At 69.9% G+C, this 56,368-nt stretch carries 55 protein-coding genes (1 of these 55 cut by a window edge); 23 read left to right on the top strand and 32 right to left on the bottom strand.

Annotated features, from left to right (window positions below; genetic code table 11):
• Both BST11_RS15925 and BST11_RS15920 read right to left on the bottom strand, forming a co-directional pair.
• Positions 1-874 carry the 5' portion of an FAD-dependent oxidoreductase gene (locus BST11_RS15925; protein ID WP_083138893.1) on the bottom strand. The gene continues 350 nt to the left of window position 1, outside the view, so only the first 874 of its 1,224 coding nucleotides appear in the window; its start codon is at positions 872-874; its stop codon lies beyond the left edge, outside the window.
• Positions 874-2,484: an arylsulfatase gene (locus BST11_RS15920; protein WP_083138892.1), complete on the bottom strand. Its 1,611-nt coding sequence runs from the start codon at positions 2,482-2,484 to the stop codon at positions 874-876. Before BST11_RS15920 ends, BST11_RS15925 begins: the two co-directional genes overlap by 1 nt.
• Positions 2,485-2,598: 114 nt before the next feature.
• Here BST11_RS15920 and BST11_RS15915 point away from each other — a divergent pair, with 114 nt between their 5' ends.
• The 3 genes from BST11_RS15915 (at position 2,599) to BST11_RS15905 (ending at position 5,004) form a co-directional block, all read left to right on the top strand.
• Complete coding sequence (locus tag BST11_RS15915; protein ID WP_083138909.1) at positions 2,599-3,618, top strand: nitronate monooxygenase; 1,020 nt, start codon at positions 2,599-2,601, stop codon at positions 3,616-3,618.
• Between the two features lie 97 nt (positions 3,619-3,715).
• The gene (locus tag BST11_RS15910) at positions 3,716-4,186 is read left to right on the top strand and encodes a GbsR/MarR family transcriptional regulator (RefSeq protein ID WP_083138891.1); all 471 of its coding nucleotides are present in this window, start codon (positions 3,716-3,718) and stop codon (positions 4,184-4,186) included.
• Positions 4,183-5,004: a class I SAM-dependent methyltransferase gene (locus BST11_RS15905; RefSeq protein ID WP_083138890.1), complete on the top strand. Its 822-nt coding sequence runs from the start codon at positions 4,183-4,185 to the stop codon at positions 5,002-5,004. The genes BST11_RS15910 and BST11_RS15905 overlap by 4 nt, the downstream gene beginning before the upstream one ends.
• Here the strand turns inward: BST11_RS15905 and BST11_RS15900 are convergent, their stop codons facing one another.
• Genes BST11_RS15900 through BST11_RS15890 form a run of 3 tightly spaced genes read right to left on the bottom strand, consistent with a single transcriptional unit; the run spans position 5,005 to position 8,696 of the window.
• Positions 5,005-6,273 carry an amidohydrolase family protein gene (locus tag BST11_RS15900; RefSeq protein ID WP_083138889.1) on the bottom strand — a complete coding sequence of 423 codons (1,269 nt, stop codon included), beginning with the start codon at positions 6,271-6,273 and terminating at the stop codon, positions 5,005-5,007.
• A gap of 40 nt (positions 6,274-6,313) precedes the next feature.
• On the bottom strand, positions 6,314-7,087 hold the full coding sequence (locus BST11_RS15895) for a class II aldolase/adducin family protein (RefSeq protein WP_083138888.1): 774 nt from the start codon (positions 7,085-7,087) through the stop codon (positions 6,314-6,316).
• On the bottom strand, positions 7,074-8,696 hold the full coding sequence (locus BST11_RS15890) for a class I adenylate-forming enzyme family protein (RefSeq protein WP_083138887.1): 1,623 nt from the start codon (positions 8,694-8,696) through the stop codon (positions 7,074-7,076). The genes BST11_RS15895 and BST11_RS15890 overlap by 14 nt, the downstream gene beginning before the upstream one ends.
• 140 nt (positions 8,697-8,836) lie before the next feature.
• On the opposite strand from BST11_RS15890, the gene BST11_RS15885 reads away from it, so the two are divergent.
• Positions 8,837-9,694 carry an alpha/beta fold hydrolase gene (locus BST11_RS15885; protein ID WP_244897673.1) on the top strand — a complete coding sequence of 286 codons (858 nt, stop codon included), beginning with the start codon at positions 8,837-8,839 and terminating at the stop codon, positions 9,692-9,694.
• A gap of 39 nt (positions 9,695-9,733) precedes the next feature.
• On the opposite strand, the gene BST11_RS15880 is transcribed toward BST11_RS15885, so the two are convergent.
• Both BST11_RS15880 and BST11_RS15875 read right to left on the bottom strand, forming a co-directional pair.
• Positions 9,734-11,128 carry a fatty acid desaturase family protein gene (locus tag BST11_RS15880; RefSeq protein WP_083138885.1) on the bottom strand — a complete coding sequence of 465 codons (1,395 nt, stop codon included), beginning with the start codon at positions 11,126-11,128 and terminating at the stop codon, positions 9,734-9,736.
• Between the two features lie 15 nt (positions 11,129-11,143).
• Positions 11,144-12,241: a ferredoxin reductase gene (locus BST11_RS15875; protein ID WP_083138884.1), complete on the bottom strand. Its 1,098-nt coding sequence runs from the start codon at positions 12,239-12,241 to the stop codon at positions 11,144-11,146.
• Between the two features lie 299 nt (positions 12,242-12,540).
• On the opposite strand from BST11_RS15875, the gene BST11_RS15870 reads away from it, so the two are divergent.
• Positions 12,541-13,392, top strand: a complete 852-nt coding sequence (locus tag BST11_RS15870; protein ID WP_083138883.1) for a DMT family transporter — start codon at positions 12,541-12,543, stop codon at positions 13,390-13,392.
• Position 13,393: 1 nt separating this feature from the next.
• On the opposite strand, the gene fadD1 is transcribed toward BST11_RS15870, so the two are convergent.
• The 9 genes from fadD1 to BST11_RS15825 are packed head-to-tail and all read right to left on the bottom strand — an operon-like array spanning position 13,394 to position 22,441.
• Entirely contained in the window at positions 13,394-14,971 is a 1,578-nt protein-coding gene (fadD1, locus tag BST11_RS15865) for a fatty-acid--CoA ligase FadD1 (RefSeq protein ID WP_083138882.1), read from the bottom strand.
• Complete coding sequence (locus BST11_RS15860; RefSeq protein ID WP_083138881.1) at positions 14,968-16,569, bottom strand: flavin-containing monooxygenase; 1,602 nt, start codon at positions 16,567-16,569, stop codon at positions 14,968-14,970. Before BST11_RS15860 ends, fadD1 begins: the two co-directional genes overlap by 4 nt.
• On the bottom strand, positions 16,566-17,525 hold the full coding sequence (locus BST11_RS15855) for an alpha/beta hydrolase (RefSeq protein ID WP_083138908.1): 960 nt from the start codon (positions 17,523-17,525) through the stop codon (positions 16,566-16,568). The genes BST11_RS15860 and BST11_RS15855 overlap by 4 nt, the downstream gene beginning before the upstream one ends.
• Positions 17,526-17,554: 29 nt before the next feature.
• The gene (locus BST11_RS15850; RefSeq protein WP_083138880.1) at positions 17,555-17,962 is read right to left on the bottom strand and encodes a Zn-ribbon domain-containing OB-fold protein; all 408 of its coding nucleotides are present in this window, start codon (positions 17,960-17,962) and stop codon (positions 17,555-17,557) included.
• A gap of 3 nt (positions 17,963-17,965) precedes the next feature.
• Entirely contained in the window at positions 17,966-19,168 is a 1,203-nt protein-coding gene (locus BST11_RS15845; RefSeq protein ID WP_083138879.1) for a thiolase family protein, read from the bottom strand.
• Positions 19,165-19,650 carry a MaoC family dehydratase gene (locus BST11_RS15840; protein ID WP_083138878.1) on the bottom strand — a complete coding sequence of 162 codons (486 nt, stop codon included), beginning with the start codon at positions 19,648-19,650 and terminating at the stop codon, positions 19,165-19,167. Before BST11_RS15840 ends, BST11_RS15845 begins: the two co-directional genes overlap by 4 nt.
• Positions 19,651-19,657: 7 nt before the next feature.
• Entirely contained in the window at positions 19,658-20,158 is a 501-nt protein-coding gene (locus BST11_RS15835; RefSeq protein ID WP_083138907.1) for a MaoC family dehydratase, read from the bottom strand.
• The gene (locus tag BST11_RS15830) at positions 20,158-21,273 is read right to left on the bottom strand and encodes an acyl-CoA dehydrogenase family protein (RefSeq protein WP_083138877.1); all 1,116 of its coding nucleotides are present in this window, start codon (positions 21,271-21,273) and stop codon (positions 20,158-20,160) included. The genes BST11_RS15835 and BST11_RS15830 overlap by 1 nt, the downstream gene beginning before the upstream one ends.
• Entirely contained in the window at positions 21,263-22,441 is a 1,179-nt protein-coding gene (locus BST11_RS15825) for an acyl-CoA dehydrogenase family protein (protein WP_083138876.1), read from the bottom strand. Before BST11_RS15825 ends, BST11_RS15830 begins: the two co-directional genes overlap by 11 nt.
• A 143-nt stretch (positions 22,442-22,584) precedes the next feature.
• Between BST11_RS15825 and BST11_RS15820 the strand changes: the two genes are divergently transcribed.
• From BST11_RS15820 to BST11_RS27955, 3 genes are all read left to right on the top strand, one after another.
• Complete coding sequence (locus tag BST11_RS15820; protein ID WP_083138875.1) at positions 22,585-23,226, top strand: TetR/AcrR family transcriptional regulator; 642 nt, start codon at positions 22,585-22,587, stop codon at positions 23,224-23,226.
• Positions 23,227-23,234: 8 nt separating this feature from the next.
• Positions 23,235-24,059 (top strand): hypothetical protein, encoded by an 825-nt coding sequence (locus BST11_RS15815; RefSeq protein ID WP_083138906.1) that lies wholly within the window; start codon positions 23,235-23,237, stop codon positions 24,057-24,059.
• 153 nt (positions 24,060-24,212) lie between these two features.
• On the top strand, positions 24,213-24,377 hold the full coding sequence (locus BST11_RS27955; RefSeq protein WP_169834920.1) for a hypothetical protein: 165 nt from the start codon (positions 24,213-24,215) through the stop codon (positions 24,375-24,377).
• Between the two features lie 159 nt (positions 24,378-24,536).
• On the opposite strand, the gene BST11_RS15810 is transcribed toward BST11_RS27955, so the two are convergent.
• Positions 24,537-27,254, bottom strand: coding sequence for an FHA domain-containing protein (locus tag BST11_RS15810; RefSeq protein ID WP_169834919.1), 2,718 nt, complete (start codon positions 27,252-27,254; stop codon positions 24,537-24,539).
• Positions 27,255-27,314: 60 nt separating this feature from the next.
• Positions 27,315-28,394: an alpha/beta hydrolase gene (locus tag BST11_RS15805; RefSeq protein WP_083138904.1), complete on the bottom strand. Its 1,080-nt coding sequence runs from the start codon at positions 28,392-28,394 to the stop codon at positions 27,315-27,317.
• Between the two features lie 155 nt (positions 28,395-28,549).
• Between BST11_RS15805 and BST11_RS15800 the strand changes: the two genes are divergently transcribed.
• Positions 28,550-29,389 carry an SDR family NAD(P)-dependent oxidoreductase gene (locus BST11_RS15800; protein WP_083138874.1) on the top strand — a complete coding sequence of 280 codons (840 nt, stop codon included), beginning with the start codon at positions 28,550-28,552 and terminating at the stop codon, positions 29,387-29,389.
• Here BST11_RS15800 and BST11_RS15795 read toward each other — a convergent pair.
• A complete protein-coding gene (locus BST11_RS15795) occupies positions 29,386-31,638 on the bottom strand; it encodes a molybdopterin-dependent oxidoreductase (RefSeq protein ID WP_083138873.1) in 2,253 nt (750 codons plus the stop codon). The two genes, BST11_RS15800 and BST11_RS15795, sit on opposite strands and share 4 nt — an antisense overlap.
• A gap of 104 nt (positions 31,639-31,742) precedes the next feature.
• Between BST11_RS15795 and BST11_RS15790 the strand changes: the two genes are divergently transcribed.
• The 3 genes from BST11_RS15790 (at position 31,743) to BST11_RS15780 (ending at position 33,375) form a co-directional block, all read left to right on the top strand.
• Entirely contained in the window at positions 31,743-31,925 is a 183-nt protein-coding gene (locus tag BST11_RS15790) for a hypothetical protein (RefSeq protein ID WP_083138872.1), read from the top strand.
• Between the two features lie 65 nt (positions 31,926-31,990).
• Positions 31,991-32,440: a nuclear transport factor 2 family protein gene (locus BST11_RS15785; RefSeq protein WP_083138871.1), complete on the top strand. Its 450-nt coding sequence runs from the start codon at positions 31,991-31,993 to the stop codon at positions 32,438-32,440.
• A 65-nt stretch (positions 32,441-32,505) separates the two neighbouring features.
• A complete protein-coding gene (locus BST11_RS15780) occupies positions 32,506-33,375 on the top strand; it encodes an alpha/beta fold hydrolase (RefSeq protein WP_083138870.1) in 870 nt (289 codons plus the stop codon).
• Positions 33,376-33,396: 21 nt separating this feature from the next.
• Here the strand turns inward: BST11_RS15780 and BST11_RS15775 are convergent, their stop codons facing one another.
• The 4 genes from BST11_RS15775 to BST11_RS15760 are packed head-to-tail and all read right to left on the bottom strand — an operon-like array spanning position 33,397 to position 37,173.
• Positions 33,397-33,891: a nuclear transport factor 2 family protein gene (locus BST11_RS15775; protein WP_142276380.1), complete on the bottom strand. Its 495-nt coding sequence runs from the start codon at positions 33,889-33,891 to the stop codon at positions 33,397-33,399.
• A gap of 11 nt (positions 33,892-33,902) precedes the next feature.
• Positions 33,903-34,748, bottom strand: a complete 846-nt coding sequence (locus BST11_RS15770; RefSeq protein ID WP_083138868.1) for a mycofactocin-coupled SDR family oxidoreductase — start codon at positions 34,746-34,748, stop codon at positions 33,903-33,905.
• The gene (locus tag BST11_RS15765; protein WP_083138867.1) at positions 34,745-35,560 is read right to left on the bottom strand and encodes a mycofactocin-coupled SDR family oxidoreductase; all 816 of its coding nucleotides are present in this window, start codon (positions 35,558-35,560) and stop codon (positions 34,745-34,747) included. The genes BST11_RS15770 and BST11_RS15765 overlap by 4 nt, the downstream gene beginning before the upstream one ends.
• Positions 35,557-37,173, bottom strand: a complete 1,617-nt coding sequence (locus BST11_RS15760; protein ID WP_083138866.1) for a flavin-containing monooxygenase — start codon at positions 37,171-37,173, stop codon at positions 35,557-35,559. Before BST11_RS15760 ends, BST11_RS15765 begins: the two co-directional genes overlap by 4 nt.
• A 158-nt stretch (positions 37,174-37,331) precedes the next feature.
• Between BST11_RS15760 and BST11_RS15755 the strand changes: the two genes are divergently transcribed.
• The 6 genes from BST11_RS15755 (at position 37,332) to BST11_RS15730 (ending at position 42,854) form a co-directional block, all read left to right on the top strand.
• On the top strand, positions 37,332-38,525 hold the full coding sequence (locus BST11_RS15755; RefSeq protein WP_083138865.1) for an acyl-CoA dehydrogenase family protein: 1,194 nt from the start codon (positions 37,332-37,334) through the stop codon (positions 38,523-38,525).
• Between the two features lie 8 nt (positions 38,526-38,533).
• Positions 38,534-39,442 carry a biphenyl-2,3-diol 1,2-dioxygenase gene (gene bphC, locus BST11_RS15750; RefSeq protein WP_083138864.1) on the top strand — a complete coding sequence of 303 codons (909 nt, stop codon included), beginning with the start codon at positions 38,534-38,536 and terminating at the stop codon, positions 39,440-39,442.
• A gap of 29 nt (positions 39,443-39,471) precedes the next feature.
• Positions 39,472-40,932 (top strand): FAD-dependent oxidoreductase, encoded by a 1,461-nt coding sequence (locus BST11_RS15745; protein ID WP_083138863.1) that lies wholly within the window; start codon positions 39,472-39,474, stop codon positions 40,930-40,932.
• A 115-nt stretch (positions 40,933-41,047) separates the two neighbouring features.
• Positions 41,048-41,878, top strand: coding sequence for an IclR family transcriptional regulator (locus BST11_RS15740; protein ID WP_083138862.1), 831 nt, complete (start codon positions 41,048-41,050; stop codon positions 41,876-41,878).
• Positions 41,879-41,887: 9 nt separating this feature from the next.
• Positions 41,888-42,235, top strand: a complete 348-nt coding sequence (locus BST11_RS15735; RefSeq protein WP_083138861.1) for a hypothetical protein — start codon at positions 41,888-41,890, stop codon at positions 42,233-42,235.
• Positions 42,228-42,854, top strand: a complete 627-nt coding sequence (locus BST11_RS15730) for a Dabb family protein (protein ID WP_083138860.1) — start codon at positions 42,228-42,230, stop codon at positions 42,852-42,854. The genes BST11_RS15735 and BST11_RS15730 overlap by 8 nt, the downstream gene beginning before the upstream one ends.
• On the opposite strand, the gene BST11_RS15725 is transcribed toward BST11_RS15730, so the two are convergent.
• Positions 42,851-43,741: an SDR family NAD(P)-dependent oxidoreductase gene (locus BST11_RS15725; protein ID WP_083138859.1), complete on the bottom strand. Its 891-nt coding sequence runs from the start codon at positions 43,739-43,741 to the stop codon at positions 42,851-42,853. The two genes, BST11_RS15730 and BST11_RS15725, sit on opposite strands and share 4 nt — an antisense overlap.
• Complete coding sequence (locus BST11_RS15720; RefSeq protein ID WP_083138858.1) at positions 43,738-45,639, bottom strand: flavin-containing monooxygenase; 1,902 nt, start codon at positions 45,637-45,639, stop codon at positions 43,738-43,740. Before BST11_RS15720 ends, BST11_RS15725 begins: the two co-directional genes overlap by 4 nt.
• 101 nt (positions 45,640-45,740) lie before the next feature.
• On the opposite strand from BST11_RS15720, the gene BST11_RS15715 reads away from it, so the two are divergent.
• The 4 genes from BST11_RS15715 to BST11_RS15700 are packed head-to-tail and all read left to right on the top strand — an operon-like array spanning position 45,741 to position 49,129.
• Complete coding sequence (locus BST11_RS15715; RefSeq protein ID WP_083138857.1) at positions 45,741-46,220, top strand: nuclear transport factor 2 family protein; 480 nt, start codon at positions 45,741-45,743, stop codon at positions 46,218-46,220.
• Positions 46,221-46,224: 4 nt separating this feature from the next.
• The gene (locus BST11_RS15710; protein ID WP_083138856.1) at positions 46,225-47,067 is read left to right on the top strand and encodes an SDR family NAD(P)-dependent oxidoreductase; all 843 of its coding nucleotides are present in this window, start codon (positions 46,225-46,227) and stop codon (positions 47,065-47,067) included.
• A complete protein-coding gene (locus tag BST11_RS15705) occupies positions 47,064-48,056 on the top strand; it encodes an alpha/beta hydrolase (protein ID WP_083138855.1) in 993 nt (330 codons plus the stop codon). The genes BST11_RS15710 and BST11_RS15705 overlap by 4 nt, the downstream gene beginning before the upstream one ends.
• Positions 48,056-49,129: a hypothetical protein gene (locus tag BST11_RS15700; protein ID WP_083138854.1), complete on the top strand. Its 1,074-nt coding sequence runs from the start codon at positions 48,056-48,058 to the stop codon at positions 49,127-49,129. The genes BST11_RS15705 and BST11_RS15700 overlap by 1 nt, the downstream gene beginning before the upstream one ends.
• Before the next feature lie 20 nt (positions 49,130-49,149).
• Here BST11_RS15700 and BST11_RS15695 read toward each other — a convergent pair whose 3' ends face one another.
• Positions 49,150-49,440, bottom strand: a complete 291-nt coding sequence (locus tag BST11_RS15695) for a ferredoxin (protein WP_083138903.1) — start codon at positions 49,438-49,440, stop codon at positions 49,150-49,152.
• Entirely contained in the window at positions 49,440-50,576 is a 1,137-nt protein-coding gene (locus BST11_RS15690; RefSeq protein ID WP_083138853.1) for a 3-ketosteroid-9-alpha-monooxygenase, oxygenase component, read from the bottom strand. The genes BST11_RS15695 and BST11_RS15690 overlap by 1 nt, the downstream gene beginning before the upstream one ends.
• 101 nt (positions 50,577-50,677) lie before the next feature.
• Between BST11_RS15690 and BST11_RS15685 the strand changes: the two genes are divergently transcribed.
• The gene (locus BST11_RS15685) at positions 50,678-52,432 is read left to right on the top strand and encodes a 3-ketosteroid-delta-1-dehydrogenase (protein WP_083138852.1); all 1,755 of its coding nucleotides are present in this window, start codon (positions 50,678-50,680) and stop codon (positions 52,430-52,432) included.
• On the opposite strand, the gene BST11_RS15680 is transcribed toward BST11_RS15685, so the two are convergent.
• The 5 genes from BST11_RS15680 to BST11_RS15660 form a co-directional block, all read right to left on the bottom strand.
• The gene (locus BST11_RS15680; RefSeq protein ID WP_083138851.1) at positions 52,429-53,106 is read right to left on the bottom strand and encodes a PadR family transcriptional regulator; all 678 of its coding nucleotides are present in this window, start codon (positions 53,104-53,106) and stop codon (positions 52,429-52,431) included. The two genes, BST11_RS15685 and BST11_RS15680, sit on opposite strands and share 4 nt — an antisense overlap.
• A gap of 71 nt (positions 53,107-53,177) precedes the next feature.
• Positions 53,178-53,654, bottom strand: coding sequence for a hypothetical protein (locus tag BST11_RS15675; protein WP_083138850.1), 477 nt, complete (start codon positions 53,652-53,654; stop codon positions 53,178-53,180).
• Between the two features lie 74 nt (positions 53,655-53,728).
• Positions 53,729-54,709 carry an adenylate/guanylate cyclase domain-containing protein gene (locus BST11_RS15670; RefSeq protein WP_244897672.1) on the bottom strand — a complete coding sequence of 327 codons (981 nt, stop codon included), beginning with the start codon at positions 54,707-54,709 and terminating at the stop codon, positions 53,729-53,731.
• The gene (locus BST11_RS15665; RefSeq protein WP_158086796.1) at positions 54,696-55,724 is read right to left on the bottom strand and encodes an NHL repeat-containing protein; all 1,029 of its coding nucleotides are present in this window, start codon (positions 55,722-55,724) and stop codon (positions 54,696-54,698) included. Before BST11_RS15665 ends, BST11_RS15670 begins: the two co-directional genes overlap by 14 nt.
• A gap of 58 nt (positions 55,725-55,782) precedes the next feature.
• On the bottom strand, positions 55,783-56,368 hold a 586-nt coding region (locus BST11_RS15660), incomplete at its 5' end, for a hypothetical protein (protein WP_211284725.1).

Genomic DNA, 56,368 nt, shown 5'->3' with positions numbered 1-56,368 from the left:
CGCCGATGCAGAGCAGCCCGTCGGTGTGCCAGCGGTGCAGCCGATCCACCCGGACGTCGAGGTGCTTGACGTCGTCCATGGACGTCAGCGTCGCCACCGCCTCGCCCGACTCCGGCAGCAGCGAGCTCACGTCACGGCGGAACGCTTCGATGCCCCGCGCCCGCAATTCGGCGTCGGTCCCCTTGGCGCCCAGGTACGCGATCTGGTCGTAGCCCTCCCGCGGAATCACCCCGAGCGCCTTGCCGGGACCGACCCGCGGCAGGAAAGAGAATTTCGCCGCCCCGTCGCGCGGTAGCCGGAACCACCACACGTCGAAATTGACCGGGAATTCGCGGGTCTTCAGCCCGGCCTCGCGCCGCGCGATCGACCACCTGCCGTCGCACGCCACGGTCAGCTCCGCACGCAGTTCTCCGGGCCCGTCGGGCCCCTCGTACCGCACCCCGGTGACGCGGCCGCCCTCCCGGAGAAACCCGGTGGCCTCGGTCCTCATGCGCAGCGTGAAGCTCGGCTCGGATTGGGCCACGTCGGCGAGCAGGTTCAGCAGGTCCCACTGCGGCACCATCGCGACGAACGGGTGGGGCTGGCCGAAAGACCCGAGCCGGCCGAAGTCGACATAGGTCACCGAGCGGCCGTTCGACTCGAATCTGGCGTTGCTGACCTCGGTGTACGGCAACTCCGCGAAGCGTTCCCACAGGCCCAGCTCGTCGAGCAGGCGCATCGTGGTCGGGTGCACCGTGTCGCCGCGGAAGTCGCGCAGGAAGTCACCGTGCTTCTCCAGCAGGGTGACCTGCACGCCCGCGCGCGCCAGGAGCAGCCCGAGGACCATCCCGGCCGGGCCGCCGCCGATCACCGCGCAGGTGGTTGTCTGGGTCATCAGCGCCCCAGCATATCGGCGTCGAACACCGAAACCGGCTCCAAAATCACCCCGGTCTCCTCGACGTAGCGGTCCCATAGTGCCAGCAGTCCGGCCAGTTTGTCGGGCCGCGAGGCGGCCAGGTCGTCGATCTCGCCGGGGTCGGCGGACAGGTCGTAGAGCTGCCAGGCGCCCGGGCCGTACGGCGCCGGCAGGTATACCGCCTTCCAGTCGCCCTGGCGAATCGCCCTGCGCCCGAACAACTCCCAGCCCGTGCCGGCCTCGGCGCCGTGTACCGCCTCGCTGCCTTCCGACAGGTACGCCACCAGGGAGCGGCCCCGCATGGGCTCGACCTCCCGGCCCCGGTAGGCCGTGCCCGGATGGGTGGCCCCGGCGAGTTCGAGCACGGTCGGCGCGATGTCCATGACGGTCGCGAACGCCGTGCCGATCCCGGCCTGCCGGGCAAAGCCCGGCCAGGTGATGAAGCCCACCACCCGGATCCCACCCTCGGTGGTGAAGGCCTTGTGCAGCCGCGACGGCGCCGTGGCCGCCTGCGCCCAGCGCGGGCCGTACCAGATGAACGAGCTGGGGCGGCCGAGGTTGTCGAGGCTGTTGTCGCAGTTCTTTTCGATCTGCGCGACGATCTGCGCTCCGCGCAGCGGCATCGCCTCCACCATCGCGCCCTCGGCGCCGTTGTCGGACATGAAGATCACGACCGTGTCGTCGAGCTCGCCGGTGCCGGCCAGGTAGTCGATCACCCGGCCGATGTTCTGATCCATCCGGTCCACCATCGCGGCGTAGACCTCCATGCCGCGCGCCGAACGCGCGCGCTCGTCGTCGGACATGTCGGCCCACTCGGGGGCACCGTCGGCCACGACCGGGTGCGCGACGACGTCGGGCGGGCACAGGCCGAGCTTCTTGAGCGCGGCCAGGCGAGCGTCGCGCAACGCGTCGGGGCCGGCGTCGTAGCGGCCGCGATAGGTGGCGATGTCCTCGTCGGGCGCCTGCAACGGCCAGTGCGGCGCCTGGAAGGGCAGGTAGGCGAAGAACGGCCGGTCGTCGCCCGGGGCACGCTCGCGCAAGTAGCGCAGCAGCGTGTCGGTGTAGTAGTCCGACGAGTAGAAGTCGTCGCCGACGGTGACGAAGTGGTCGTCCTCGGTGTAAAGCGTTGGCACGGGCGAGAACCCGCCGCCCGCGGCACCGCCGTAGTGGCTCGCACCGGCCGGCAGCAGGGCGAACGAACGCTCGAATCCGCGGGCCCACGGGGAGGTCTCGATGGTGTCGCCCAGGTGCCATTTGCCCGACATCAGCGTCAGGTAACCGGCGTCGCGCAGCAGCTCGGGCAACGCGACGACGCGGTCGTTGAGGTAGCCCTCGTAGCCGGGCGCGCCCCGGAACCCGGGCGCCGCGACCTCGAGCATCGTGCCGATCCCGGCGACGTGGTGGTCGGTCCCGGTCAGCAGCATCGCCCGGGTCGGTGAGCACGCCGGCGCCGAGTGGAAATCGGTCAGCCGCAGGCCCGCGTAGGCCAGCCGGTCCAGGTTCGGGGTATTGATCTCGCCACCGAAGGCGCCGATATCGGAGAACCCGAGATCGTCGGCCACGATCACCAGGAAGTTGGGTCGCTTCACGCTGAAGCATCCTGTCAGGTCCGGCGCCGGGAGGGAACGTCTGAGGTATCGAAGTCTGGGGTACCGATATGGTCGAGGCTGCGCTTGTTCGCGGCACACCGGAAGGGCACACAGATGCTGGCACAGTTCGGGATGTCCATCCCGCTCGTCGCCGCCCCGATGTCGGGCGGTCCGACCACTCCGGCGATGGTGTCGGCGGCGACCCGGGCCGGCGGCTTCGGCTTGCTGGCGGCCGGTTACAAGACCGTGGAGGCCGTCGAGGCGGAGATAAAGGCGGTGCGCACCGAGGGAATCCCGTTCGGCGTCAACGTGTTCGCGCCCAATCCGTTGCCGGTCGAGCCCGACAGGTACCGGACCTATGCCGCAATTCTTCAGAAGGAGGCCGACCAGTTCGGCCTGACCCTCCCCGGTGAGCCGATCGAGGACACCGACAGGTTCGACGAGAAGATCGAGCTGTTGCTCGACGACCCGGTGCCCATGGTTTCGTTCACCTTCGGGATACCGCCACGCCACGTGATAGCCGCGCTGCAACGGGCCAATAGCGTTGTGGTTCAAACGGTGACGACGCCCGATGAGGCGGCGCAGGCGCACGCCGCCGGAGTCGACATGCTCGCCGTGCAGGCCGCGGCCGCCGGCGGGCATTCCGGCACGCTCTCCCCGGGCAAACCCCTGACGCCGGTGCCGATCGTCGACCTCGTCCGGCAGGTCGTCGCGACCGTGCCGCTGACCGTGATGGCCACCGGTGGGCTCGCCACTGCGGCCGCGGTCGGAGAGGTGATCCGCGCGGGCGCCGCGGCGGCCGCGGTCGGAACGCTTCTGCTGCGAGCCACCGAGAGTGGCGCCTCGGCCACCCACCAGGCGGCGCTCACCGACCCCGCCTACACCGAGACCGTGCTCACCCGCGCCTTCACGGGCCGACCGGCCCGCGGCCTGCGCAACGCGTTCATCGACGCCCACGAGGCGCAGGCGCCGCTGGGCTATCCGGCGATTCACCACCTCACCAGCCCGATGCGTAAGGCGGCCGCCGCGGCGGGCAAGCCGGAATACGTCCACCTGTGGGCCGGCACCGGGTACCGGCACGCCACCGCCGAGCCCGCCGCCGACATCCTGCGGCGGCTGGCTGCCGAGCTCTGATCGCTACCGACCCGCCCGCCTCGGGTCCGCTGCGGGTCGGGCTTGACCAGCGTCGTAGATTACGTTTAGTTTGTACTTAACAAACAGAGTGAGGAAGATGTCACCGGAAGAGGCCGAATTCGTCGACCGGCTCGGGCTGTTCTTCGAGCTCCTCGGCGCCACCCGCACCATGGGCCGGATCTACGGGTGGCTGCTGATCTGCGACCCGCCGCAGCAGTCGTTGACCGAGCTGGCCGAGGCGCTCTCGGTGAGCAAGGCCTCGATCAGCACCGTCGCCCGGCAGCTGCTGGAAGGCGGCATGGTCGAGCGGTTGCCCAGCCCCAACCGTCAACACCTGTACCGGGTCACGGCGGGCGGGTTCACCAGCGTTCTGGAAACGCAGCTGTCGCTGATGCGCCTGGGCATCGAGCCCGCCGAGTTCGCTCTGTCCGTGCTCGGTGAGGACCGCGCCGAGCAGCGGCGGCGCGTCGAGGACTTCCGTGATTTCTGCGAGTTCTGCACCCAGGCCTATCGGGACCAGCTCATGCGGATGTGGACCGAATATCGGGAGGGGAAGAGACGGCCATGACGGCGACGGACAAGGTCGACTTCACGGACGTGCCGTGGGGCTCGGTGGAGTGGACGAACCTGTGCACGCTGTACCTGCGGGCATACGAAAGCCGTTCGCCGGCCCCGATTCTGGGTGATACGGCGGCCGCCGAGGCGGTGGACCGCATCGGGTACGACTGGGCCCGCATGCGCCGCGCCTCGAGACCGGGATCCAACCAGTACCTGGTCAGCGTGCGCGCCAGCCGGCTCGACGAGTGGAGTGCCGACTTCCTGCGCCGCCATCCGAACGCCGTCGTGCTGCATCTCGGGTGCGGCATGGACACCCGGGCGTTCCGGCTGCACCCGCCCGAAACCGTGCAATGGTTCGACGTCGATCAGCCGAACGTGATCGCGTTGCGGCGCAAGCTGTATGACGACGGCGACGGCTACCGGATGATCGGCTCGTCGGTGACCGATGAGGCGTGGCTGCACGTGATACCCACCGGTCGCCCGACGCTGGTGGTCGCGGAGGGGCTGCTGATGTACCTCGCCGAACCCGACGTGCGAGCGCTGCTGCGGCGCCTCACCGACCGGTTCGGCGACGGCGAATTGCTGTTCGACACGACGTCCCCGATGGGCCCGCGTCTGTCCAAGGTGCTCACCAACGGGATCACCAAGTGGGGCATCGATGACGTCCGCGACCTCGAGCAATGGAACCCGCGGCTAGGCTTCCGCGAGCAGACTCCGGTGATAGCGCTCTACGAACGCGTCCCCTCGGCGCCGGTGCGGCTGGTGTGGCGGATGATCAACGCCACCCCGATGCGGAATTTCGACATGCTCAACCGGTTCGCGTTCTGATCAGAAGGCCTCGGGGTCGCGCTGGATCTCGACCGGCACCGGGTGCCGGTACAGGCGGGAGGCGTTCTCCCAGCTGAACTTTCGGATCACGTCCGGCGGCAGATCGCCGATCTGTTCGTGGATGGTGTCCTGGGTGTGCGGCCAGGTGGAGTCGCAGTGCGGGTAGTCGGCCTCCAGCATGATGTTGTCCACCCCGATCCGGTCGCGCTGCACGAATGACGACTTGTCCTCCACGGCGCAGAACCGGAAATTCCGGGTGAAAACCTCCGCGGGAGTCAGGCTTTCGTTCATGGCCTGCCACGTGCCGTACATCGCGTGGTAGCTGAGCATGTGGTCGAGGCGATCCAGCAGGCCCGCGACCCAGCCGATTCCGCCCTCGGACAGGCAGATCTTGAGCTCGGGGAACCGGCTGGGCAGCCCGGAGTACAGCCAGTCGACAGCCGCCGAGATGGCATAGGCGAAGAACAGCACGCCCTGGACGTCGGGTGGCGCGTCGTCGGTGGTCGACGGCGCGGAACCCGAGGATCCGATGTGCAGGTTCACCACCGTGCCGGTCTCGGCGCAGGCCGCCATCATCGGATCCCAGTGGCCGGAGTGGATGCTCGGCAATCCCAGCATCGCCGGGTTCTCGCTGAAGGTCACGGCGTGAAACCCGCGCGCGGCGTTCTCGTAGATCATCGTGGCGCCCAGTTCGGGGTCCAGCAGCCACGGCAGCTGACACGGGATGATCCGCTGCGGATACGACCCCGCCCAGACCTCGAGGTGCCAGTCGTTCCACGCGCGCACCGACGCCAGCGCCAGCTCGCGATCCGTGGTGACCTGCTGCAGCCGCTGGCCGGCGAACCCCGGCAGAAACGAGGGGAAATTCAGCGAGGCGTAGATGCCGTTCAGATCCATGTCCTCGATGCGGGCGTGGATATCCCAGGCGCCCCTGCGCATCTCGTCGAAGCGGACCGGTTCGAAGCCATACTCCGCCACCGGCCGGCCGACGACGGCGTTGAATCCGACATTGGGCAGTTCCCGGCCGTCGTAGACCCACGTCTGTCCCCCGTCGCCGGTCTCCACGACCCTGGGCGCGCGGTCGGCGAACCTTCGGGGCACGCGCCCGGCGAAGGTGTCCGGCGGCTCGACGATGTGGTCGTCCGCCGAGATCACGGTGTAGCGCCGCTTCGCGCGCGGCGGATCCGGCAGGAACGTCACCGTCCGCTGCTCGCCGGTCTTGGCGGTGGTGAAGTTGAGGTCCGCGGCCAGGTCGTCGATCGATTTCACCGGTCAACCTCCTCGAGACGGCGCGCAATGGCGCCGCGGGTCAGGTGAGCACATCCGGATCGGCCTTGATGGTCATCCGGGCCGCGCCCGCCCAGTACACGTCGGCGGCGCGTTCGATGAGCGAGCGCTGCATGCCCGCCATGTCCGACCAGCTCATCTTCAGCGGCTCCTGGCCGGTGAGCATGACGTCGTAGGCCAGCTTGCATGCCCGTTCGATGGATGCCGCCCGATAGACGGCCTCGGGCAGGTTGCGGCCCGTCGCGATGACGCCGTGGTTGGCCAGGATCGTCAGGTTGGCGCCGCCGATGCGCGCGGCGAGTTCCGCGGCCCGCGCGGGGGTGTCGATTTCGCCGTCGTAGGTGTCGACCAGGCGCAGGTCGTCGAGGTAGAGCGAACCGGTTTGGTGCACGAGCTCGGGCAGCCGGCTCAGGGCGGCCAGCACGCACGCGTAGTAGGGGTGGTTGTGGATGACCACGCGGGCGTCGTCGCGGACCCGGTGCAGTTCCGTGTGGATGTGGATGGCCGGGGTGACATCCCAGCGGCCGCGGACCACCCGCGCCCCGCTGTCGACGACGCAGATGTCGGAGGCGGTGAGCTCTTGCCACCACAGGCCCCAGGGGTTGACCAGCATGTCCGTCTGCCCGTCGCGCTGCCAGGTGATGTGCCCGGCCATGTTCTCCGCGAAGCCGATGCCGGCCAGGTGGCGGAAGGCGATGGCCAGCGCCTGCTCGTCGGACAGCTCGACCCCGATCGGGGGCACCACCGATGGCGCCCAGACCTCGAGACCACCTCGCCGTGCGTCAGGAGTGTTCATTGTCGGCCTCCATCCTGCTTCGAATATCCTCGCGGAGCTGGCCTTTGGCAATCTTGCCACCCGACGAGCGGGGCAGCTCGTCGACCACGATGAGCCGTTCGGGCAGCAGTTCCTTGGATACGCCCAGCGCCAAGAGGTGATCGACCAGCTGCGGCAGGTCGACGGTCTGCGAGTCGGCGAGTTCGGTGTAGACGCAGACCCTTTCGCCGAACACCGGATCGGGCATCGCGACCGCCGCCGCCACCGCGATCGCGGGGTGGCTGGTGACGGCGTCCTCGACCTGGGCCGCGCTGATGTTCTTGCCGCCGCGCAGGATGAAATCGGAGGTGCGGCCGGTGACGGTGAGGTAGCCGTCGGCGTCGATTTCGCAGATGTCGCCCATGCGCATCCATCCGTCCGGGGTGAACAACCTGTCGTGGTCGGTGCCCCCGAGGTAGCCGAGGCTGGTGGCCGGGCCCCGGCACGCGGGCTGGCCGCGCCCCGTCTCGGTGACGTCGGTGTCGCCGTCGAAGAGGCGGACCGACATTTCCGGCACGATCCGCCCGGCCGTGCGCAGCCGACGCACTCGGGAGTCGTCGAGCGTCGTCGCGCTCAGCATGCCCGTCTCGTTGGAACCGTAGAACTGCAGGATCGTGGCGCCGGTGAGGTCCTCGAACTCCGCGGCGGGCCGATACGGCAGCGCCTCGCCGCCCGCGAAAACCACACGCAGCGAGCTCAGGTCGTGATCGCGGCTGGCGGGATCCGCCATCAGCATCGTCAATTGCGTGCTGACACAACACAATACGGTGACCCGGTGGCGCGCGATCGCCTCACACGCCGCGCGCGCGGTGAACCGTGGCAGGATCACCGCGGTGGCGCCGAGGTAGATCGGGGTGGCGTGGCTGGTCCAGATGCCGAAACCGAAAGGCGTGGGGATGACCGGCAGGAAGACGTCGTCCCGCGTCAGCCGGCCGTTGCCGGTCGCCTTCTGGTGGAAGTAATACCAACGGTTTTGCGTGTGCACCACGCATTTGGGCAGCCCGGTCGTCCCGGAGGTGGAGTTGATCAGGAAGACGTCGTCGGCGCCCAGCCGCGTGTGCGCCCCCAACGCGCCGGGCCCGGCACCGCCGTTGAGCCGCAGTGCGCGCAGCTCGCCGTCGAGGACCAGCGCCCGCACCGGCGATTCGTCGGTGACACCCGCCGCGGCGCCGGCGCGCTGTGGATCGCTGATCAGGAGCTTCGGCCGCGCGTTGCGCAGGATCGCGCCGACCTCGCGAGTCCCGGCGCGCGCGCCGATGCCCACCACGACGGCGCCGCACCGCTCGATCGCGACGAACAACACGTGGATGGCCGCGGAGTCGCCGTGCCACACCGCGACCCGATCACCGCGCGTCACCCCGGTCCCGGCCAGCCGCCCGGCCAAAGCGGTTGCCGCATCGTCGAATTCCCGCCAGCTCAGCGACGCGCCGGGGTGGTCGACGTAGGCGAGGCGATCGGGGGTTGACTCGGCGTTGCGGCGCACCGCGTCCGACAGCGTCCAATCCGACCACCAGCCGGCCGCCCGAAACGAGGCCCAGTCCCCGTCGCTGAACGCCGGCGAGCCCACGGTATCCGGCCCACCGGCGCTCATCCGGTAAATGATAGGAAACCGCCACGACGATCGGCCGGGCAGATGGGCCGCAGGTGGGCGGCAGGTGGGCGGCAGATGGGCGGACGCTTCTGCGCCGCCGCGACGCCGTCCGGTATGAAGAACCTATGAGGGCTGCAGCGGTGACCCGGTTGCTCGAACGGTACCGGTCGGCCGGGCGCTCCTTCAGCGCCGACGGGATTTCGTCGTTCGCGCTCGACGATGGCCCGCGCGACGCGCCCGCGGTGGTGTGCGTGCACGGCGTTCCCGCTTCGGCTTACCTGTATCGCAAGGTGGTGCCGGAATTGGCCGCCAGGGGCCTGCGCGGTGTGGCGGTCGATCTGCCGGGGCTTGGATTTGCCGAGCGGCCCGCCGGGGCCGACTACAGCTGGACCGGTCTCGGCCGCTGGCAGCTCGCCGCGATCGACGCCCTGGGGCTCGACCGGTTTCACCTCGTGGTGCACGACATCGGTGGACCGGTCGGCTTCGAGGTGGCCGCCGCGGTGCCCGAGCGGGTTCTCTCACTGACCCTGTTGAACACCATCATCGAAGTCGAGTCGTTTCACCGGCCGTGGCCCATGGAGCCGTTCGCGCACCGGGGCATCGGAGAGGCCTGGCTGGCCTCGATGCGCGTGCCGGGCGCTTTCCTGTCGATCATGCGGCTTGTCGGTGTGAGCCGCCGCGTCCCGGCCGCCGAACTCGCATGTTGGGTTCCGCTGCTCTTCGGTGACGACGGCGGGCGGGCGTTTCTGAAAATCATGCGCGGCTTCGAGTTGACCTCCGCAAAGCAACGGCGCTACGTCGATGCCGTCCGCGATACGCCCTACCCCGTGCAGATCGTCTGGGGCGCCCGCGACGCGATGTTGCCGTGGCGGAGCCAAGGCATGCAGGCCCAGCGGGCCAGCGGCGTGATCGATCCAATCCTGTTGCCGGCCAAGCACTTCCTCCAAGAGGACTGTTCGGAAGAGATTGCCGCGGCTGTCCATCGCATCGCGATGTAGCGCGGTTCGTGGGGGCCGGCTTCGCGGGCCCGCTTCGCGTCAGTCCTTGCCCCGCGGCGGGGGTTGCACTTCGACGCCGCCGGATTTGTGCTCGGGTCCGGCCGCCGGGTGTTCGGCGGGGACACGCTCACGAAACCGGCTCGCCTCACTGACGCGGGCCGGGCCGGTTCGCCCGCCCTCACCGCGGTACGGTCCTGGCTTCGGTCGGGGCTTGCCGCCGGGGAACGCCAATCGGAAGATGCTGCGGTGCACCATGAACCACTGTTTCGAGAACCGGCCCGAGTTGTATGGCAGCTCGTAACGCTCGCAGATGTCCTTGACCTTCGGCGCGATTTCCGAGTACCGACTGCTTGGCATGTCCGGGTACAGGTGGTGCTCCACCTGGTACCCAAGGTTTCCGCTGATGACGTGAAAAAGCGGGCTGCCCTCGATATTCGCCGCGCCGACCAGCTGCCGCAAATACCAGTCGCCGCGCGTTTCGTCTGCGACTTCTTCCTCGCTGAATGTATAGGTCTGGTCGGGAAAATGGCCGCAGAAGATGATGGCGTGCGCCCACACGTTGCGGATCACGTTGGCCAGGGCATCCGCGGCCAGCGTGCGCAGGAATGTGCTTTCCACGCCGGGCAAGAACCGGTCGCAGAACCTCGCCGCGGCGCTGAGCCGGCCCGTGCGTGACACCCTCCGCAGCTGCCTGCCGGCACGCGACTCGGCGGGCTGGTTGATCCTGCCGCGCAACGCGAGCTGCAGCAGCCCAAACGCGCCGGCACTGATGATCGGCCAGCCAAGGTAGTCCTTGATGATCTGTGAGCGCGCTTTGCCTCCGATGCCTTTCAGGTCTTTGCGCACCTCGGACCAGGGCTTTTCGCGTGCGCGGATCGCCTCGATGTCCATGTCGTGCACCGCCACGCCCCACTCGAAGAGCACCGTCAGCAGCACGTTGTACAGCGGCTGAAACAGGTAGCCCCAGCGCCATACCTGATTGGGGTCGATGCGCATGATCTCGTAACCGAGATCCTTGTCCTTGCCGCGGATATTGGTGAAGGTGTGGTGGATGTAGTTGTGCGAGTGCTTCCAAGCCTCCGCCGTCGACGCGGTGTCCCAGTCCCACACCGACGAATGAATATCGGGATCGTTCATCCAATCCCATTGACCGTGCATCACATTGTGGCCGATCTCCATGTTCTCGAGGATCTTGGCCATACCGAGGCACGCGGTGCCGAGGACCAGCGCGGTTTTCGAGCGTGACCCCAGCAGCAACACGCGCCCCGCGACGACGATCTGCCGCTGGACCGAAATGACCGTCTTTATGTAGCGTCGATCGCGCTCGCCGAGATCGGCGAACACCTCGTCGTGAATCGCGTCGAGTTCCTTGGCAAGCTTTTCCCGCTCCTGCTCATCGAGGTGGGCAATCGGGTTTTTCACAGTAGCGGTCACTGTGACTCCTTTCGATCAAAGTTCGAGTTCGACGTCGCCTTCGGCGGTGTTGATACAGATCCGCACGTCCTGCCCGGTGGGCTCGATGACGTCGCCTGAGCGCAGATCACGCAGCCTGCCCGATTTCAGCGTGCCTACGCAGGTATGACAGATTCCGATTCGACAGCCATAGGCCAAATTCAGCCCGGCCTTCTCGCCGGCATCCAGAATCGAAGTGCCACCGTCGCATTCGACGGTCTTCTCGCTGTCGAGGAAGCGAACCTCGCCACCTTCGCCGGCCGCGGCGTCCCCGCCGATCTTGGGCTGAAATCGCTCGAAGTGAAGACGATTCGGATCACCGTGGCTTTCCCAGTGTTCGATCAGCGCGTCCAGCATTTCGCCCGGGCCGGAGCAGAAGGCTTCGCGTTCCCGCCAGTCCGCACAGACCTCGTCGAGCTCGCCCGGCGAGAGCCGCCCCCGCTCCGACGTGAGGCGCAGATCCAGACGCATCCCGTCGTGACGACGATCGAGGTCTTCCAGGACCGGCAGGAACATCACTTGGTCGCGAGTGCGAGCGGAGTGGATGACCACCACGTCGCCCAGCTCACCGTGGTGATCGAGGCTGCGTAGCATGCTCATGATCGGCGTGATGCCACTGCCCGCGCTGATGAACAGCAGCTTGGACGGCAGCGGTTCAGGCAGCGTGAACACTCCCTCGACCTCGCCAAGCCGGACCAGATCCCCGGGCCGGATCTTTCCCACCAGGTACGGCGACACCACACCGCTGTCCACCTTCTTGGGTGTGACGCTGATCAGGCCGTCTTCGGGTGAGGGATCAGACGTGAGCGAGTACGCCCGCCAGTGGTAGACGCCGTCAACGACCACGCCCAGCCGGACATACTGGCCGGGTTTGTGCCCGGGCCATTCGTACCCGGGCTTGATCAGCACGCTTGCGGCTTCCGAGCCCTGCGGCTCGATACGCTCCACCTTTCCGCGCAGCTCTTTGGTCGTCCACAGCGGGTTGATCATCTCCAGGTAGTCGTCGGGCTGCAGCGGGCTGAACAATCGCCGCACCGCGCGCAGGAACAACCGCCGACCCCGTGGGACATCGGGACGAGCTCCGCGTTCCGCCATGAAACTATGGTACACACTCGTGCACTCGAAGTGCCTTCGGTGACCTAAACACGCTGTAGTACACGCATACTTCGGCTCTGATGCCGTGCAAAAGATAGCAAACGTACGTTCACTGACGCAACCTCTTGGCTGGTGCGTCCCGTCATCATGACGTGCCCAACATTTCGGCGGAGCAAACATCGGAGCGGTCAGCGAAGAGATCCGTGAAGAGAGATCTTGTGACCGGGGTGCCGTACCGACGGGTACCTCACACATGCTTACCGACATCGCGCACTCAGCGGCACGGCTATTGTCGAGCCGTGCTGGTCGGGTTCCTGCTCGCGCTGGGCTGCTCGGTGTGCTACGGCACCGCCTCGGTGTTGCAGGCGGTCGCGGCGCGGTCGGTGGAACCCGGCGGCGACTCGGGCGTCGACGCGGTGCTGCTGCTGCGCGCCCTGCGGCAGTGGCGCTATCTCGCCGGCATCGGCCTCGACGGCCTGGGTTTCGTGTTCCAGGTGCTGGCGCTGCGCCTGGTGCCGATCTACGTCGTCGCCGCGGCGCTGGCCGCCTCGATCGCCGTCACCGGCATCGTGTCCGCGTGGGTGTTGTCGGCGCGGCTTTCCACGGTCGAGTGGTCGGCCGTCGGGGTGGTCTGCGTGAGCCTCGCGGCGCTCGCCGGCGCGGCCGGGCCGGAGCACTCCCGCCGTCCCCCCGGGTGGCTCGGCTGGGCGCTCATCGGAGTGGTGGCCGCGATCTTCGTGGCGGGTGCCGCCGCGGGTCGATTGCCCGAACGCGAGCGCGGGCTCGCCCTGGGGTTCGGCTCCGGAACTGGATTCGGTGTCGTCGAGGTCGGCGTGCGCCTAATCGATGTGATCGACCCGACCAAGGCCGCGTTCTACACCCAGCCGGCGCTGTACGCGGCGGCCGCGGGCGGGGTCGCGGGATTCCTGTTGCTCACCTCCGCCTTGCAGCGCGGCTCGGTGACGACGACGGTGGCCGCCATGGTCGTCGGTGAGACGATCGCCCCGGCGATCGTGGGGGTGGTGTGGCTCGGCGACACCGCCCGCGCGGGCCTCGGCTGGCTGGTCGTCGCGGGATTCGCGGTGGCGGTGTTCGCGACGCTGGTGTTGGCGCGGTTCGGCGAGGCGCCCGAACCCGTCGAGTCCGGTTGAGTCACTGGGATATCGCGTAGGTCGTGCCGCGCGGTTCGCGCGCCCACAGCACGCCGCCCTGCGCGGTGATGCCGGCGGCGATCAGTTCGCGTTTGAGGATCTTGTTGGTCGCGGTCGCGGGCAGGTCGTCGTTGATCCGCACGTAGCGCGGCCACGCCTTCGGCGAAAGGTCGGGTTGGGCGGCCAGGAACTTCTCGAAATCGCCCGGCGCCAAGTCGTTCCCGTCGCGCAGCACCAGGGCCGCCATCACCTGGTCGCCGACGCGCTCGTCGGGCACGGCGTACACCGCGACCTGGCTCACCTGAGGCAGCCGCTCCAGGATCCGCTCGATCGGCGCCGCGGCCAGGTTTTCGCCGTCCACCCGCATCCAGTCGGCGGTGCGGCCGGCCAAATAGATCCAGCCGTCGGCGTCGCGGTAGGCCAGATCCCCGGACCAGTACATGCCGTGCCGCATGCGCTTCGCCGTCGCGGATGGGTCGTTGTAGTACCCGGTGAACGGCCCGGCGCCCTGGGTGTTGACGAGTTCGCCGACGGCCTCGTCGAAATTGGCCAGGGCGCCGCCCTCGTCGAAGCGCGCCACCGCGCACTCCGACAGCGTCCGGGGGTTGTAGATGCCGACCCCGGGGTAGGGCTTGCCGATCGAGCCGGGCGGGGCGCCGTCCTCGCGGACGACGATCACCGCGAACTCGCTGGAGCCGAAGCTGTCGACGACCCGGCAGCCGAAACGCCGTGCGAATTCGTCGATGTCGCGGTCGGTGGCCTCGTTGCCGAACGCGATCCGCAGCGTCGTCTCCGCGTCGTCGGGACGTTCCGGCGTGGCGAGGATCAGCGCGAGCGGCTTGCCGACGTAGTTCAGGTAGGTGACGCCGTAGCGGCGCACGTCGTCGACGAACCGCGACGGAGAGAACTTCGCCGGGACCATCGTGGCGCCGCTGCCGATCGCGACCGCCCACCCGGCGGCGATGCCGTTGGAATGGAACAGCGGCATCGCCAGGTAGCACACGTCGTCGGCGGTGACGTCGTACTGGAAGATCAGGCTGGCCCCGCACATGATCGCCATCCCGTGCGCGAACCGCACGGCCTTGGGGTCGCCGCTGGTGCCCGAGGTGAAGATCATCATCAGGGTGTCGGCGGCGCCGACCTCGCGGTGGGCCACGAGCGGCGGCACCGCGGCAACGGCCTCGGCATAGCGCGGCGAGCCCACATCGAGAACCTGAATTCCGTTGAGATCCAGGCCATCCAGCAGTGGCAGGTGGTCGCCGTCGACCAGGAGGATCTGGCAGTCGGAGCGCCGGATGTCGCCGATCAGGCCGGCCCCGCGGCGGGTGGTGTTGATGCCGCACAGCACGTAGCCGCCCAGCGCCGCGGCCGCCATCGCGCGTAGCATCGCCGGCGAATTGGTCAGGAGGGCGCCGACGTGCAGCGGGCGCGCGGCGTCGGCGAGGTCGATCAGCGCCGCCGCCTCCGCCTCGGCCTCGGCCAGGTGTTCCCGCCAGGTCCACGTCCGGTGGCCGTGGGCGATCGCGGGGGTGTCGTCGTTGCGGCGTTGCCGCAGCAACTGCTGCACCGTCTCGGTCATCGCGTGGTCAGCACCAGCCCCGCGTAGTTCCGGTCGGCCACGGCGTCGCAGTGGCGCCGGTAGGTGCCGAAGCCCCCGGCGTAGGGCATAAACGTGCGCTTCTTGCCCTCGATGTTGGCGCCCAGATACCACGACGACGCGGCCTTGGGGAACAGGGTGGCCTCGGCGGCCTTCGCGACGTGCTCGGTCCAGGCGTCGGCGGCGTCGCGGCGGGGTTCGACCTCGCTCACCCCGAGGCGCCGGGCCGCCAGGATCAGCTCGATGGCCCAGTCGACTTGCACCTCGGCGTGCAGCACCATGTTCGCCAGCACCGATGGGCTGCCGGGCCCGCTGACGGTGAACAGGTTCGGCAGGCCCGGAACCATCAGGCCGAGGAACGTCACGGGGCCGTCGGCCCACACGTCGCGCAGCCGGTCACCCCTGGGACCCTTCGGGTCGATGCGGGTGAGCGCGCCGGTCATCGCGTCGAAGCCGGTCGCGAAGATCAGCACGTCGCACGGATAGGTCGCGTCGCGGGTCCGCACCCCGCCGGCGGTGATCGCGTCGATGGGCTCGCGGCGCAGGTTCACCAGCCGGACGTTGTCGCGGTTGAAGGTGGCGTAATAGCCGGCGTCCGTGCAGATTCGCTTCGTCCCGATCGGGTGGTCGACCGGGATGAGGTCGGCCGCCACGACGGGGTCGCGGACGATCTCCCGGATCCGCTCCTCGGCGAATCTCCTGGCGATGTCGTTGGCCGCCGGGTCGCTGTTCTGGTCGGGGAACGTCTTGGCGAACAACACGCCGCCCTCGCGCCACCGCCTCCACAGGGCCTCGGTCCGCTCGTGGGGTTCGGCGTCGACGGCGTTCTTGTGGTAGGCACGGTGCGGGGTGCCCGCCGGGGCGTAGGCCGAAATGCGCCGGCGCTCGGGGTATTCCGCGCGGATCTGTCGCAGTTCCTCGTCCGACCAGGGACGGTTGGGCATCGGGATGCTGTAGTTCGCGGACCGCTGGAACACCACCAGCCGCTCGGCCTGGTCGGCCACGATCGGAACCGCTTGGATGCCGGACGACCCCGTGCCGACCAGGCCCACCCGCTTGCCCCGCAGGTCGGGATCCTCGCGGGGCCACGCGGCGGTGAAATACACCTCGCCCGCGAAATCGTCGACCCCGGGGATGTCGGGGCGGTTCAGCGCCGAGAGGCAGCCGGTCGCGCATACCAGGAACGGCGCCGCGTAAACCCGGCCATCGCGGGTGCGGACGCGCCAGCGCCCTTCCTCGAAGTCAGCACCGACCGCGTCGACGCCGAACCGGTAGTGGCGGCGCAGATCGAAGCGGTCGGCCACGTGGCGCAGGTAGGCCAGGATCTCCGGCTGCGCGGCGAAGCGTTCGCTCCACGTCCAGCTTTGCTGCAGCTCCTCGTCGAACGAGTATGAGTAGTCGACGCTTTCGACGTCGCAGCGGGCGCCGGGATACCGGTTCCAGTACCAGGTGCCGCCCACATCGGGGGCCGCCTCGAGGGCCAGCACCGCCAGACCCGCCGATGCCGCGCGGTGGACGGCGTAGAGCCCGGCGAACCCCGCGCCGACGACGATCACATCCGCCGCATGGTCCTCGGTCATGTCGCCTCGCAGCAAGCGACGTCGAGCAGGCCCCGGAGATCCACGCACACCAGCTCGCGCGCCGAGGCCGCCGGCGGAAACGACGGAATCGTCATGAAGCCGTGGAACAACCCCGCGAAGTCGCGGTGGATGACCGGCACCCCGGCGGCGCGCAGGCGCCGCGCGTAGTCGCACCCCTCGCTGTGCAGGGGATCCAGCCCGGCGGTCACGATCACCGCGGGCGGCAGGCCCGCGTGGGAAACCGCGCGGGCCGGCGCCACCAGGTAGGGCGGGTCGACGATCCTCTCGCCGCCGAGGTATTGGCGCCAGTACCACTGCATCGCGGCGCGGGTGTTGAAGTAGCCGGTGGCGTAGCGGTGGTAGCTGTCGGTGTCGAACGTGGGATCGATGACGGGGTACAGCAACAGCTGGGCGGCGGGTGGGGCGAATCCTCGTTCGCGGCACAGGATCGCGGTCACCGCCGCGAGGTTTCCGCCGGCGCTGTCGCCCGCGACCGCGACCGCGCCCGCCTCGATGCCCAGCCCGGCCGCGTGCTCGGTCACCCAGCGGAACGCCGCGAACGCGTCGATCGCCGCCGCGGGCGCGGGATGCTCGGGGGCCAGCCGGTAGCCGACCGACACGACGACGGACTGGCTGCCGCGCGCCAGGGCCCGGCAGAAGCCGTCGTGGGACTCGATGTCGCAGAACACGAAGCCGCCGCCGTGGTAGAACACGATCGCCGGGCGGTGCCCGACCGGGTCGCCGTGCGGGTGGTAGATGCGCACCGGGATGGCCCCCGCCGGGCCCGGGATCTCGTGGTCGATGGTGCTGCGGACGTGGTCGACGTTGGCGGTGGGCACGCGCCGTTGGGCCACGGCGGCGCGCGCCTGCGGACCCGTCATCGTCTCGACGCGGGGGAACCCGGCGTTCAACTCGCGCAACATCGAGCGCACGGTCCCGTCGATGGTGTCGTCCATGTCGGCCTTTTCCCGCACCGCCGGGCCGGTCAGGCCGGCCGGTACCTCAGCAAGGTGATTCCGCTTTCAGGCAGATCGTAGAACACCGGCTCGACCCGCATGCCGATGCGAACCTCTGCCGGGTCGACGTCCACCAATTCGGTGCTGATCCGCGGCCCGGCATCCCACTGCACCACCGCGAGCAGCTGCGGCACGGCGTCCGCCCACGGAGGGCCGGTGGGCCTGCGGGCGACGGTGAAGGTGTACAGCGTTCCGGCGCCGTCGATTTCGCGCCACTCCAGGTCATCGGCGAGCGACCCGGGGGCAAGCGTGCGCGGATAGAAGACGTGGCGCCGCAGCGACGGCGAGTACTGCACCAGGATCCGGTGCTGCGCCAGGGCGTCCCAGAAGGGCCGCGAAACCGGCGTGGGTTCGGGGACGGGGATGCCGGGGGTCATCGCTCAGTCCCCCCGCAGCAGGAGGGCGACCTGCTCGCTCATGATGCCGCCGTTGCCGGTGACGAACGCGGTGTGACAGTCGCGCACCTGGGCCTCGCCGGCGCGGCCCATGACCTGGCGCGCGCCGTCGACGACGTGGTGCATGCCCCCGGCCATCCCGGCCTGCCCGAACGAGAGCTGACCGCCGGCGGTGTTGAGCGGGAAGTCGCCGCGGTGGGTCAGGTCGTGCTCGGCAACCCAGGACATGCCGTGGCCCTTGGCGCAGAAGCCGGCGTCTTCGAGGCTCATCAGCACGGTGATGGTGTAGCAGTCGTAGATCGAGGCGACGTCGACGTCGGAACGGTCCAGCCCGGCCATCGCGAACGCCCGGTCGGCGGCGCGCGCGATCGGCGTGCTCAACAGGTCCTCGGCGTAGGTCGGGGTCTTGAAGGCGATGTGTTCGCCGAAGCCGGTGATCCAGACGGGGCGGTGGCGGCCGCGGCGCGCGATGTCGGCGTTGGCGATGAGCACCCCGGCTCCCCCGTGCACGCGCATCACCGTCTCGAGCATGTGGATGGGATCGGCGATCATCGGGCTGGCCAACACGTCGTCCACCGTGATCGGGGACCCGTGAAAGACCGCGCCGGGATGCGCGCACGCGTTTTCGCGCTGGTCGACCGCGATCTTGGCGACCGCGGCCGGGTCGTAGCCGAACTCGGCCCCGTAGCGCTGGGCGATCTGCGCGTACGGGGCGTTCTGGCCGACGTTGCCGTACGGGATCTCGAACTCGGCCTGCGGTGACCCGTAGTTGTTCGACGACGCGCCATACCAATTCGCGGCGGGCGGCGGGCCCTTCGCCGATTGCGGCACGTTGGCCGATCCCGGGACGACGGCCAGCGCCGCGTCGCAGATGCCGAGCTCGACGGCGGCGGCGGCGCGCCACACCATGCCCGCCGAGGTGGCCCCGCCCAGGTCGACGCGCTCGCCGAAATCCAAGGCCAGGCCGAGGTATTCGCACAGCGTGGCTGGCGCGAACATCGCCGATTCGGCGACCCCGTGCGTGAGCAGCCCGCCGACACACGCGGGTTCGACGCCGGCGTCCTCGATGACCATCTTCGAAAGCGCCGCGTACTGGTCGAGGGTGAACAACGGCGGCCCGGTCGGCCGGCGCCCGGCGGGCAGCTCGGCGATGCCGACGATGGCCGCCTCGCCGCGCAGCCCCGTCACGGCGCCGTCCCGCGGCGGGGCAGCGCGACGGTCGCGGTTCCCGGCATCAGCACGGTGGCCCCGCGCCGGCCGGCGATGGCCAGGTCCACCAGCCCATAGTCTCCAAAGCCCCCAAAGCCCCCAAAGCCATTGTCGTCCAACCGCTTCGCGGTGACCTCGCCACCGAAGCTGAGCGCCTCGCCGGGGTGCGCGACGGCGCGGTTCTGCACCGAGAACGACACCAGTCGGCCGCGCCCGCCGATCCAGTCGCCGATCGCGCGGGCCAGCAGCGCAGCCTGCAGCGGACCGTGGACCAACACGTCGTCGTACCCCTCGACCTCGCGAGCCCACTGTTTGTCGTAGTGGATGCGGTGCGCGTTGTAGGTGGCGGCGCTGAAGAAGAACAGCTGCGTTTCGTCGACGGTGACGGTCAGGGTGGGAATCTGGTCGCCCACGGCGATGTCGTCGAAAAATGGTTGGTCGAACACCCGCTGGCCGCTCATCACGCTCCTAGGGCCGGGCGATCATCGAGGTCGACGCTTCGGCCACGAGATCGCGGTGCTGGTTGCGGTACACCGTGTGCCAGGTGACCAGGACGAATCTACCTGAGCGGCCTTGCTTTTCGACGATCGACTCGATGGTGCGCACCATCTCGATCTCGTCGCGGTGGTACGCCGGCAGGTGAAAGGTGAAGCTCTCCCCGCCGGCCATCCGCTTGGGGGCGCGGGGAAATGCGAGGCTGCCCGAGACGGCGCCGGAGGACCCGTCGGGGCGCAGCGCGTCGAGGTGCGTGACGCCGAGCACGGCGTATTGCAGATAAAGCGGCGGGCAGATGATGTCGCGAAACCCGTTGGCCCGGGCGTACTCCGGGTCGAACCACAACGGATTGCGGTCCCCGACCGCCGCCGCCCACCGCTGCCAATCGCGCCGGTTCACCTCGCCGGTGGCGGCCGCCGCGACGCTGCCCACCCGCGCCGCCGACTCGGCGTCGATCAGCGTGTGCTCATTCATCAGCATTCATCTTTGTTCTCCATGCTCTCCTCCAGCCATCCCGCGGCGACGTCGGCCCCGCCGCCCAGCGTCGAGCCCAGCCGCGCCCGTTCGGTCCACAGGTGCAGGTCGGTTTCGGTGACGTAGCCCATCCCGCCGTGCAGCTGATGGGCGTCCAGGGTGACCAGCCGGGCGGCGGTGGCCGCGTGCAGGCGCGCGATCGCCGTTTCCCTGGTCGCCATGCGCCCCCGCGCCAGCCAGAACACCGCCGCGTGCGCGGCCAATCGCGCCGCGGCCAAGGCGATGTGCATGTTGGCGACCAGATGCTGGGCCGCCTGGAATGACGCGATCGGGCGACCGAACTGATGGCGCAGCTTGGTGTAGCCGACCGTGCGTTCCAGCACCGCCTCCCCGACGCCCACCAGGTCGAGCGATCCCAGCGCCACCGCCGCGTTGGCGACCCGGCGCAGCCCGGTCGGGGCGACCTCGCCCAGCGCGCCACCGGCGAGCGTGCCGTCGAAGCGCAACGTGAACGCCGCGTGCCCGCCGGCCATCGCCAGGGGCTCCATGGTCACGCCGCTCGCGCGCGGGTCGGCGACGAACACCAGCGTGCGCTCGCCCGCGGCCGCCGAAACGACGACGAGGTCGGCGACGTCGGCGTCGGCGACGTAGTCCGCGGTGCCGGTGAGCCGCCAGCGACCGGCCCCGGTGGGATCGGCGCGCAGCACCGGCGCGACGACGGCGGCGTCGCGCGCGCCCCACAGGGCCGTGGTGCCGCGCACGCTGCCGCTGGTCAGCGGCGCGAGCCACTCGGCCTTGGCCGCCGGCGGGCCGAGCCGGTCGACCGCCAGCGCCGCCACCACGGTGCTGTGCACCGTCGTCGGGCACAGGGCGCGGCCCGCCTCGGTGTAGAAGACGGCCAGGTCTTGCAGCGAGCCCCCGGAACCGCCGTACTCCGGGGAGATCGCCAGCCCGAACACCCCGGCGTCGGCCAGCGCCTTCCACAGCGCGGGCGTGGCGCGGTCGGCACCGGGTTCGCGAAGGCCGCGCACCAGGGCCACCGGGTTCTCCGTCGCCAGCAGCGCGCGCAGCGCCGAGGCGAACTCGCGCCGCTCGGCGGTGGGCCTAGCGTCCATACGAGGGCATCCCGTGCCCGCGCTGGGCGATGATGTCGCGCAGCACCTCGTTGGTGCCCCCACCGAACCGCATCAGGGGGGCGGCCCGGTAGAGCCGTTCGAATTCGCCGGCCAGCGGCGCGTTCTCGCTGCGGTGCGCCAGCAGGCCGTCGGGCCCGAGCAGGTCGAGCGCCAGGTCGGCGACGCGCTGGCGCAGCTCGCTGGTGAAGATCTTCTCGACGCTGACCTCCACGGTGGGGATCACGCCGGCGTCCAGGATCGACGCGGCCTCGTAGCCCATGAGGGTGGCGACCTCCACGTCGGCCTCCGCGCGCGCCAGCCGGCGGCGCAGCGCGGGGTCGTCGGCGGGCACCGAACCGTCGCGCCGCGGGGTCCGCGCGAGTTGCCGCAATTCGTCCACGGCGCGGCGCAGGTCGCCGGCGTTGGTCAGCGCCCCGCGTTCCAGGTCGAGGGCGCCGGTGATGTACGTCCACCCCCGATTGGCCTCGCCGATCAGGTTGGTGACCGGGACCCGCACGTCGTGGAAGTGCACCTCGTTGGTGCGATAGCCGGACCACGCGTAGAGCGGCCGAATCTGGACGCCGGGGGTGTCGATCGGGACGATGACGACCGAAATCCCGCGGTGGCGCGCGGCATTGGGATCGGTGCGCACGCACAGCCACTCGTGGGTGGCGCGCTGGGCGCCGCTGTTCCAGGTCTTGGTGCCGTTGATCACCCATTCCTGGCCGTCGAGGGTCGCGCGGGTGCGCAGGGCGGCCAGATCGGTTCCCGCCTCCGGCTCGGAATAGCCCACGGCGCAGATCATTTCGCCCCGGGCGATGAGCGGCAGCCATTCGGATTTGTTCCGCTCGGTGCCGTGGCGCATGATCATCGGCGCCACCGAGGTGACGGTCAGGTCGGGGCCGGGCACACCCCAGTATTCGAACTCGCTCATCAGCAGGTGCTGATGGACGGCGCCCAGTCCGAGCCCGCCGTACTCGCGCGGCCAGTTCAGCCCGAACCAGCCCTTCTCGCCGATCTTGCGGCGGAACCGGGCCACCTCGCCGCCGGGGAACTCCAGATCGTGCCGGGCGAGTTCGGCGCGCAATTCGGCGGTCACGTTCTCCCGGAGGAATTCGCGAACCTCGGCCAGCCACGCGCGTTGGCCGGCGTCGAGTTCGAAATCCATCCCTGACCCTTTCTCGGCCCCTTCTCCAGCGCGCCAGCGTAACGCCATGGCGAAATCGCGCGCGCGGATCCCGACGTTACGCGCGGCACGCCGCTGACACCCGTCATTGACAGCCGTCAGCAAGTGGGTCTAGGTTGGCGGTCATGCCCCCGGCAACGGCCACGAACGCGGCGGCCACCGAAGCCGTTTCACCGGCGATGAGCTCCCGCGAGGCCCAGCGGTTGCAGACGCGGGCCCGGCTGTTCGACGCCGCGGTGGCCGAAATCGGCAGGTCGGGACTGGCGGCCACGGACGTCGCCGCCATCGCCGCGGCCGTCGGCGTCGCGCGCGGCACGTTCTACTTCCACTTCCCCACCAAGGAGCACGTGCTCGTCGAGTTGGAGCGCGCCGAGGAGGCCAAGATCGTGGCCGCGCTCGCCGCCAAACCGGGCAAGGGTGGAGACCTGCTGGCACTGCTCACGTCGCTGGTGCACGCGGTGCTCGAGGCCGAGCGGCGACTGGGTCCCGTGGTCTTCAGGGACATGCTGGGATTGCACTTCTCCCCTTCGCGGCCTGTCGAGGACCAACTCGGTGACCATCCCCTGGCGGAGTTCGCCATCGCCGCGATCGCCGAGGCGCAGGCCGCGGGGCGCGCATCCCGGGACGCGGACGCCGGTGAGCTCGGCGTCATCTTCCTGACCGGGCTGTTCGCCCTGCTGGCCACCGCGCCGGGTGCGACGCAGCCGCGCGCCGCCCTTTTGGACCGCTACGTGAAGACCATCGTCTCGGGAATGGAGGAAACATGAGCGACACCATGAGCGCCACCGGAATCGAGGGATACCAGGCCTACCTGACGCGCCGCGACGGCGAGGCGGACCTGCTGCATCGCCGGCTCGCCAACCGCGAGGAGTTCTTCGAATCGTTGGAGGCCAACCCCGTTCGCTCCGCGCGCCGCATCGATCGGGAGGTGTTCCTGCGGAACCTGCGCCGGCGCCGGCCCGAACCGGGCCTCGGTCGCGACATGCTGTTCCTGTTGGCGACCGCCAAGCTCAACCAGGCCGAGCGCTTCGGCGTGGACCTGGGCGACACGTACGGGCGCATCGGCGGGGCGGACAAGCCGCCCGAGGGCGTGTACCTCGCGCTCGAGGAGCACTACCACACCCGCCTGCTGGCCTACGTGCTCGACATCTTCGAGCTGCCCTTCCAGGTGGTGGTGCCGCCGTTCGTGATGCGCCAGTTCGTCAAGATGGAAGTCTTCCTGCCCGAGCGGTTCGGGTTCCCGTTCGTGGGCGCCGGGGAGATGGCGGGCTGCATCATGTTCGACGAGCTGCGCCGCGTCGGCGTCGAGGTGTTCGCCGACGAACCGGAAGTGGCCGCCCGCATCGAGCGGCTCTACAGCGAGATCCTCACCGACGAACTCGGCCACGTCGGTTATTGCGCGGCGCGCTGCACCCGCGCGGAGCGGGCGCTAATGCGTTGGCTCTACCCGCTTTTCGGGCGGCTGTTCGCCCGGCAGACCGCGGAGATCAGCCGTGTGACCGATCCCGCCAAGCTGCGCGACCGCCTGAACCGGCCCTTCGATGTCGAGGGGCTCGCCGCGGGCGTGCCGAACGAAACGTTCCTCGCGGCGCGCCCCTGAAGAGGCTGTTAATCTCCCGTAAATTCCCTGCACGGCCATCGCGGATGCGTGGCCGGACTGCGACAATTTGTCGAAGAGACTTTTCGGTCCCCGCTGTGAAGTACAGATGTGAAGTACAGATCCGAAGTACAGATGTGAAGTACAGGTACCGCCATGCCCACCCTTGAGACTCGCCTCCGCCAGGAATTGCGCGACTGCGCCCTTGAGCTACGACAGCTGGCCTACACGGTGCCGCACGGGGTCGGCGAGCACGCGTTGCTGCAACTTTCGGACCGGATGCGCACCGCCGCGGACGCGGCGGTCCGCAAGGGCGCCTAGCCCGCCCGGCCGTGGGCCCGGGGCGTCGAGTGTGCACCGAGGGCCTTGGGGGGGTACGGGTGGCGGGATTTCGGCCGTTTTTCCGCCCAGGTTTCACGCGCAAAGCCCGGAATTCACAGTCGATGCGACCGCCCGTCACGGCTCGCACGCCCGGCGCGATCACCCGCCCTTGAGGCGGATCTTCCAGCGCACGAACCCGAGATAGACGACGCTGAGCAGCACCAGCATGCCCATGTCGAACCACCACGCCCCGGCCGTGTGGCGCCAGTGCGAGTCCTTTGGCGTCAGCGGGCCGGGCACCAGCTTGATCAGGTCGGCGGTCGACGCCGACGCCGCGAAGCCCCACCGCGCCGGGGTCGCCCACGCCATCTGATCGAGCCCGATGCGCCCGGTGACCGGGATCATGCCGCCGGAGAACACCAGCTGGGACATGACCGCCACGACCAGCAGCGGCATGATCTGCTCGTTGGACTTGGCGATGGACGACAGCACCAACCCGAGCATCGCCGAGGCGACGGTGGTCATCGCGACGTCGACGAACAGCTCCAGGCCGGGCCTGCCCAGCGCCACCGCGCCCTGCGTCGGGCCGCCCTTGCCGAGCAGCGCGATGATGGTCACGATCGCCGACTGCACCACGGCGAACACCGTGTAGACGCACACCTTGGCCAGCAGGTACGCGGTCGTCGACAGGCCCACCGCCTGCTCGCGCAGGAAGATGGCCCGTTCGCCGATCAGGTCGCGGATAGTCAGCGCGGTGCCCATGAAGACGGCGCCGACGTTGAGCAGCACCAGGATCTGCCCGGGCTCGTTGGGCGCGGCGCCCATCGGGTCCGGCACGCCGAAGCCCACATCGCCCGGCACCGACATCGACAGCGAGCCCATGATGAACGGCAATATCGCCAGGAACACGAAATAGCCGCGGTCGGAGACGATCAGCCGTACCTGTCGCCGGGCGATCGTCGAGAACTGCCGGAACAGGCTGGTGTGCGACGGGTCGCCCAGCTCGGCGGGCTGTTCGGCGGGCGGCGGCGGCGGGGGCGGGCCCGTGTGCGCGAGGTACCGGGCCTTGGCCCCGTCGGGGTCGCTGGCGACCGTGCTGAAGATGTCCGCCCAGTTCGTCGTGCCCATCGCCGGGCCGATTTGGCTGGGCGGCCCGCAGAACGCGGTCTTGCCGCCGGGGGCCAGCAGCAGGACCTGGTCGCAGATGTCCAGGTACGTCAGCGAGTGGGTGACCACGAGCACGACGCGACCGGCGTCGGCCAGCTGGCGCAGCATCGTCATGACCTGCCGGTCCAGCGCGGGGTCCAGGCCCGACGTCGGCTCGTCCAGGATCAGCAGCGACGGCCCGGTCAGCAGCTCCAGCGCCACCGAGGCGCGCTTGCGCTGACCGCCGGACAGCTTGTCGACCCGCGTGTTGAGGTGCTGGCTCATCTCGAGCTCCTCGAGCACCCGGGCCACCACCTGCGCGCGGTCGTCCTTGGTGGTGTCCGGCGGCAGACGCAGCTCGGCGGCGTACATCAGGGCCTGCTGCACCGTCAGCTGCCCGTGCACCACGTCGTCCTGCGGCACCATCCCGATCCTGCTGCGCAGCGACGCGTATTCGGCGTGCACGTTGTGGCCCTCGAAGGACACCGTGCCCTTGGACGGGTGCGTGTAACCGGCCACCAACCGGGCGAACGTCGACTTTCCCGCGCCGGACGGTCCGATGACGGCCGTGAGCGTCCCGGGTTGGGCGCCCAGCGAGATGTCGTCCAGCAGCACCTTGTTGTTCTCGATCGTCCACGTCACCCCGCGCACGTCGAGGCCACCGGTGCGCGTGGCCGTCGCGCTCTCGTCGCGGCGGGCCAGCGTGCCGCCGGCGAAGACGAGGTCGATGTTGCCGATCGTGACGACGTCGCCGTCGTGCAGCACCGCCGAATCGACCCGGGCGCCGTTGACGAATGTGCCGTTGATGCTGCGGTTGTCGTGGATCTCGGTGCCGTGGGGCGTGGGAACCAGGGTGGCGTGGTGGCGCGAGGCCAGCACCTCGGGAATGACGATGTCGTTGTCGTTGGCCCGGCCGATCTTGATCGCGCCCGGCGCCGACTCCAGCGCGGCCCGCCCCGGCCGCAGGATCTTCATCATCGACGTCGCGATGTTGGTGGAGTCCCCGACGCGGCCCGTCTCGCCGGCCGCGGGCCCCGCCGGGGGCACGGCCGCGGGCCCCGCCGGCGGCACCGGCGCGGGTTGGGCCCGGTATATCTTCGGCGCCTGCTGCGGCCCGCTGGGCGGTCCCACCGGCTGGCCGCCGCCCGGGTAATGCGGCAACGGGCCGGTGGGCGGGTGCATCGGCTGCGGCCCGCTCGGCTGCTGGCCGGCCTGCGGTCCGGTGGAGGGCTGGATCGGCCGCAGCCCGCTGGGCACCTGGGAGGGCTGACGCACCGGGCCCGACGGGGCCTGCGGGCGCCCTTGCGGCACAGGGCCACTGGGCGTCCCGGGCGGGCCGGGTGCGCCGGGTGGGCCGGGTGGATTGAAGATCGGTATCGACGTCGTCAGCGGCGGCCGCCCGGCCAGGCCCTGGTGGCGGCCGACCTCGAAGGTCAGCGCCGGGCCGTCCGGGTTGCCGATGTTGACCCGCAGGCCGTCCTGGATGTCGACGACGGGCACGCGACGGTTGTGGACGTACAGGCCGTTGAGGCTGCCGTTGTCGATGGCCATCCATCGACCCTGGTCGAATCGCACGATGAGGTGCGTGCGCGAAATCAGCGGATGCGCGACGCGGACGTCGGCGCGGAGGTCACGCCCGATGACAACGTCGGTGCCCGCCGCGAAGGTGCGCTCGGCTCCCTCGTATCGCACGGTCAGCACTGGAGGGGCGGGTGGGGTCACGAAGACCAACTGTATCGGCCGCGGCGCCGAATGCGGCCCAAGTCGTCCCGGCGGTCTCGGGGATGTCGGTTACCCCGCCGCGGCGGAGAGTTGCGCGCGGCGGCGCTGGGCGGGGCGCCGCCAATTGTCCGGCATACCCCGGGCTTCGTCGGTGATCCTTTTGATGAAATCGCCGATGTAGCGAATTGCCTGCCGCCCCTCCGGCAAGACGTCGGCCGCCAGCGGGAAGTCGTGAATTTGACCGTCCCACAAATGAAGTTCGCAGCGCACACCGCTGTCCTGCAGGCGCTCGGCCATCAGTTCGGCGTCGGGCGTCAGCAATTCATCGCTGCTGGCGTGGATGGTGACGGGGGGCAGGTCGGACAGGTCGGCGTCGACCGGGGACTCCACCCGGTGGGTGGACGAACCCGACGCCGCACGACCGGCCGGCACCCGAACCTCCCCGAGGTAGCGGGAAAACATCGACAGCGCCCCGCTGGTGAACATCGAGCATCGGCGGGCGTTGCGGTGGGCGAGCTTCCGGGCGGGGTCGGCGTCGGTGAACGGCGAGATCGCCGCCACCGCCGCCGGCCTGACGAGGTCGGTGCGCATGGCCGCGAGCGTCGTCATGAACGCGAGGTATCCCCCGGCCGAGTCGCCGGCCACCACCAACTGGTCGCCGTCGTAACCGCGATCCAGCAGCCAGCGGAGCCCGCACATCCCGTCCTCGATCGCGTCGGCGATCTGATGCGTCGGCAGCTTGCGGTACTCGACTGCGAGCACACCGGCGTCGGCCGCCTTCGACAGGCGGGTCACCAGGGACCGGTGCGTGTTGAGGCCGCAGGTGATGAACGCGCCGCCATGCAGATAGAGGATCGCGCGGTCGGAGGAGACGCCGGGGGCCCGCACCCACTCTGCCGCGCAGCCATCCAGCCGGATCGGCTCGATCTTCGCCGGGGAACCGAAGCGGGGCACCAGACCCGCCAGCCCGTCCACGTAGTGCAAGGGCCAGTGCAGGTTCGGCTGAATCGCCCAGGCGCGCACCACGTTCTTCACGATCAACCGGCTCGCCAAAGACACAGCAAACGACTGTGCGCTGTGGCGATGATGAAATCGCCGGCTCATCGCCTGACTTGGCAACAAGCGCCCGGATTCTGCCCTGATAACCATTCCCATCCAACTCCTAGATTTCCGACGGATACCCGGCAGCAACGAAAGATAACGACGAGCAAATCCGCGACAAATGTTGGCTATCTCACTGTTTGGTGCGCGAAGAACGCGGGTAATGCGCCGCCGGCCGCGGCGCGTGGCCCAAGATATGACCCATGGGACACCCAGGCGCAGCGCTGCTGGCCGACCGGATCGCGGTGGTGACGGGCGGCGGCGGTGGTATCGGCGCCGCGACGGCGCGCCTGTTCGCCCAGCACGGCGCGCACGTGGTCATCGCGGACATCGACGACGGGCTCGCGCGTCGGGTCGTCGACGAGATCACGGGGTCGGGGGGCTCGGGCCTGTCGATCACCACCGACGTCCGCGACGCGGCCCAGGTCACCCGCCTGGCGCAAGCGGTGCTGGATCACTACGGCCGGGTGGACGTGCTCGTGAACAACGTCGGCCACTGGCTGCGCCACCCGGGCGGCTTCGTCGACACCGACCCGCAGCTGTGGGATGAGCTGTATCGCGTCAACCTGCATCACGTCTTCCTCGTCACCCACGCGTTCCTGCCCGCGATGCTCGGGCGCCGGGCCGGGGCGATCGTCAACGTCTCGTCGGTCGAGGGATTGCGCGGCTACCCCGAAGACCCCGTCTATGCCGCGTTCAAGGCGGCCGTCATCCACTTCACCCGCAGCCTCGCCGTGCAAGTCGGTCGCGACGGGGTACGGGTCAACGCGATCGGCCCCGACGTCACCGAATCGCTGCAGGTGCCCTACACGCGGTGGCTGTCCGCCGAGGAGCAGGCGCAGTGGCCGCACTGGGTGCCGGTCGGGCGGATGGGGCTGCCCGAGGACCAGGCCCGCGTGATCCTGTTCCTGGCCTCGGACCTGGCGGCGTTCGTCACCGGCCACACCATCCCCACCGATGGCGGCACCGGCGCGGCGGGCGGCTGGTTCCGGTCGTCGCGGCGGCCCGGCCGGGAGTGGACGAACCGCCCCATCGCGCCCTAAAGCGGGCTGGGCCGGCCGGCGCGAAATCGGGCCTGGTCGTCGATGACCGTCACGGGTATGCCGTTGAGGACGCCGTTTCCGGACGGCTCGTCGACGAACGTCGGCGGCGAGAGCACGTTGGTGTTGGCCCCCGGCGAGTCGTTGGCCACCGACATCCGGGTGCCCGGCTTGCCGTGTCCCCAGCCGTGCGGCATCGACACCACGCCGGGCCGGATCGCGTCGGTGACCTCGACGGGCACTTTGATCTCGCCGGCCTGCGACTTCACGGTGACGACGTCGCCGTCGGCCACGCCGCAGCGCGCCGCGTCGCCGGGGTGGATCAGCAGCGTGCAGCGGTCCCTGCCCTTCATCAGCGCCGGGATGTTGTGCATCCAGGTGTTGTTCGAGCGCAGGTGCCGGCGGCTGACCAGCACCAGCGGCTCTTGCGGCCGGTCCAGCCGCGCGGCCAGCCGCGGCAGGTCGTCGAGCAGGTACTGCGGGGCGAGGCGGATCTTCTTGTCCGGGGTGCCCAGCGCCTCGGGCAGTTGGGGCACCATCGGCCCGAAATCGATGCCGTTCGGGTTGGCCTTGAGCCGCTCCAGCGTGAGCCCGCCGGGGTTTTCGCCGTAGCGGTCCCCGAAGGGGCCGGTTCGCAGGGTGAGGTCCAGAATCCGCTCGGGGCCGCCCGTCAGGCCGGCATCGTCGCAGAGCCTGCGGATGGCGGCGCCGTCGACGCCCCGGGTAAAGGCCAGGTAGTCGAAGAAGCCGTCGTCGATGGCCGCCACGTCGACGTCCTCGGCGGGCGTGCCCGTGCACAGGCCGGTCAGCCGTATCAGGATCTCCCACTCGTGCGGGCGCTCACCGGGGTCGAACACCGGAGCCGAGTAGTTGGCGATGCTGTGGATTGCGAACTGCAGGATCAGGTCGTCGTGGTGGGGCTGCTCGAGAGGGGACAGCCCGGGCAGGATCACGTCGGCGTGGCGTGTCGTCTCGTTGATCCAAAGGTCAACGGAGATCATCGCTTCCAGCATCGGCAGCACCTGGTCGAGCTTGTCGCCGCCGGGAGTGGAGAGCACCGGGTTGCCCGCAACCGTGATCAACGCCTTGAGCTGGCCATCGCCGGGCGTGGCGATCTCTTCGGCCATGCACGACACGGGCGCCTGCCCGAGCACCTCCTTGGCGCCGCGCACCCGCGTGTGCCAGCGACCGAATTCGGGCAGACCGCCCTCCAGGCCGGGCAGTGGCTGCGTGGTGATCGACCAGGCCGCCGCCCTGGGGAACATCGCGCCGCCGGGGGTGTCGAAGTGTCCGGTCAGAATGTTGATCACGTCGACCAGCCAGCTGGCCAGGCTGCCAAACTCCTGATTGCACAGGCCAATTCGGCCGTAGAGCACCGATCGCTGCGTGCCGGCGAGTTCGCGGGCCAGCGTGCGGATGCGATCCTCGTCGATGCCGGTGACGGGGGCGACCCGGCTCGGCGGCCAGTCCGCGGCGACCCGGCGCATGGTTTCGACGCCGTCGACGTGGGGGCCGGGATTGACCAGACCCTCGTCGAAGAGCGTGTGGGCCACCGCAAGTAACAGCGCCGCATCGGTCCCCGGCACGATCGGAAGCCACTCGTCGGCCCGGGCCGCGGTCTGGGTGCGCACGGGGTCGATCACGATCACCTTGCCGCGCTTGCGGATTGCGCCGATCAATCCCATCACGTCGGGGGCGGCCAGCAGGGAGCCCTGCGATGCGGCGGGGTTGGCGCCCATGATCACCAGCAGGTCCGTGCGCTCGATGTCGGGCACGGGGAACATCCACCAGCCGCCGTACATCAGATGCGACGACAGGTTCTTGGGCCACTGGTCGACCGTGCCCGGCGAGTAGGTGACCGGCATCCCCGACATGCCCAGCAGCACGCCCGTGTAGCGGGCCAGCGAGAACGAGTGCGCCAGCGGGTTGCCGGTGTAGGCGGTGACCGCGCCGATCCCGTACTTGCGGATCACCGGGGCCAGCAACTCGGTGCAGCGCCGAAACGCCGCGTCCCAGCTGACCTCTCGCCACCCGCCGTCGACCTTGATCAGCGGGCGGCGGATGCGGTCCGGGTCGTCGTGCAACGCCGCCAGGGACACGCCCTTCGGGCACAGGTGCCCGCGGCTCCACACGTCGTCGCGGTTGCCCCGGATGCCGGCGACTTTCCCGCCCTCGACGTGAATCTCCAAGCCGCACATGGCTTCACACAGGGGGCAGGTGCGCACGTGCCTGCCGTCGTCGCCGGTCGCCACCCACCCACTGTATTCCGCTACTGCCGGTAGCGGAAGTGGCAAAATTTGAATATGCCCGGTTGGCTGTACAACCGCATGGCGTCGCTCTTAGCGTCATCGATGCGATGAGCGACCAGCAGCGGCCGACGGGCATCGAGCACCTCCGCGGTGAACTACTCGATCGTATGAACGCGCAGCCGTTCGATGAGTGGTCCCCCGCGCTGCTGCGCGCGCTCATCGCCGTGTTCGACCTGAACGGCTTCACCCCGGCGGTCCGCCACGGGTTCCGGCCGTACCGCGTCAAGTAGCGCGGGTCTCCCGCGCGGGCCTTCGGCGGTTGCGCTTTCGCGGCGCAGGGTGTGGAGTCACGACGGTGGACATGTGGGAATTGGTCGCCCGCGAACAGATCCGGGACACCCTCGCGCGGTACAACTGGTCGGGCGACGCGGGGCGGCTCGACGGCCTCGCGGAAACGTTCTGCGCCGACGGTGTCCTCGAGATCCGCGGGCTTCAGCCGTTGCGCGGACGAACCGAGATCGCATCGTTCCTCCGCGGCGTCACCCGGAAGGGCGCCGCCGACACCTCCGCGGTCAAGCCCGTCGTCCGGCACAACCTCACCAACGTGTTGTTCACCGCGCTGTCGCCGCAGCGGGCGGAGGTCTCGTCCTACTTCACCGTGGTGACCCAGGTCGGCCTGGACCACTTCGGCCGTTACCGCGACACCCTGACGCCCGACGGCGGGACCTGGCTGATCAAGCATCGGAAGGTGTCGACCGACTGGTCGGCGCCGGACTCGACGATGGCCCGGCGTTCGGCGGAGTGAGCCCGCGGCGCTCCGCACCGGCACCCCGCTCCCCTTCGCCGCCGCGGCATGGCAGGGTGGCATCCGTGGCAAACACCTCTCCAACGACCGTCGAACAGGACCTGCGCGAAATCAGCACCCCCAAAGGCGCTTTCCGCTACTACGACTGCGGCCCGGATTCCGGCCCGGCGCTGCTGTTTCTGCACGGCTCCGGCCCCGGCGTCACCGGCTGGCGCAACTTTCGCGGGATCCTGCCCACCTTCGCCGAGCACTTCCGCTGCCTGATCCTGGAGTTTCCCGGCTTCGGGGTCACCGACGACCTCGGCGGCCACCCGATGATCACGGCATTCGGCGCCGTAGCGCCGTTCCTGGACGCGCTCGGCGTCGACAAGACGCACATCGTGGGCAACTCGATGGGCGGCGGGGTCGGCATCAACTTCGCCATCGGGCATCCGGACCGCGTCGGCCGCCTGGTCACCATCGGCGGGGTCGGCACCAACATCTTCAGCCCCAGCCCCAGCGAGGGCATCCGGCTGCTGCAGGAGTTCGTCGAGGACCCGACCCGGCAACGGCTCGTCGACTGGCTGAAATCGATGCTCTACGACCAGTCTTTGGTCACCGACGAGCTGATCGAGGAACGCTGGCAGCTCGCCACCGACCCGACGGCGCTGGACGCCGCCCGCCGGATGTACGGCAAGGCGGCGTTCGCCGCGATGAACGCCGCGATGGCGGCGTCGGACCGCCCGATGCCGTGGGCGGTGATGCACAAGCTGACGGCGCCCACCCTGCTGACCTGGGGCCGCGACGACAGGGTGAGCCCGCCCGACATGGCGCTGGTCCCGATGCGCACCATCCCCAACGCCGAGCTGCACATCTTCCCCAACTCCGGGCACTGGGCGATGATCGAGGCCAAGGAGGCCTTCGAAAGCACCGTGCTGGCCTTCCTGTCGCGCTAGCGGCGGGTCGCCGCCGCCGGGCTAGGCGGAGCCCGCGAGGCCCCGCGTCAGCAAGCTGCGGGCGTCGGGGTTGCCGTCGAGCACCCGGCTGGTGCGCGCGGTGATTTGCCACCTCCCGTCGATCCGCCGCAGCGCGAAATGGTGCGCGGTGGCGCGCCACACCCGGTAGGCCGCCTTTTCGGAACCGTCGCGGATGAGGACCAGGGACTCGCACACCGCGACGGCCTCGTCGCCGGTGACCGTCACGACGCAGGGGCCGAGGAAGTGGCAGCAGCCCTTGGCCACCAGGTCTTGGTGGGCGTCGGAGGCCACCATCGCGCGGACATCGGCCCGGCTTTCCATCCGCCAGCCGTCGACGTCGTAGACGCCGTCGGTCGCCCACAGCCGCGCCGCGGCATCCGGGTCGCCGGCGTCCACCGCCGGGCCGTACGAGGCGACCAACTGCCGGATGTCGCGGTCGTCCTCGAGCCGGCGCAGCCGGGCCGCCAATTCGTCCAATTCGCCGACATCGGCCATGCTTTCGCTCCTCATCGTTGGGTGGCGCCCGCGTCGACGGGCAGGGTCGCCGCGGTGATGTAGCGCGCCTCGTCGGAGGCCAAGAACAGCGCCGCGTTGGCGACGTCCACCGCGTCCACCCACGGCACCCCGAGCATATTCATGGCGCGGGCCGCTTCGGCGAATTCGGCGCGGGTGGGTGTGCGGTCCAGGTCCGGACGGAAAGCGGCTCGCACGGCGTCGTTCTGGATCATCGGGGTGTCGACATTGGTCGGGTGGATGCAGTTCACCCGAACACGGTGCGGCGCAAGCTCATTGGCCAAGCTGCGCATCAAGCCGACGACGCCGTGCTTGGCGGCGGTGTAATGCGCGACGCCGACCAGCCCACGCAGCCCCGCGATCGAATTGGTCAGGATCATCGCGCCGCCACCCCGCGCGATCAGGTGTGGCGCCCCGGCCCGGCAGGTGTGCCACACGCCGGTGAGGTTGACGTCCAACATGGTGCGCCAGGTGTTTTCGTCGAGCTCGAGCGCCGTCCCGCGCGAGGTGATCCCGGCCGTCGCGCACACCACGTCCAGTCCCCCGAACCGCTCGGCGCCGCGGTCGGTGGCGGCCGCGACGGCGGCCAGGTCGCGCACGTCGACGATTTCGGTGTGCACCGCGGCGCCCGCCGCGGCGACAAGCGCCGCCGTCTCGTCGAGGTCGGCAGGCGTGGCGTGCGGGATGATCACCGTGTCCACCGCGGCGCAGATGTCGAGCGCAACGATGTCGGCGCCCTCCTGCGCGAACCGCACTGCCTGCGCGCGCCCGATCCCGCGCGCGGCGCCGGTGATCAGGGCGACCTTGCCCGCCAGCCGCGGCGCGGACGCCCCGCTCACCTGGTCTTCTGTGTGAGGCCGGCGTCGACGACGAGCTGGGTGCCGGTGATGTAGCGCGCCGCGTCGGAGGCCAGAAACACCACGGCGTTGGCCACGTCGACGGGCTCCACCCACGGCACCGGCAGCAGGTTGCGCGCCCTGAGCACCTCCGCGGCGTCGGCCGCGGTGGGGTTGTCCAGGTCCGGCCGCAGGCGCCGGTACGTCGCCTCGTTGAGCACCGTCGGGGTCGCGACCGCGCCGGGGTGCACGGTGTTGACCCGAACGTTGCGCGGCCCCAGCTCGTTGGCCAGCGTTCGCGCCAGACCTACCACGGCGTGCTTGCTGGCGGTGTAGTGGGCGGTGTTGGCGGTCCCGCGAAGTCCGTTGGTGGAGCTGATGATGACGACGGAACCGCCGCCGGCACCTTCGGAATCGATCATGTGGGGCACCGCGGCCCTGACGGTGTGCCACACCCCGGTGAGGTTGATGTCGAGCGTGCGTTGCCAGTCCCGCGGGTCGAGCTCCCACGACGGCGCGCCCGGCAGGTGGATTCCGGCGTTGGCGATGACGACGTCCAGGCGCCCCAGTTCGGCGACGGCCCCGTCGATCGCGGCCGTGACGGCATCCAGGTCACCGACGTCGGCCGAACCGGTCGCGCAACGCCGACCCCGGCTTTCGACTTCGGTTGCGGTGCCCCGCAATTCGTCGGCGGCGCCCGGTTCGTCGAGCGCGATCACGTCGGCGCCCTCCTCGGCGAACCGCTGGCAGTGCACCCGGCCGGTACCGCGGGCGGCGCCGGTGACCACCACCACCTTGTCGAGCAATCCCGTCATCGGCGCATCTTAACCAGGTCGAAACCCTTGTATCCGGCGTCGGCGACCTCGGCGCAGATGTCGTTGTACGCCGCAAACCCGCCGACGAACAACATGAAGCCCCTTGGCTTTCCGGGCACGTTGGCCCCCATGTACCAGGAGTTCGCCTTGGTGAACAGGGTGGCCTCGGCCCGACGGGCGCATTCCGCGCCCCAGCCGTCCACGGCATCGCGGGTGGCTTCGATCGCGGCATAACCGTGGTCGTCGAGGTAGCCGATGGCCTCCGCGACCCAGTTCACCTGCGCCTCGGCGTGCAGCACCATGTTGGCCAGCACCGCCGGCGCCCCCGGGCCCGAGATCGGGAACAGGTTCGGGAAGCCGTCGACGCCGAGCCCCAGGTAGGTGCGTGGCCCGCGCGCCCAGTCGTCGCGCAGCTTCACGCCACCGCGGCCGACGATGTCGATGCCGGCCAACGCCCCGGTCATGGCGTCGAAACCGGTTGCCAGGACGATCATGTCGACGTCATAGCGGTCCTCGGCGGTGTTGATCCCCGTGGTGTCGACGGATTGGATCGGAGTGGCCCGCACGTTGACCAGCGAGACGTTGGGACGGTTGAAGGTCTGAAAGTAGTTGCTGTCGGTGCAGATTCGCTTCGTCCCGATCGGGTGATCGGTGGGAATCAGCATGTCGGCCAGCGCCGGGTCGTCGACGACCGCCCGGATCTTCTCCTCGTAGAAGCTGCGGGCCTCGTCGTTGGCCGCGGGATCTGTCATCTGGTCGGGGAAGGTCTTGGAGAACAGCACGCCGCCCAGCCGCCACCGCCTTTCGAACGCCGCGCGGCGCTCTTCGGGGGTGTACTCCATGGTCGGTTTTTCGGCGGTGACGTGCGGTGACCCGCCGCCGCTGCGCCACGACAGCCGGCGCCGTTGCGCGTAGCCGGCCTTGATCCGGTCGAGTTCCTCGGGGGACAACGGCCTGTTGCCCGCGGGGACGCTGTAGTTCGGCGTGCGCTGGAAGACGTAGAGGTGCTCGGCCCGCTCGGCGATGATCGGGATCGATTGGATGCCAGACGATCCGGTGCCGATCACCGCCACCCGCTTGCCGGCGAAGTCGACGTGATCGTGGGGCCAGTGCGCGGTGTGGTAGGTCTCGCCGGCGAAGGTGTCCAGACCGGGGAAATCGGGTGTCAGCGCGGCCGAGAGCGGGCCCGTCGCCATGACGCAGAACCGCGCCGAGAACGCCCGTCCGTCCTCGGTGCTCACCGTCCAGCGCAGCGTCGTCTCGTCGAGCACCGCCGATGCGACGCGAGCCCCGAACGCGATGTCGCGGCGCAGGTCGAGCGTGTCGGCGACCCAATTCAGGTACCTCAGGATTTCGGCCTGGGAGGCGTACTTCTCGGTCCAGTTCCACTGCTGCTGCAGCTCGTCGGAAAAGGAGTAGCAGTAGTCGACGCTCTCCACATCGCAGCGCGCGCCGGGATAGCGGTTGTGGTACCAGGTGCCGCCCAGCTCCGGCGCTGCCTCCACGACCTGCACCGACAGCCCTTGCGCGCGCAGCCGGTGCAGGGCGTACAGGCCCGCGAAGCCCGCGCCGACCACGACGACGTCCAGGGGCCGCCCGACGGCATTCTTCACAGCCGGCCACGGTAGGGGCCGGTGCCGTGGTCGGCCGCCTTGCCTCCCGGTCACCGGACGTTTTGCGTCCGCTCACCGGGAACGGCTTCGAGTTCGGCGCCGGGTGCGGTAGACCATTAGTTACGCCCCACAGGTCCCCTACAGGCAAGGACAACAACATGAGCGAGCGGGCACTCGACCGGATCGTGGCGATGGCGGACCGGTTACGCGACCAAGCGGCGGAAGCCGAACGCATCGGCCGGCTCACCGACGACACCGTCAAGCTGATGAAGGGGGCCGGCGTGATCCGGCTGCTGCAGCCGAAGAGCTACCAGGGGTTTGAGGTTCACCCCCGGGAATGGGCCGAGACGGCGATGGCCACCGCGGCGCTGGACCCGGCCGCCGGCTGGATCGTCGGCGTGGTCGGCGTGCACCCCTACCAGTTGGCCTACGCCGACCCGAGGGTGCCCGCCGAGGTGTGGGGCGACGACGTCGACACGTGGATGGCGTCCCCGTACGCGCCGCAGGGCGTGGCCAAGCCCATTGACGGAGGGGATGGCGGCTACATCTTCAACGGCCGCTGGCAGTTCAGCTCCGGCACCGACCATTGCGACTGGATCATCCTGGGGGCGATGCTCGGCGACGACAAGGGCATCCCGCTGATGCCGCCGCAGATGCTGCACATGATCCTGCCCCGCAAGGACTACCAGATCGTGGAGGACTCCTGGGACGTGGTGGGGCTGCGCGGCACCGGCTCCAAGGACGTCATCGTCAAGGACGCGTTCGTCCCGGCCTACCGCACCATGGACGCGACCAAAGTGATGGACGGCACCGCCCAGCGCGAGGCCGGCATGACCGAGCCGCTGTATTTGATGCCCTGGTCGACGATGTTCCCGCTGGGCATTTCGGCGGCCACCATCGGCATCGCCGAGGGCGCGCTGGCGGCCCACCTGGACTACCAGCGCGAGCGCGTGGGCGCGACCGGAACCGCGATCAAGGACGACCCCTACGTCATGTACGCCATCGGGGAGGCGGCCGCCGACATCAACGCCGCCCGCCAGGAACTGCTGGCCAACGTCGACCGCATCTACGACATGGTCGCCGCCGGCAAGGAGGTGTCGTTCGCCGACCGCGCGGCGGGTCGCCGCACCCAGGTGCGCGCGGTGTGGCGCGCGGTGTCGGCGGTCGACGAGATCTTCGCCCGCTCCGGCGGCAATGCGGCCCGGATGGACAAGCCCCTGCAGCGGTACTGGCGCGACGTGCACGTCGGCCACCTACACGCGATCCACGTCCCCGGGACCACCTACCACGCGTCGGCGCTCAGTTCGCTGGGTGTCGATCCGCCCGAGGGCCCGTTGCGGGCCCTGATCTAGGAGACCACGTGACCGACCTGAAAAGCCTTGGCTACATTACCCTTTCCACCCATGCCATCGACCGCTGGCGACAGTTCGCGTTCGGCGTGCTGGGTTTCGCCGAAGGCAAGGGGCCCGACCCGTCGGCGCTGTATCTGCGGATGGACGAACGCGCGGCGCGCATCGTCGTCGTCCCGGCCGAGACCGACCGGGTGCTCACCATCGGCTGGGAGGTGCGCGACCACGCGGCGCTGCAACGGGTCAAAGCCACCCTCGACGGCGCCGGCGTGGCGTTCAAGCAGCTCTCGGTCGACGACGCCGAGGCCCGCCGCGTCGAAGAGGTGATCACCTTCGAGGACCCGGCGGGCCACACCCTCGAGGTGTTTCACGGACCGGTGCTCGACCACAGCCCGGTGGTCACGCCCTTCGGCGCGCGATTCGTCACCGGCGATCAGGGCCTCGGCCATGTCGTGGTGCCCGCGATGGATCCCAACGCGCTGTTCGACTTCTACACCGAGGTACTGGGGTTCCGTTCCCGCGGCGCGTTCAGGGTGCCGTTGCCCAAGGAGTTCGGCCCGGTGCGGGTCCGCTTCCTGGGCATCAACGAGCGGCACCACAGCCTGGCGATCGTTCCCGCCATGCACCAGCGGGATCCGCGCCTGGTGCACATCATGGTGGAGGTCGACACCCTCGACGCGGTGGGTCAGGCGCTGGACCGCGTCAACGCCGAGGGCTTCCAGCTGTCGTCTACGCTGGGGCGGCACACCAACGACAAGATGGTGTCGTTCTACGTCCGCGCCCCCGGCGACTGGGACATCGAGTTCGGCACCGACGGCATGCGCGTCGACGAAACGTATTACAGCGCAGAGGAAATCACCGCCGATAGCTACTGGGGCCATCAATGGGTCGGCGAGATGCCCGCCGCGATGAGGCCCTGAGGGACCGGTGACAGACCGGTGACGAAGCTATGACAAACGACGTCAGCCCGGTGCCGGCCGCGTCGATCACGTCGTGGGATCAGGAGGCCGACGTCGTCATCGCCGGCTACGGCGTCGCCGGTGCGGCCGCGGCGGTCGAAGCGGCCCGGTCCGGCGCCGACGTGCTGGTGCTGGAGCGCACCGGATCCTGGGGCGGCGCGGCGGCGATGGCCGGTGGATTCATCTACCTCGGTGGCGGCACCCCGCTGCAAAAGGCCTGCGGCTTCGACGATTCCGTCGAGAACATGGCGGCCTTCCTCGAGGTCGCGATGGGCCCGGGCGCCGACGTGGACCGGATCGCCGACTACTGCGCCGGCAGCGTCGCCCACTTCGACTGGCTGGTCGGCTGCGGCGTCCCGTTCAAGGCGGAGTTCTTCTCCGAGCCGGGCTGGGAGCCGATGGGCGATCAGGGCCTGATGTACAGCGGCGGCGAGAACTCCTTCCCGTTCAACACCATCGCCGCCCCGGCCCCGCGCGGGCACGTCCCGCAGATGTCGAACAAGAAGCAGGGCGAGGCGAGCGCGGGCTACATGCTGATGAAGCCGCTCGTCGAGACGGCCGCGGCGGCCGGCGCGCGGGCGCTGTACGACGTGCGTGTCCAGCGCCTCATCACCGAATCCGACGGCCGCGTCGCCGGCATCCGCGCCCGCCGGTACGGGGAGGAGATGTCGATCCGGGCGCGGTCCGGGGTCGTGCTCGCCACCGGCAGCTTCGCCTACAACGACGACATGGTCGCGCGCTACGCGCCGCGGATCGCCGGCCGCCCGGCGGCGTCGATCGAGCAGCACGACGGGCAGGCGATCCGGATGGCCCAGGCGCTGGGCGCCGACCTGGCCCACATGGACGCGACCGAGGTCGCGATCTTCATCGACCCCCAGCAGCTCGTGCGCGGCATCCTGGTCAACGGCCGCGGCCAGCGCTACGTCGCCGAGGACACCTACCCGGGCCGGATCGGGCAGCTCACGCTCTACCAGCAGGACAACGTCGCCTACCTGATCATCGACGACGACGCGCAGCAGGAGGCGATGGCCTCCTGGTCGCCGAAGTTCATGCTGCGGCAGCCGACCTGGGTGGCCGACACGGTGGCCGACCTGGAAGGCGAGATGGGGCTGGCGCCCGGTTCGCTGCAGGCGACCGTCGCCGCCTACAACGACGGCGCGGGCCGCGGCGAGGACCCGCTCCTGCACAAGAAACCCGAGTGGATCAAGCCGATCGGCTCCCCGGTCGGCGCGATCGACCTCCGCGACAACACCGGCGGATTCACCCTCGGCGGGCTGGCCACCACGTTGGACGCCGAGGTGCTGCACGTCGGCGGCGAGCCCATCCCGGGGCTGTTCGCCGCGGGCCGCTGCACCGCCGGCCTGGCCGCGTGGGGTTACGCCAGCGGCGTCTCGCTGGGCGACGGCAGCTTCTACGGCCGGCGCGCGGGACGGTCCGCCGCGAAGGGCTGAGTCCCCTCCACCCCAAGCGGTCGCAAAGCCCCCGACACGCCGAGCGCGCGGGGGCTTTTGCGACCGCTCGCCATCCCCTATATTCCTAATAGGAATATGCCAGCCAGGAGGATGTATGCCCGCGCCCGCCGAAACCCCCACGGCCGTCATCGACCGCATCTCGCTGGTCCTGGACGCCTTCGAAGGCCCAGGGCGGCTGACGCTGGCCCAGATCGTCCGACGGACCGGCCTGCCCCGCTCCTCGGCGCACCGGATGCTCGAGCGCCTCGTCCAGCTGCGCTGGCTGCGCCGTAGCGGCCGCGACTACGAGCTGGGCATGCGGCTGGTGGAGCTGGGCTCCCTGGCCGTGCATCAGGACCGCCTGGTGCGGGCCGCCGCCCCGCTGCTGGGCGAGCTGCACCGCGCCACCGGGCTTGCCGTGCACCTCGCGGTGCTGGACGGGCCCGACGTCGTCTACCTCGACAAGATCGGCGGCCAGAGGATCCCGACGCGCGTGGGCGGTCGCCAGCCCGCGCACTGCACGGCCGTCGGCAAGGCGATCCTGGCCTACCGCGACGAGCACGCCGAGCTCGACCTGCGGGTGCGCAAGACGAAGTACTCGATCGGCACCGGCGCGCAGCTCGCCATCGAACTGGCCAAGGTCCGTGCCCACGGGGTCGCCTTCGAACGGGAGGAATCGCTGCCCGGATTCGGTTGCGTCGCGGCCCCGATCGGCGGCCCCGGTGAGGCCGAGGAAGTCGTCGCTGCGGTGTCGGTGTGCGGCCCGGTGAACCGCATGGCGTTCGACCAGCGGCTCACCGCCCCGGTGCGCATGACGGCGATGGGCATCTGGCGCAATGTCGAGGACGGCCCGCGACGGGTCGCGCCGACCCTGCAGCCCCTCCGGCCGCTCCGGCCGCTTCGGCCCGCACCGGCCGGATCGCGTCCCGCGCTGCAGTACGCCTGAGCTGCGCCCATGGCCGAGGACCGCGTGTTCGTCATCGACCGGGTTGTCACCCGCCCGGGCTGCGCCCGCCGGTTCGTCGACACCTATCTCGCGGACTACGCTCCCGGCGCGCGCGCCCGCGGAATGACGCTGCGCGACGTGCTGGTCAGCCCGCCCATCTGGTCCGACGAGCTGCCCAACACCGTCACGATCACGTGGACCCTGCCCGACCCGCCGGCATGGTGGCGGATGACGTGGCGGGGCCGCTCCGATCCCGCGCTGGCCGAATGGTGGTCGCGCGTCGGCGAATTGGTGCAGGAGCGGTCGCGATCGTTCGCCGCGGCCGCCGCCGACGTGGCCGGCCTGTGCGATGTATAGCGTCACCAGGCTGCTCGACGTCGTCCCGGCCGGTCGCGACCGGCTGGTCGCGGAGTTGAGTGCCGCCGCGGCCGCGGCCGGAGTCCCGCGCTGGGTCGTGGGGCCGACGTTGCCGGGCACCCGCAACGGCGGTGACGTCCTCGTGCATCTGCGGTTCGCCACCGAGGACCACTGGGCCCGCGTGGCGGGGCAATTCGCAGCGCTGCTGGTCGAGCCCGCCGTGACCCGCGTCAACGGGGTGGGCTATTCGGGTGTGCCCCAACGCCGGGGCGACACCGCAGGCACCGTCTACCGCACGCTGTTGCTGCGCGTGGCGCCGGGCACCCCCGAGTCGACCGTCGTCCGCTTCGAGCGCGAGTTGTCGTCGATGCCGCGCTACGTGCGGACCATCCGTGCGTGGCAACTGAGCCGGGTATCCGAGGCGATCGGGCCCACCGAGTGGACCCACGTCTTCGAGCAGGAGTTCAGCGACGTCGACGGGCTGATGGGGCCCTACCTCATGCATCCGATCCACTGGGCCGTCGTGGACCGGTGGTTCGATCCCGAGACCACCGACGTGATCGTCCGCGACCGGGTGTGCCACAGCTTCTGCGCGATCGCCGGCGGCGTGCTGAGCTAGATCCCCGCGGGGAGGATGTTCGGGTTGGCGCTCGCCGGCGGCGGCAGCGGCGGCAACTCGGACGTTCCGTCCAGGCCGCGCACCGGCAGGCCCTGCGACCAGGGATAGTGCAGGCTGAAGGCGACCAGACCGGTTCGCTGGGCGGCGGGCAGATGGCACATCGCCAGTACCGTTTCGGCCAGATACTCCACCGGCTCGGTCGGAAACGCCGCCGGGATCAGTTGCGCCGCACCGGGAGTGCGGACCGCGGTCGACGGCGCGACGCAGTTCACCGCGATGTTGGCATCGAGCAGTTCCGCGGCGACGCCTTGGGTGAAGCGGTGCAGCGCCGCCTTCACCGACGCGTAGATCACGTCGCCGGAGTCCTTGTTGTAGTCCCGATATGGCCGCGCGGGCGCAAGGCCGGTCACCGAGCCGATGTTGACGATCCAGCCCGCGCCTTGCCGGCGCATGTGCGGCACGGCGGCTTTCGTGAGCGCGAAGGGCACGCGCAGGTAATGCTCCACCGTGCGGTCGAACGTCTGCAGGCTCATCTCGTCGACGAGCGCGTAGTCGGCGAACCCGGCGTTGTTGACCAGGATGTCGACGCGGCCGGTGCGCCCGAGCACCTCGGCCACCAGCCCGTCGCGCTGCCCGGGGTCCTCCAGGTCGGCCACGACCGCGAACGCGTCCCCGCCCGCGGCCCGGATCAAATCGACGGTCTCGCCGACGGTGCCGGGCAGCGTCGAGGCCGCACCCCCGCGAAGCGACGAGGACGGCGCGTGGGACCGTGCCGTGACCGCCACGGTGGCGCCCTCGGCGGCCAGCCGCTGCGCGATCGCCCGCCCGATCCCACGGCTGCTTCCGGTGACCAAAGCCGTTTTGCCGGAAAGCAATTCGCTCGTCATCGTAGGTCGAAGTCGGATTCGATCGGGGCGCGATGGCCGCGCCACACGTCGACCAGCCGGTACGGGAACGAAATCACGATGCGTCCCCCGCCCGAGCGGTAGTAGGTATGCGCGCCCGGCGTGTGGCACCAGACCGTGCCGGCCATGGTGGCATCGATCTCGGCGACGTAGTCCTCGTACGCGCGCCGGGTCACCTCCATGACCGACGCGTCCCGCAGCGCCATCAGCTGCAGGCACTCCATGACGTAGTGCACCATCACCTCGACGCCGAAGTTGTGCCCGCCGCCATGACCGGGGCTGTAATTGGGCGCCGACGAGATGAACATGTTGGGGAATCCGGGCACGGTCCCGCCCCGGTACGCGCGCGGGCTGTCGCCCCACTCGTCGACCAGCCTCCGGCCCTGCCGGCCCCGGATGTCCACCCGCGACAGGAAATCCAGGTGATAGCCGGTCGCATAGACGATGACGTCGACGTCGATCTGGCGGCCGTCGGCGGTCACGAGGCCCGCCTCGGTGACCCGCGCCGGCTCGCTCGCCTCCACGTCGACGTGGTCGCGCGCCAGCGCCGCGTAGTAGCCACCGGGATCCCGGATGATCCGCTTGCCGTAAGGCGCGAAGTCGGGTGTGACCTTGCGGGCCAACTCGCTGTCCGCGCCGAACACCCGGTGGATGTAGTCAAGGCACAACTGCAGCAGCGCGTCGTTGGCCGGCGAGATCGACAGGTGCCGGGCCGCCCACTCGGGTTCGTGGAGGATCACCGGGTAGTTGTTGTCCGCGGTCCCCCAGAACGACTTGAGCCGGATCCAGTTGGCGTAGAACGGCAGCCGCGTGCCCAGCCACCGCTGATAGGCGGGCACGTCGTCGGAGGCCCGTCGCCGCGGCGCCACCCAGTGCGGCTGACGCTGAAACACCGTCAGGTGTGCCACCTCGTCCACGCACGCGTCGACGATCTGCACCGCGGTGCAGCCCGCGCCGATGACGGCCACCCGCTTGCCGGTCAGGTCCAGGCCGGGATCCCATTGGGCCGAATGCACCGACGACCCCGAGAACGTCTCGCGGCCCGGCAGGTCCGGCCAGCGCGGCCGGTTGAGGTAGCCGGCCGCGGGAATCACGACGTTCGCGTAGCTCACGTCCCGGGCACCGTCGGGGCCCACCGCATGGATTTGCCACCGCCGGCGCTCGTCGTCCCACCACAGCGCCTCGACCTCGGTGGCGAACCTGGTGTGCCGCCGGAGGTCGTTCTTGTCGGCGACCGACACCAGGTACGCCTGATACTCCGGGCCCATCGGGTAGTAGCTGGACCAGTCGCCCTTGACGTCGCGCGACAGCGAGTAGTACGCCGACGGGGTGTCGACGCCGATGCCCGGGTAGGTGGTGGTGTACCAGGTGCCTCCGACCTCGGCGTTGCGGTCGAAGATCTGGTATTCGATGCCGGCGTCCGCCAGCTCCAGAGCCGCGGTCAGCCCGGCGATGCCCGCGCCGATGACCGCGACCCGAAAGCCGTCGGGGAGCTTGGAGGTGCGCGGCAACACCGGCTGCCGCGGCTGAAAGCCACCCTGCTCCAACAACATCGGCAGGTATTCGGCGCCGATGGTGCCACCGAGGGCCAGCGGCGCGATCCGCGCAAACAGATCGGGGTCGTCGGCCGCGACGGCCGCTGCCGGCCGTGGTGACCGGACCGCGGCCACCACCGCGTCGACGAGCTCGGCCGCCGTCTCGGAATCGGTGACGCCGGCCTGTTCCGGGGGATCGGGAACGTGGTCGATCTTGGGGCCGAACCGGTCGACCACCGCGTGATCACCGGTCAACTGCGCCAGCACGGCAACCAGGACCCCGGGATCGGCCTGACGCAGGTTGACCCGCAGCTCGTCGGGATCCACCGGGGCGGCAGGCGTCATGGCACGAGTATCGGGGCCGCGCGCCCCCCGGCGGAGGACTTCGTCCCACTGAACGGGCATCGCCCCCTTCGCGCGGCCCACAACCGAGTTGACTCGCCGCCATGAGCAACGACATCACGGTGGCCGAGCTGCAGGAGTTCATCGCGGGTTTCTGGTACCACTACGACGAGGCGCACTACGGCGAGCTCGCGGCGCGGTACGCCGACGACGTGCGGTACGTGACCCGAAGCGATTCGGGCGCCAGCCCCTTCGAGGAGTTGATGTCACCCGAGCTGCGTGGCCGGGACGCGGTCATGGACTGGCTGTCGGACCATCGCAAGCAGAGCCCCTACCCCCTGCGCCATCACGCCACCAACGTGCACCGCATCGGAACCGACGGCGGGGTCACCCGCGCGCGTTTCTACCTCTTCGTCAACCAGGTGGCGAACTTCGTGCCGTTCGCCGTGTCCAGCGGCGTCGCGACCGTCGCGGTGCGACGCGGCGCGGGCGGGCTGGAGTTCACCGAGATGGACATCGTTCTGGACACCACCAACTCGGTGCCGCTGTCCGAGCTCGACGCGGACACCGCCGCCGCCTCCTAGACCGGTGAGCGCGCGGGATGCATTCTCCGGCGGCGTCGCCGTCATCACCGGGGCCGGCGGTGGCGTCGGCGCCGGAATGGCCCGTCACGCCGCGGCATTGGGGATGACGGTGGTCCTCGCCGACATCGACGCCGACGCCGTCGCGGCCGTCCGCGACGAGCTGCGCGCGGCCGGTGCCACCGCGATCGGCGTCACCTGCGACGTGCGGGACCCCGACGCCGTGGAGCGGCTCGCCGAGACGACATACCGCGATGTCGGCGCGGTGCGGCTGCTGGTGAACAACGCCGGAGTCGAACAGTTCGGCTACCTCTGGGACACGCCCGTCGACAACTGGCGGCGCGTCGTGGACGTCAACATCAGCGGCGTCTTTTACGGCGTGCGGGCCTTCGTGCCGAGGATGATGGCCGCCGGGGAGCAGGCCTGGGTGTGGAACCTGTCGTCGGTCGGCGGGGTCGTGGCCATCCCCTTGCAGGCGCCGTACATCGCGAGCAAGCACGCGGTGCTGGCGTTGACGGAGTGCCTGCGCCTGGATGTCGAGTCGGCCGGCCACGGCCACCACGTCCACGTGCAGGCCGTGCTGCCGGGCGCGGTGGTGTCCAACATCTTCGAGTCCGCGGGCGGGGTGGACCCGTCCCGCGCCACCGACGCCGCGGCCGCCGAGCAGCAGCGGGCGGCCATGCTCGAGGTCAAGGCGGGGGCCATGGATCCACTGGCCGCCGCCGAGACGGTATTCGAGCAGGCCGCCGGGGGCAGGTTCTATCTGCTCACCCAGCCGTCGGTCGCGGCGGCCATGACGGAACGAGCGAATGTGCTCGCCGCGCAACGACCGCCGGCCCTCAGACGATGACGACGCCCACGTTGGATCCCGACGCCGCCGCACGTGTCGCCTCGTTCGGCGACCTTCCCTCGATGCGCGAGCGGGGCCTGGCCGCGGTGCGCGCCGCGATCGAATCCGCGCCACTGCCCGACGCGATGCCCGAGATGGCCCGCATCGCCGACGCCACCGTGCCCGGGGCCGGCGGACCGATACCGGCCCGGATCTACTACCCGACAACTGATTCCGGGGCGCCGGTCCTGGTGTACTTCCACGGCGGCGGGCTGGTGATGGGCTCCAACCATTCGTTCGAACCGCTGGCCCGCGCCCTGGCGTCGGCGTGCGCGGCGACGCTGGTGGCCGTGGATTACCGACTGGCGCCCGAGTCGGCGCCCCCGGCGCAGTTCGACGACGCCTACGCCGCCACCAGCTGGGTGTCGCAGCACGCCGGCGAAATCGGGGTCGACGCGGGCCGCCTCGCGGTGGTCGGTGACAGCGCGGGCGGTTCGCTGGCGGCGGCGGTCGCGCTGGCCGCGCGTGACCGGGGCGGCCCGCCGGTCTGTGCGCAGGTGCTGCTGTATCCCGGTCTGGATCGCGACATGACGGCCCCGTCGATCACCGCCCTGGCCGACGCTCCGATGCTTTGTCGCGACGACATCGAGTTCCTGCATGCCCTCACCGACGGCGGTGCGGGGCTCCCCCACGATCCCTACCTGGTCCCGGCGTACGCCACCGACCTGTCGGGCCTGCCGCCGGCGATCGTGGTGACCGCGGGCTGCGACCCGATCCGCGACTGGGGCGAGCGCTATGCCGACCGGCTGCGCGACGCGGGTGTGCAGACCACCAGCACGCGGTATCCGGGGATGTATCACGGCTTTTTGATGCGCTCGGACGCGACCGCGCGGGGCCGGTTGGCCATCGCCGAGGTCGGGGCGCTGCTGCGCACGAAATTCGCGTATCCGCCGCCCTTGCGGCGGACCCACCCCCAGACCACCCCACCAACTGCAGAAGGAGACGACTGATGCTCACCGACGAGCGGCGGATGGAACTTTCCGAGGTCTTGCGGCCGGCCGCGCCGCCCCGCGAGATCCGGGACGTCTACACCGACGATCAGCGCGAGCGCCTGCTCGACGTGGTGCGCACCCGCGGCCCGTGGCGGCTGATCATCGCGCAGCACTTTGCGTCGGCCGACGAATTGCTCGCCACCATGAGCGGCGTCTTCCCCGAAGGGTTCACCCCGTCGCTGGATCTGTTTCTCACCCCGACGTTTCGCGGCTACCTCGCCAACTACGGTGCGGTGCTCTACCCCGAGCTGCACGACTGCTTCTACAACGCGCAATTCCTGGAGATGGCCAAGAGCTACTGGAACGCCGAGTACGCCAAGCCGCAGCTGATGTTGTTCAACATCAACGGGCCGTGTGCGAATCGCGATCCGGGGCACCTTGATTCGCCCAGTTTCCGTGGCGTGCGCCACGAGAACGCGCCGACCTGGCTCACCAGCGTGATGGGCAAGTCCGGCCTGTTTCAGGACTACCTGATCAAGATGGCCCAGGTCATCACCTGGTTCTCGCTCGACTCCGGCAGCGGATTCACCTACTGGCCCGACGGCCCGCTGCGGCCGCCGCAGCGCGTGCTGCCGCCCATCTACAACCGCGGCGTCGTGGTGCAAAACGAGATGATGGTGCACCGCGGGGAGGCCAACGGGCCACTCGACCAACAGATTCCGCCCGGCCTGGCCTTCGACACCGTGTTCACCGGCGACCCCGGCGACCGCGACCGGTGGCTGCTGAAAAACGGTGACGAGGTGATCGCGCGCCACCACACCGAGCAGCTGCGGTTCTTGGTGCATTGGTCGGCCGAGGTGTTCTCCGACTTCGACGAGCTGAAAAAGAACATGGAGGGCTCCGACGACCTGACCATCGAGCGGGCCATCGACATGATGGTCGACGACGTCAACGGGCGGGGCATCAAGCTCGACGTGCCGAGCGAACCGCTGCACGACCCGGATTTCATCCGCGCCATCAACGCCGCCTACGACCTGGGCGGCCCGTCGGTCTACCCGGACGAGGCGCCGATCAGCGCCTTCACGTTGTGAATCGGTGGGCGCCGCGCGACCTACGTCGCCGCGGGGGCCGTCTCGTCGACGATGAACAGCTCGCCGCGGCGCACCGCGTCGGCGATCGACGCGCTCAGCGCCGAGCACACCAGGAACACGCCGCGGCCAGCGGGCGCCGAAATCCGCTGCGCTTCGGCGCGTTCGGCGCACCGCGCCGTGGCATCGGCGCTCCACTGCACGCTGGTCTGGCTCCAGCTGCTCTTGCGCGCCAGCACCCCCGCGCCGCAGCGCCGGCACGCCACGGGGACCATCGGCGCCTCCTCGAGGCGGTTGTCGGCCCGGACCGGCATCAAACCGGGCCCGCCGCCTGGGCCGCCATGTTCGCCTCGACCTCCTTCATCCACGCCTCGTAGGGCCGGGTGGTGTCCAGCTCGAACTCGAAGCGGTCCACCATGTCCGGCTGCACGTCGGCGACATCGACGTAGAACTGCTGGTACCAGCGGCGCAACTGATAGACGGGCCCGTCCTCCTCGACCAGCAAGGGGTTGTCGATGCGCGCCTTGTGCCGCCAGATCTGCACGTCCTGCTCGAAGCCGATCTTCACGAAATCGCCGAGGCCGATCGCGGTCCGCATGGCCTCGTCCCCGGGCAGCTTCTCCGACTTCTTGACGATGATCCCGTACTGCAGCACAAACGAATTCGCGTCGATCGGGTAGTGGCAGTTGATCAGAATCGTTTGGGCGTCGCCGTCTTCGTAGTGGTAGGTCAGGTCGTCGATCATGAAGGACGGGCCGTAGTAGGACGCCACCGACGTCGTGCCGAGCAGCTGGCTCCCCTCGGGGCTTCCGATGTCGGGCCGGCTCCCGCCGTTCATGTACTGCGTGGCGACGTGTCCCTCGAAGATGTTCTTGAAGTACGTCGGCAGCGAGCCATGGATGTAGAAGAAGTGCGCCATATCCACGACGTTGTCGATGATTTCGCGACAGTTGCTTTCCACGACCGTGCTGTACCAGTGCCAGTCGGTCCACTCGTCGCTGGTGGCGCCCTCGATGCGCGGAATGGTGACCTCCGGTGGCGGTGGCTTGCGCTCCGGGTCGTTCCAGACGAACAGCATCCCGTCCTGCTGCAGCGTGGTCCACGCCCCCGTGCGGGCCATCCGGGGCGTGCGCCTGCTGTACGGCACCTGCTTGCAGCGCCCGTCGCCGCCCCAGCGCCAGTCGTGGAACGGGCACGCGATCTCGTTGCCCTTGACCTCGCCCTGCGAAAGGTCCCCGCCCATGTGCCGGCAGTAGCCGTCGAGCACGTTGATGGCGCCGTCCCCGCCGCGGAAGACGACCAGCTTTTGCCCGAAGGCGTTGATCGCGTGCGGCTTGCCGTCGGCGAAATCCCTGAGCAGGCCCAGGCAATGCCATCCGCGCGCGAACCTCGTCGGCGCGGCCTGCGCCTCGATGAGCCGAACCTCGTCGGCCTCGGTGTGCGACGTCATGGGAAGGATTGAACTCCCGCGGCCGGGCCGGCGGGACGAGCTGTTCCACTGATCAGGACGGGACTTCATTTTCCGCGCCGCAGCGGCCTACGGTTGCCGACGTGGCCCCGCACAGCGCGACGACGAAGTCCGAGACTTCCGCGATTCCCGCCGGACTTCCCGTCGCCGACACCACCGTGGACCTGCTGGTCGTCGGCTCGGGCACCGGCATGGCCGCGGCGCTGGCCGCCCGGGAGCGTGGGCTGTCGGTGCTGATCGTCGAGAAGTCGTCGCGCGTGGGCGGCTCGACCGCCCGCTCGGGGGGCGCGCTGTGGCTGCCGGCCTCCCCCGTGCTGCGCGCGGCGGGCGCCGGCGACACACCCGACCGCGCGGCCGCCTACCTGGACGCGGTGGTCGCCGGGTCGGCGCCCCCGCCGCGATCGGCCGGCTTCCTCGCGCACGTCGCCGCGACCGTCGACATGCTGGGCCGCACCACCCCACTGCGGCTGTTCTGGGCCCGCGACTACTCCGACTACCACCCGGAGGAGCCGGGCGGCAGCGCCGCGGGCCGCACCTGCGAGTGCCACCCGCTGGACACGTCGATCCTCGGCGGGTACCGCACCCGCCTGCGCCCCGGCGTGCTGGAGGCCGGCTTCTCGATACCCACCACCGGCGCCGACTATCGGTGGATGAACCTGGTGGCCCGGGTGCCGCGCAAGGGCATCCCGACCTTCGCCAAGCGGGTGGCGCAGGGCGTGGGCGGCCGCCTGCTGGGCCGGCGCTACGCGGCGGGCGGCCAGGGCCTGATGGCGGGGTTGTTCGCGGGCGTGCTGCGCGCGGGCATCCCGGTGTGGACCGACACCACGCTGCTGCGCCTGGTGAGCAGCCCGGCCGACGGCGGCCGCGTGACCGGCGCGGTCGTGGAGCACGCCGGGCGCGAGGTGACCATCACCGCGCGACGGGGTGTGGTGCTGGCCACCGGCGGTTTCGACCACAGCATGGACATGCGGTGGAAGTTCCAGTCGGAATCGCTGGGCGCCAACCTGAGCCTGGGCGCCGAATCCAACACCGGCGACGGGATCCGCGCGGGGCAGGAAATCGGTGCAGGCATCGCGCTGATGGACCAGGCGTGGTGGTTTCCGGCCATCGCTCCCCTGCCCGGCCGGGCCCCGGCGGTGATGCTGGCCGAGCGGTCGCTTCCGGGCTCGCTGATCGTGGACCAGCGCGGCCACCGGTTCGCCAACGAGTCGGCGGACTACATGTCGTTCGGCCAGCGGCTGCTCGAGCTGGAGCGGTCGGGCAACGCGGTGGAGGCCATGTGGATCGTCTTCGACCAGCAGTACCGGAACAGTTACGTCTTTGGCGCAGAGCTGTTTCCGCGGATGCGGATCCCGCAGGCATGGTACGACGGCGGCATCGCGGTGCGGGCCGACAGCCTCGGCGAGCTGGGCGCGCGGATGGGCGTTCCGGTGCCGGAGTTCTCCCAGACGATGACGCGCTTCAACGAAAACGCCTCCGCCGGCAAGGATCCCGACTTCGGCCGCGGTCGCAGCGCGTACGACCGGTACTACGGCGACCCGACGATAAGGCCGAATCCCAACCTGCGCCCACTGGTCAACGGGCCCTTCTACGCCGTGGAAATGGTACTCAGCGATCTGGGTACGTGCGGCGGGCTCAAGACCGACGCGCGGGCGCGGGTGCTGCGCGAGGACGGCGGCGTGATCGCGGGGCTGTACGCGATCGGCAACACCGCCGCGAACGCGTTCGGCACGACGTACCCGGGGGCGGGCGCGACGATCGCGCAGGGATTGGTCTACGGCTACGTTGCGGCCCTGGATGCCGCGCTGGACGCGGCGGGTCGAGACGATCGGGACTAGTCGGCTTCGCGCCTGGCCTGGACCTGCTTCTCGACCTCGCGCCAATAACCCGGTGTCGGGCGCGGTTTCCCGAAGCCACCCTTGGCGGCCTTCTGCATGATCGCGTCCGCCTCGTCGATCTCCTTCATGAGCTCCAGGGCGAATTCGCGCTCGGCGGCGTAGTACTTCGCCGCCCAGCGCAGCGCGATCACCGAATACGCCCAGGCGGGTTCGACCTCGGCGCCGTCGGCGTCTTCCACCGCCTTGCGGTGGCGGGCGTCGGCGTACGCCACGTGCTCCTGCAGCAGTTCCTTGAGCCGTGCCGGGTTGGTGAGGTGACCGAATGTGACGCGCAGCAGCACGCTGTGCTTGAGCACCGGCGGATCGACCGGGGCGTGGTTGACCCACTCGATCGCGGCGGCCATCCCGGCCTGGGTGATCTTGTAGAGCCGGCGGGTGCGGGTGCCCTCGTCGCGCTCGACGCGCGACGTGACCAGCCCGAGGCCCTCGAGCTTCTTCAGCTCGGTGTAGATCTGGCTGTAGGACGGGCTCCAGTAGTAGAGGTCGACGCTCCAGTCGATCCATTTCTTGAGGTCGTAACCGGAGACCTCCTCCTCGTAGGACATCATGCACAGCAGGGCCCGACTGGTGGCCGCAAGCGGCGACTTCGCCGACTTGTCGCTGGGCTCGTCCATTTCGCCAGGTTAACAACCCGAGACGCCCAATCGCGTGTCGAGGGCCACTGGCCGGGACATGGCGTTTGGGGTCAGAAGGGCTCGACGCGGTAGCCCCCGGCGATGAACATCCCGTGTCCCGTCGCGTCGTTGGTGAAACGGGTGCCCCCGGCGGCGGGCGCGATCGTCCAGCCGTGCAGGTGGTAGGTCTGCCCCTCGACCAGCGTGGTGTCGGGCTGACCGGGCGGGGCCAAACCGAGATTGGCCGTCCGCCACTCGAATTGGCCGGACGCGCTGACGATGGCCTGATCCTGATGCAACACCAGCGGATCCCCGGCCCAACCCGGATACGGCGCGGGATTCATCGGGGACTGCGGGAAGCCGGCCGTCTGGCACACGACCGTGGGGCCCCGCCGGTTGCCGTAGTCCGAGGAGACCTGGCAGCGCATCGGCGGCGACGGGGTCCTGACGTTCGCGTAATGGTCCGGCGTGGGATCGGCGCCCGCCGATGGGCAGAAAACCGCGGCCGCCCAAACGGTTCCGACGGCGAGCGGCGCGGCCTTCCTCATGCCCCGAAGGATGCTCCGGGCGCCTTGAAGGATCCTTGGAAGGATTCTTGGAAGGATCCCCGGCCGCGGCGCCGTCAGCGGCGGGCCTCGCGCGCGAGCACCGGGAACACGGTCTCGGTTCCACGGCGCCCCTTCAGCTCCACCTCTTCGCCCTCGCCCCACACGAACGGCGCGGCAACGGTGCGGCGCACCTCGCCGGTCACCAGCACCGGCGCCCGCCCGTCCCGGCCCGCGAGTCCCGACAACCGAAACGCCACGTTGGTGGCGTCGCCGATGACCGCGTCGGTTGATCGGGTCATCGCGGCCAGGGCCACCATGCCCTGCACCACGCCCCAGCCCATACGGATCGGCGAGCCATCGGGGTCGCGCAGCGGCAGGCCGGGCGCCAATTCCCCGACCAGCGCGTTCGCAGCCAGGGCGAAGTCGATGGCCAGCTCGCCGGCGTCCGGGAACCGGCCGAGTTCCCAGACCGCGAACAGCGCGTCGCCGGCGTAGTAGCTGAGCGTGCCGCGGTGCGCGCGCAGCACCTCGCCCAGCCGATTCCACAGCGTGTGCAGGCCGCGCGCCATCACCCCCTCGTCCGTCATCTGCGAGATCGTCGAGTAGTTGACGATGTCGCCGACCACCATCACCATGGCGGCCCGGCCGATCCGCTCACGCGTCCGCTGCGCGGGCCCCCTGGGCACGGCCGTGAAACGCTGCGAGCGAAACGTCAGCACCACGTCGCCCAACCGGATCTCGTCGCCGGGCCTGATCGGCAGCGCGACCGCGCGTTCGATCCGAATGCCGTTGAGCAGGGTGCCGTTGCTGCTGGTGTCGATCACGAACGCCTGATCGCCGGCGGCGTCCAGCCGGATTTCCAGGTGGGTGCGCGAGATTTCGGGATCGTCGATCACCAGCCGGCGCGTGACGCCGATGCCGGCGCATTCGCGGCCGACGAAGAGCTGATCGAAGATCGGCACCGGCCGTTCGGTTCGGCCGTCGGCGACGACCACGTAGGCCAGCGGCTCACCGGCCTGACCGCCGGGCGCGTCGGCTGGGTCACTGTGCCGCAAATGCCTTGTCCAGCTTCAGCACCCGGTTGTTGCCGCTGTCGACGACGTACAGGTTGCCCTGGCCGTCGAGCGCGACGCCGCGCGGGTTCTTCAGGCCGCTGATCGGCAGGATGGACTGGGTGGTGGCCTTGGTGGTGCGGTCGGTCTTGAGCTTCACCACGCGGTTGTTACCGCCGTCGGCCACGTAAACGTCGCCGGAGTACACCGCCACGCCCTGCGGACCGTTGAGGCCGGTGAAGGCCAGCACGCTCTGGGTGCCGTCGCCCTTCAGCAGGACCACGCGGTTGTTGCCCGTGTCGGCGACAAAGACGTTCGAAAAATCGTCGACCGCGATGCCGTCCGGGTTGTTCAGGCCCGTGAAGCCCAGCACCTGCGGCGCGTTCATCCCGTCGTGCCACATCAGCACCCGGTTGTTGCCGCCATCGACGACGTAGAACTGCTGGCCCATGACCCAGAACACGCCGCGGGGCGAGTTCAGGCCGCTGAACGGCCCCATCCACTCGGTGCTCGACGCGGATTGCCACGGCGGCGTCGGCGTCGTCCGGGGGGCTTTCGACCACCACACCCGGCTGCCGCTGGCGTCGGTGACGAAAAGGTCGTCGCCGCTGGCCGCCACGCCGACGGGGCTGTTGAGCCCGGAGAGCGGGGGCACGGACTGGGTGGGCGAATTCGCCGCCAGCTTCACCACCCGGTTATTGCCGCCGTCGGTGACGAACACCGCGCCGGCGGGCAACTGCACCGTCACGGTGACGGGTCGGTCCAGGCCGGTGAAGGGGAGCACGACCGCCGAGCCCGTGGCCGGGCCCTGGGGCGGCTGCCCCGGCGCGGGTGTCGAGCTTGCCCCGGTGTTCGGCTTCGCCGCGGTGCCCGCCGTGGGTGCGGTGGTCGTGGCATCGGTGGCCTCGGGAGTGTTGGCACCCTTGCCAGTGCACGCGGCTGTTATCACGCTTGCGGTAACGACCGCGACGACGGCGCCGGCGACACCGGTCAGATGACGAGCGCATCGAGGACTCATGGGCATCCTATTCCGTTGTGGCGCATGGCTAATAGTGGCTAATAGTGGCTAATAGTGGCTAATAGGACCGCTTCTGCGCCTTGGACCGGTCGATCCACAGCCGCACGACGCCCACGGCGGTGACGACGACCGCCAGCGCGTACAACATCAAGCCAAACCCCGGCGTGAGGTCGACGATGCCCTCTCCCTTGTCGTTCTCGGACGACACGGTGTTGAACCACACGAAAGTCAGGGCACCGAGCAGTCCGACCACGACGCTGACCGCGATCAGCCGCGCGACCGCCATTTGGGTCCCCGTCAGGGCGGGGTACGCCAGCCACCCGGCCAAGGCGGCCAACACGACCACGACGATCTTGGCCGCCCCGTTGGCGGAGACGTCGTGGGACCCCAGGGTTTCCCCGAACAGCTTGAAGCTGACCGTCGCGAACGGCAGGAAGATCGCAATCACGGTGACGACGAGCCCGCCGAGCACGATCCAGCCGGTGACCGACACCTTCCCGGCGACGTCCTTCACCGCGGCGAGGCCGTCCTGCGGCATCGGAGCGCCGCCGCCAGGAGCCTGGGCGCCCGGCGGGGACCACTGCGGGGGCGGCGGCTGGGGGGGACCGCCCGGGCCCTGCGGCGCACCCGGGGAATACGCCGAC

Origin of the sequence: Mycobacterium alsense (assembly GCF_002086635.1) — a bacterium.
GTDB lineage: Bacteria > Actinomycetota > Actinomycetes > Mycobacteriales > Mycobacteriaceae > Mycobacterium > Mycobacterium alsense.
This window is presented reverse-complemented; position numbering and strand designations above follow the sequence as displayed.

Excerpts from the sequence above, each read along its gene's own strand:
- BST11_RS15915 (WP_083138909.1), top strand. The coding sequence starts at position 2,599 with ATGCTGGCACAGTTCGGGATGTCCATCCCGCTCGTCGCCGCCCCGATG.
- BST11_RS15910 (WP_083138891.1), top strand. The coding sequence starts at position 3,716 with ATGTCACCGGAAGAGGCCGAATTCGTCGACCGGCTCGGGCTGTTCTTC.
- BST11_RS15905 (WP_083138890.1), top strand. The coding sequence starts at position 4,183 with ATGACGGCGACGGACAAGGTCGACTTCACGGACGTGCCGTGGGGCTCG.
- BST11_RS15895 (WP_083138888.1), bottom strand. The coding sequence starts at position 7,087 with ATGAACACTCCTGACGCACGGCGAGGTGGTCTCGAGGTCTGGGCGCCA.
- BST11_RS15890 (WP_083138887.1), bottom strand. The coding sequence starts at position 8,696 with ATGAGCGCCGGTGGGCCGGATACCGTGGGCTCGCCGGCGTTCAGCGAC.
- BST11_RS15875 (WP_083138884.1), bottom strand. The coding sequence starts at position 12,241 with ATGGCGGAACGCGGAGCTCGTCCCGATGTCCCACGGGGTCGGCGGTTG.
- fadD1 (WP_083138882.1), bottom strand. The coding sequence starts at position 14,971 with ATGACCGAGACGGTGCAGCAGTTGCTGCGGCAACGCCGCAACGACGAC.
- BST11_RS15860 (WP_083138881.1), bottom strand. The coding sequence starts at position 16,569 with ATGACCGAGGACCATGCGGCGGATGTGATCGTCGTCGGCGCGGGGTTC.
- BST11_RS15855 (WP_083138908.1), bottom strand. The coding sequence starts at position 17,525 with ATGGACGACACCATCGACGGGACCGTGCGCTCGATGTTGCGCGAGTTG.
- BST11_RS15850 (WP_083138880.1), bottom strand. The coding sequence starts at position 17,962 with ATGACCCCCGGCATCCCCGTCCCCGAACCCACGCCGGTTTCGCGGCCC.
- BST11_RS15840 (WP_083138878.1), bottom strand. The coding sequence starts at position 19,650 with ATGAGCGGCCAGCGGGTGTTCGACCAACCATTTTTCGACGACATCGCC.
- BST11_RS15835 (WP_083138907.1), bottom strand. The coding sequence starts at position 20,158 with ATGAATGAGCACACGCTGATCGACGCCGAGTCGGCGGCGCGGGTGGGC.
- BST11_RS15830 (WP_083138877.1), bottom strand. The coding sequence starts at position 21,273 with ATGGACGCTAGGCCCACCGCCGAGCGGCGCGAGTTCGCCTCGGCGCTG.
- BST11_RS15825 (WP_083138876.1), bottom strand. The coding sequence starts at position 22,441 with ATGGATTTCGAACTCGACGCCGGCCAACGCGCGTGGCTGGCCGAGGTT.
- BST11_RS15820 (WP_083138875.1), top strand. The coding sequence starts at position 22,585 with ATGCCCCCGGCAACGGCCACGAACGCGGCGGCCACCGAAGCCGTTTCA.
- BST11_RS15815 (WP_083138906.1), top strand. The coding sequence starts at position 23,235 with ATGAGCGCCACCGGAATCGAGGGATACCAGGCCTACCTGACGCGCCGC.
- BST11_RS27955 (WP_169834920.1), top strand. The coding sequence starts at position 24,213 with ATGCCCACCCTTGAGACTCGCCTCCGCCAGGAATTGCGCGACTGCGCC.
- BST11_RS15805 (WP_083138904.1), bottom strand. The coding sequence starts at position 28,394 with ATGGTTATCAGGGCAGAATCCGGGCGCTTGTTGCCAAGTCAGGCGATG.
- BST11_RS15800 (WP_083138874.1), top strand. The coding sequence starts at position 28,550 with ATGGGACACCCAGGCGCAGCGCTGCTGGCCGACCGGATCGCGGTGGTG.
- BST11_RS15790 (WP_083138872.1), top strand. The coding sequence starts at position 31,743 with ATGAGCGACCAGCAGCGGCCGACGGGCATCGAGCACCTCCGCGGTGAA.
- BST11_RS15775 (WP_142276380.1), bottom strand. The coding sequence starts at position 33,891 with ATGGCCGATGTCGGCGAATTGGACGAATTGGCGGCCCGGCTGCGCCGG.
- BST11_RS15765 (WP_083138867.1), bottom strand. The coding sequence starts at position 35,560 with ATGACGGGATTGCTCGACAAGGTGGTGGTGGTCACCGGCGCCGCCCGC.
- BST11_RS15755 (WP_083138865.1), top strand. The coding sequence starts at position 37,332 with ATGAGCGAGCGGGCACTCGACCGGATCGTGGCGATGGCGGACCGGTTA.
- BST11_RS15745 (WP_083138863.1), top strand. The coding sequence starts at position 39,472 with ATGACAAACGACGTCAGCCCGGTGCCGGCCGCGTCGATCACGTCGTGG.
- BST11_RS15740 (WP_083138862.1), top strand. The coding sequence starts at position 41,048 with ATGCCCGCGCCCGCCGAAACCCCCACGGCCGTCATCGACCGCATCTCG.
- BST11_RS15735 (WP_083138861.1), top strand. The coding sequence starts at position 41,888 with ATGGCCGAGGACCGCGTGTTCGTCATCGACCGGGTTGTCACCCGCCCG.
- BST11_RS15730 (WP_083138860.1), top strand. The coding sequence starts at position 42,228 with ATGTATAGCGTCACCAGGCTGCTCGACGTCGTCCCGGCCGGTCGCGAC.
- BST11_RS15725 (WP_083138859.1), bottom strand. The coding sequence starts at position 43,741 with ATGACGAGCGAATTGCTTTCCGGCAAAACGGCTTTGGTCACCGGAAGC.
- BST11_RS15720 (WP_083138858.1), bottom strand. The coding sequence starts at position 45,639 with ATGACGCCTGCCGCCCCGGTGGATCCCGACGAGCTGCGGGTCAACCTG.
- BST11_RS15715 (WP_083138857.1), top strand. The coding sequence starts at position 45,741 with ATGAGCAACGACATCACGGTGGCCGAGCTGCAGGAGTTCATCGCGGGT.
- BST11_RS15705 (WP_083138855.1), top strand. The coding sequence starts at position 47,064 with ATGACGACGCCCACGTTGGATCCCGACGCCGCCGCACGTGTCGCCTCG.
- BST11_RS15700 (WP_083138854.1), top strand. The coding sequence starts at position 48,056 with ATGCTCACCGACGAGCGGCGGATGGAACTTTCCGAGGTCTTGCGGCCG.
- BST11_RS15695 (WP_083138903.1), bottom strand. The coding sequence starts at position 49,440 with ATGCCGGTCCGGGCCGACAACCGCCTCGAGGAGGCGCCGATGGTCCCC.
- BST11_RS15690 (WP_083138853.1), bottom strand. The coding sequence starts at position 50,576 with ATGACGTCGCACACCGAGGCCGACGAGGTTCGGCTCATCGAGGCGCAG.
- BST11_RS15680 (WP_083138851.1), bottom strand. The coding sequence starts at position 53,106 with ATGGACGAGCCCAGCGACAAGTCGGCGAAGTCGCCGCTTGCGGCCACC.
- BST11_RS15675 (WP_083138850.1), bottom strand. The coding sequence starts at position 53,654 with ATGAGGAAGGCCGCGCCGCTCGCCGTCGGAACCGTTTGGGCGGCCGCG.
- BST11_RS15665 (WP_158086796.1), bottom strand. The coding sequence starts at position 55,724 with ATGAGTCCTCGATGCGCTCGTCATCTGACCGGTGTCGCCGGCGCCGTC.